Below are 55,628 nucleotides of genomic sequence, written 5' to 3'. Positions count from 1 at the left end.
GCGAAGGCAAGGCGCTGCCCGTTGGCGCTCCAGAGGCTCCCCACGTGGGTGCCGGTGTTGGCGGCGCCCTTGTAGAAGCGCACGCCCAGCACGTTGCCGCTCACGTTCGTCGTGAACTTCACGCCCAGCTCCACGGGGGCGGAGTCGTTGGTGACGGAGGCGACAGCGGGCGTGGCGGTGGAAGGCCACAGGGTGACGGGCTCCGCCGGGCGGAAGACGACGTCCACCCAGTAGTTCGAGTCGCCGAAGCTGCTGCTGGGGAAGGAGCCCGCGGCGCCGTAGGTGAAGACGCCGTTGCCGCCGCTGGTGGCGCCCGCGAGCGCGTGGAGGGGAGGGGCGTCCACGGCCGAGGCCAGTCCCGCGCTGGTGAAGCCGTAGGCGCCGCCGGGCGCGTGGTACGAGGCAACGTAGGTCGTGTTGGCGCTGATGCGCACGGGCGTGGAGAACATCACCTCCTGCCAGCCGGAGGCCGTCTCACCGCTGAAGGTGGCGAAGGCGAGGCGCGCGCCCGCGGCGCTCCAGAGACTGCCCACGTGGGTGCCGGTGTTGGCGGTGCCCTTGTAGAAGCGGATGCCGAGGATGTCTCCCTCGATGTCGGACTGGAACTTCACGCCCAGCTCCACCGGGGCGAAGTCATTGGTGACGGAGGGGACGGCCGGGGTGGAGGTGGGGGCGAACAGCGTGTACGTCGGCTGGGCGCGCGCGGCGGTGGGCAGCGCGAGCAGGACGGCCGCGAGCAGCGCCAGCGCATGGGCGCGTGGCTGCCTCGCGACCCAGTTGGGCCGTGGCTTCGAGGGTGTCATTCGGACTTCTCCTTGGGGGATGGCACGACGGGGCAGAGCAGCAAAGGCATCTTGCTGTCTGCCCCTGGCGTGGACAATGACGCGAGACGTAGGTCCGTGAGCCATTGCCGCATGACGCGATTTTTGGCTTCCAGGTGGCCGGACGTCTCCGGTGTCGGTTGTCCGCGGCCGTGCTACTGCTTGCGATAGCAGAAGAACACGGGGTAATCGACGCCGGAGGTTCCCAGGATCTGGACCGCCTTGAAGCCATCCGGGCAAGACGCCATTCCGGTGAGGGGATTCACATACGGGCCGCCGCTGCCTTCACCGTACATTCCGCCAAAGCGGAAGGGAGATGGCAGATGGGGCTCGTAGGGACGGTGGCAGTAGCGGAGGTCGTAGTCGATGCCCGAGGACCCCAACGCCGCGTCGGTCAGGTAGCCATTGGGGCATGAGGCGGCCTGGGTGATGTCATTCTTGTAGGCGCCGATACTCCCGAAGCCATACGCCCCGCCGAACTCCGCCAGGGGCACGGTCCCTTCCACCGCGTAGCGGCCACAAAAGTACATGTTGTAGTCGACGTTGGTCGTCCCCAGCGTCTGGTACGCCGTGTACTCCGGAGGGCAGGAGGGGCTTCCGGTATAGGGGTTGACGTAGGTGCCCCCATTGAAGAACCCATACATGCCTCCGAAGTGCATGTATGCGTCCTGCCCGAAGATCTGGACCTCGGCGAGGCTCAGGGGGGTGTTGGTGGTGCCGAGCTGGACGCGGACATAGCGGGCCTTGCTGTGGATGCTGAAGGAGGTCTGCCGCGGCGCCACGCCCGCGAAGGGGTAGTCCTGCCAGGTCGTGCCGTTGTCCGAGATGCGCACCCGGAAGTTCTGGAGCCGGTCCGAGCAACAGTCGGTGCGGTTGTAGAGGACCACGTTGGAGATGAGGTGTGACGCCTGGAGGTCGACCTGCCACCACGGCTGGGTTTGTTGGCTTTGCAGGGCGGTGTGGGTGACGGAGCCGTCCCAGAAGTCGCCGTCGGTATTTCCGTCCACCGCGAGCGACGGCTCACCGCCGCCGCCGAGATAGAAGCTCGACTGCTGCGTCGGCTTGCCGAGCGCGAGGTTGGGAGTGGGGAGCAGCGCCTGCGGCGCGGTGGTGCCAGTGAGGTCAGCTGGAGGGAGCTGCTCGGCGGCGTCGGGGGAGCACGCGCCAAGGAGCGCGGCGCCCGCGAGGCTGACGAACCAGGGGAGGCGGAACATTCGGGTCGGGGACATGTATCGGTCTCTGGATGGGGTTCACGCGGCCGGAGGGGCCGGCGACATACCGGCTCGCCGCGACCGCGCGCCGCTGCCCAGAGCAGCCGACGTGCCACGGGGCTGCCGCCCGAGGCTTCTGTGGGGGAGCGGCCCTTCCACGCGTGGGAACGGCCGGTTTCCACGCGTGGAAACCGGCGGCCGACGCGTGGAGCGTGAACCCCTGAGCGGCGCGGAAACCCACCAATGCCCTCGGGCGCTGCGACTCCTCGAACTGCTCCAGGGCCATGTGGCGCGGGACGAGCCGAGGCTGGCCGAGGACGAACCCCTCGCGGAGGCACGCGGGGGCGGCTAGCCTCCCGAGCCACCATGACTCCCGAGGAGAAGCAGAGACTCATCGAGCGCGCTCGCGCCATCCTCCTGAATCATGTGCCCCACTGGGAGCGGGCGACTCGCGAGGAGGGGAGGCCACTCAGTGCCTACGCGCAGTTGGCGGACGCGGTCAGGGGGGCTCTCGCGGGAGACCCGGGCGTGATTCCCACGCTGCACCGCGTCTTGGACGAGCGGTTCTTCGCGCGGACGAACTCCATGAATGAGAGCGCGCTGGCCTCCTTGAGCCTCGCTCTGCTTGGCGACCGCGCGTCCATCCCAAGGATTCGCGCGGCGCACGCCTTCAACCTGAACCGCGAAGCGAAGCCCCTCGCGCTCGCGATTCTCGACGACATGGAAGAGCCGCCCTCGTCTCCGTGAGGATTCGGCCCCCCGCGCCAGGCAATTCTGCGGCGCCTCAGGGGCCGACGATGCAGTAGACTTCTGAGGTTCTCCTTGTCTCCCAGGACCATGGAGATTGTCAGACGTGGCTGGGGTGTGGCCTCTTTGCCTGTCGATGTGCTTGCAGTTGGTCCTCGGCATACGAGCGCATTTGCCAGCGACAGGACGAGCCCCATAGCTGCCTATTATAAGGCGAAGGTCCGTGACGCCCGCGTCTTCAGGCTCTGGGGCTATCACATCCCCATCATTGTCGATGAAGAGATCAAGGCTGCCCTCGAAGTGAACGGCATCGTCGGGGGCAAATTCGAAGAGGTCTGAACGACCCCATCGCAGCCCCTTGGGCTGGCCCGGCGCTACCGTGAGCGGCGCTGGTGCGAGCTGCTCTTGATGGGGCCTCTGGCATAGGACAGTTGCCCGTGGCAGAAGCTTCGCTAGCACGACTGCGTCGTGAGGAAAGCCGGCGCGGCTCGTTCGCCCTCTACGCCATGGGCCTGCTGGGGGAGCGTAAGAGCGTGGAGCCCATCGCCACCCGCGCGGCTTCGATTCCCGCCGCCTCCACATTCGGAAGCCATGCAATTTCATCGGGTTTGATGGATTGATGCTGCACTGTCTTTGACGCAACGCGCCCAGGCCTCCGTAAGGTATTCTGTCAATACCCCCCCCAGGGGAGAGGGACGGATTTTCAGTCCGGAGTTAGGGACGGAGGACATCCCCGCACACCTCACGGAGTTGTCTGACAAGGAGAGGCGGATGTTCAACCCGATGGACTTCAACGCTCACGAGCTCATGGCTCGGAACAGGGTCACCGAGGCACTCTGCGGCTCGCTGTCCCTTCCGGAGGTCCTGTCAGCGACTCGAGCGCCGCTTCTCGAGTTCGTCCAGGCCGACTCCATGGCCCTGTGCCTCATGCGCGTCGCGCCTTCGCTCGACTTCCGATGGCACGTCCCGGGCCCTCCCATCCCCATCCTCGAGGAGTATGCCGGCGTGGTCGACCATGACTTCCTCCGGGACCCCATCCTCGCCCGGCCCGGAGTGCCCATCTGCGATACGCAGCTGCTCTCTCGCGCGGAGTACGAACGCACCCTCATCTACCAGCGCAGCCTGGAGCTGGAGCCGCGCCTGGAACACATCATGGCCGTCCTCGTGCCCATCCGGCCCGGTCTCGTTGGCGCCCTCGCGTTCTACCGGCACGAACGATACCCGTTCCCGTCCCAGAGCATCACCGCCCTCTCCGGCCTCACCAGACACCTGGCGAGCACCCTGGGCAACTGCCACGCCTATCAGGACCTGACCGCTGGCGCGCAGCTGCTTCAAGAGCTCTACCATCGCAAGGACTGCGCCTTCCTTGTCTTGAAGCCTCCCACTCGCGAGGTGTCTCGCTCCTTGCACGCCACCGCCCTGCTGGAGCGCTGGTTCACCCCTTCGGACCTCCACGCCTCCGGGCTGCCTCGCGTCCTCCAGGAGCAGTTGGACGCCCTGGTTCGGATGGACGCGGACTCGCGGATTGGGAAGAACCTCTGGGTCATCAACCATCCCGAGGGTTACCGCACGTGCCGGTTCGTCGAGCTGCCCGCCAGTGACGGACCGCGGCAATGGGCCCTCCTGCTGTCCGAGCTTCCCCACTCCATCCCACTCCCCTTGGACATGCAGCGCGCGCTCACGCCCCGCGAGCTCGACATCGCGAGGGGCGTGCTTCGAAACTGGTCCAATGGACAAATCGCCGATGAACTCAATATCTCGGGCCAGACAGTGAAGGCCCACGTGCGAAACCTCTTCGACAAGCTGGGCGTCGACGGCCGCGTCGACTTCCTTTACCAGGCAGCCCACCTCAACAGGCCGGTGTGACGCAGCCCGCGCACCCTCGCGACGGGCGGAGACTGCCGTGAGGGACCGCATGGGAAGGCGCCTCCCGAATGCAAGGGTTCAAACGGGAGGTTCCCCCAGCTTGCGTGCGGTTGTCTCTACCTCCCGAGGGGTAGGCCGGAGGCGCCGCCCTCACGGAAGATGCACGGGTAGACGCTCCGGGCGACGCGGGCCGAGAAGAGGATTGCCTCCTGGTCCTCCGGCTCCGTCAGCCGCCCGAGGAGCCGCGCCATCTCCGCCACGTGGTCTCCGTCCAGTGCCCCGTGGCTGCGCAGGAACGTCACGGACTTGTGGATGTTGGGAATGGCGGCCACCTCCTGCAGTCGCTTGGCCCAGACGCCCGCCCGCGTCTGCGACAGGTACTCCAGCACGTACGAGGTCCCCAACGCCGCCGTCGGCACGCCCGCGCGGGACGTGAAGAAGTTCCACCCCGTATAGGCCTCCACCGCAGGGCTCCGCGCCGCCGTCTCCACGGTCGCCTCCGGGCACCCCAGGTTCTTCAGGTCCGACAGCAGCCACCGGTCGTGCCCTCGCTCCTCCTCCGCCTTCTGGATCAGCAGCTCCGCCAGCTCCGGGTGCCGGCCCAGCCGCTTCAGCCGCGCACCCGCCTCGCCGAGGATCGGCGTGCTCCAGCGAGCGTAGTGGTACGTCTGGACGAGGTAGTGGATGTAGCCCGCGGTATCGAGGGTGCCATCGAAGAGGCGTCGGGCGTCGGGCTGCGCATCCACCGCCGCCACCAGTCCCCGCGCCTCCGCGTCCAGCGCCGCCAACCAATTCGTCCCCGCGTCATGCTCCGCCTGTGTTCGCACGTACGTCTCCTGTCCGGTGCCCGTGGGGCTCCCGGTCGCAGCGTGTTGAAGGTAAAAGGAAGGGAGGAACCGCCCCGTTCTAGGCGGCGGGACTCGCGCTGTTTTCCAACGCGAGGAAGCGCGCCACGGAGTCCGCCGGGATTTCAGCGAGCGCCATGACGAGCGGCAGCGTGAACCACTGGAAATACGTGTCGTAGAGCGGCTCTGCGATGAATCGCGCCCCCATCGTCGTGGCGAAGAGCGCGGGCGCCCTGGGCAGCCGCAGCCCGTCCAACAGCCCCTGCGCCGCCTTCGCCCGCTCCTCCGGCGTGTAGAAGGGACTGCGGGGATGCACCGGGGCCCGCCTCGGGTCGGGCACGGCCACACGCCAGTGCGGACTCAGCCACCCCCGACGGGCCGCCACCTTCCATGAGAGGAGCGCGTCCTCGGGCGAGTCCGTCTCCAGGTTCGCGGACGCAATCCAGTGCGTCACCCCGCGCCGCCGGCTCTCCGTGTACATGCCCGCCTGCAGCCACGTAACGGCCTCCGAGCGCCGCCACTTCGGCAACACGCAGAAGCGCGAGGGCTCCGCGAACAGCCTGTCCGGCTGGAGCAGGCCCGAGAGGTCCACTTGCTGCTCCATCTCGAGCCCCACCTTCCCACCCAGGTTCGCCGCCACCTCCGCGTTGGGCAACGCCACTCGCATGGTCGCCACCGGCTCGTCGCCGGCGTAGACGAGCACGTGCACCGTGGTGTCGAGCGTGTCGACGCAGGTCACCTCCCGCCGAGACAGCGCGGACTGCTCGGGCAGCAGTCCCATTTCTCCGCCAAAGACAGCCCAGCGGATGCGAGCCACGTCATCGAGCTCCCGCTGGGTGGTGGCAACACGCCAGCGCCAGTGCCTGCACGTCATTGGGTACGCTCCTGGTTGTGAGGCGGGCGAGTGTCTCGCCGCCCTCACACGTTCTTTCGTCGCAGGTGACGCGAGTTCGACCTCGGAGTTGGAGCGCCCCACGAGCGACAGCCACGACTCCCGCGTGCCTTCATGAGCCGCGTTGCTCGCATGCCCGGTCCCTTGCCAGGCAGGCTCACCAACACGGGCGGGTCAAACCGGCACCCGGGCTCTGGCTCCAAGTTTCCACTGCCGTTGTGCGCGCGAACGATGGCTCGTGAGCAATTCATGGGCTGGCCTTCCCAGGAAGGCGTGAATAGTCAGAACATGGTCGACGCGCGCTCTTGAAGGAGGCGTCGATGGAAGGGAAGAACCGGTACCGCAACAGCGAGTCGATGATTGTCCACGGCAACCCGTCCTTCCAGGCGGCGAAGGAAGCGGGGCTGTTGGACCTGGCGGTGCACAACACGGGGCATGGCACGCTCGCGCTGCCGGACGGCCGCGAGTTCATCAACATGTGCTCGTGTTCCTACCTGGGCCTGGACGCCGAGCCCGAGGTGCTCCAGGGCGCCATCGACGTGCTTCAGCGCGAGCGCACCATGGACATGGCCATCTCCCGGCTGCGCATCCGGCTGGCCATCCTGGACGAGCTCGAAGCGAGGCTGTCCACGCTCTGGCGCTCGAAGGTCATCGTCACCACCACGGCCAGCTACGCCAGCGCGGGCCTGCTGCCGCTCATCGCATCCGGGCACCTGCTGCCGGAGGGCCCGCGGCCCGTCATGGTCTTCGACAAGTCCGCGCACTTCTCCATGAACCTCATCAAGCCCATCTGCGCGGACGAGACGGAGGTGCTGACGTCGCCGCACAATGACCTCGAGTTCCTCGAGGACGCCTGCCGCAAGCACGCGCGCGTGGCCTACGTCGCGGACGGCTTCTACTCGATGGGCGGCGCGGCGGTGGTGAAGGAGCTGCTCGCGCTCCAGGACCGCTACGGCCTGTTCCTTTACTTCGATGACTCCCACGCGCTCTCCGTCTACGGCGCGGCGGGGGAGGGCTTCGTGCGGACGCTGGCGGGGAGCGAGCTGAACCCGCGCACCATCATCATCGCGTCGCTGGGGAAGGGCTTCGGCACCGCGGGTGGCGCCGTCATGCTCGGGCCGAGTCAGCACGCGGACCTGGTGGGGCGCTTCGCCGGGCCGCTGGGCTGGTCGCAGAGCCTGTCCATTCCCGCCATTGGCGCCAGCATGGCCTCCGCGCGCATCCACGGCACGCCGGAGCTGGCGAAGCGGCAGCAGGCCCTGCGCGCCAACATCCGTCTCTTCGACGAGCACATCCCGACGCGGACCGCGGGCGAGGACTTCCCCATCAAGGTCATCGACGTGGGCCCGGAGGACGTCGCGGTGGAGCGCTCGCGGCGGCTGCTAGAGCGCGGGTTCTATTCGTCGGCCGTCTTCTTTCCCATCGTCCCGAAGGGACGCGCGGGCCTGCGCATCATGTTGCGGTCCAACCTGTCGCAAGCGGACGTGCGGCGTTTGTGCGACGCCGTGCGGGAGATTTCCGCACCCACAGCCTGAGTGAGTGGAGGTGGCGTCATGCCGTTGTCCATGGCTTGCAGGTCCATGCTGGTGACGCCCGCGCTGGAGCCGACGCGCTTCGACAAGGCGGCGGAGGTGGGCGCGGACGTGGGGTTGCTCGACCTGGAGGACGGCGTGCCCAGGGCCTTCAAGCCCGAGGCACGCCACCTGGCCACCGAGCACCTGGCGCGAGGCCGCCGCTCGCGCCCCATGGCGCTGCGAATCAACAGCCTGCGCACGGAGGACGGGCTCCGGGACGTGCTGGCCCTGCTGGACACGGGGGCCCGGCCCGACATCGTCCTGCTCCCCAAGGTGGAGTCACCCGCCGAGCTGCAACAACTCGACGCGCTGCTGTGCCCCCGGCTGCCGGACGTGGCGCTGCTGGCCATCATCGAGACGTCTCGGGGCGTGGCCTCGGTGGAGGACATCGCGAGCGCGACGCCGCGGCTCCAGGGGCTCGTGTTCGGCGCGGCCGACCTGTCCGCGCAGCTGGGAATCCCGCTGACGTGGGAGCCGATGCTGTACGCGCGCGCGCGCATCGCCATGGCGGCGGGGGCGGCGGGGCTGTCCGCCATCGACTCACCGTACTTCGACCTGGCGGACCTGGACGCGGTGGAGGAGGAGACGCGCCGCGCCCGGGCGCTGGGGTTCGTCGGGAAGATTGTCATCCACCCGGCCCAGGTGGCCGCCGTCCACCGGGCCCTGCGTCCGTGCGCGCGCTCGGTGGACCACGCGCGCCGCGTGGTGGCGCAGGCGGAGGACGGGAAGGGAGGCATCCGGCGCCTGGGCAACGGCATGGTGGGGCCTCCGCTGGTGGCGGCCGCGCGGCGGGTCCTGGCCAACGAGCACCGGATGGAGGAGCTGGAGTCCGCGCCCCGGCGGCAGGGCGCCAGGACAGGAGACACATGAAGAAGATGGTCACCGCCCACAAGAAGGTGGGCAAGCAGCGCTACCGCGAGACGCACGGCCTCTACTTCGACGACTTCGAGGTGGGGGACGTGTTCGAGCACCGGCCCGGGCGCACGCTCACCGACGTGGACAACATGTGGCAGTCCCTGCTGTGTCTCAACACGCATCCGCTGCACATCGACGCGGTGTATGCCAGCAAGACGGAGTGGAAGCGGCCGCTGATGTCCAGCCTGGTGACGCTGGCCATCGTCGGCGGCATGAGCCTCAACAGCACCAGCGCGAAGGGCGTGGCGAACCTCGGCTGGGACAAGGTCCGGCTGACGGCGCCCGTCTTCGTGGGGGACACCATCTACGCGGAGAGCCGCGTGCTGGCCAAGCGCAGGTCCCGCTCCCGCGGAACGCAGGGCATCGTCTCCGTGGAGACGAAGGGCGTGAAGGCGGACGGCACCGTGTTCATGACGTTCGAGCGCTCGTTCCTGGTGCCGCTCAAGAAGCACAGCGTGGACGTGGATGCGAACTACTGACGCGGTGATGCGCGCGGTGACGCAGGACAGACCGGGCGGGCCGGAGGTCTTCCGGCTGTGTGCGCTGCCGCGTCCGGTGCCGGGCCCGCGTCAGCTCCGCGTCCGGGTGCGCGCGTCCGCCCTCAATCGCGGAGACATCCTCCAGCGCAGCGGGGCCTACCCGCTGCCTCCGGGAGTGGCCAGTCCGGTGATTGGCGTGGAGGTCGCGGGCGAGGTGGAGGCGCGCGGCGCGGAGGTGCACGGCTTCGAGCCCGGCCAGCGTGTCTTCGGATTGGTGGATGGCGGCGGCTACGCGGACGCATGCCTCATGGAGGCGGGGATGGCCATCCCCATGCCGGCCGGCTGGAGCTTCGTGGAGGCGGCGGCGACGCCGGAGGCCTTCTTCACCGCGCACGAAGCCTTGCTGGAGCTGGGCGGCCTGCGCGCGGGACAGGCGGTGCTCGTCCACGCGGGAGGCAGCGGCGTTGGCACCGCGTGCATCCAGGTGGCCCGCGCGGTGGGCGCGCGGGTGTTCTTCACGGTGAGCACCGAGGCGAAGCGCCGCCGCTGCCTGGCCCTGGGTGGTGAGGCGGGCGTGCTGCGCACCGAGCAGGACTTCGCGCGGGAGCTGCCCGTCCTCACGGGAGGCGCGGGGGTGGACCTGGTGGCGGACTTCGTGGGCGGCGCGGCGCTGGCGCGGAACCTGTCCGTGTTGAAGTTCGGCGGCTGCCTGCTCCTGCTGGGCGTGCTGGACGGGATGGAGGGCGCGCTGGACGTGCGGCAGGCCATCCTGCGCCGGCTCCAGCTTCGCGGCATGTCGCTGCGCCCGCTGCCCCTGGAAGAGAAGGTGGCCGTCACGCGCCGCTTCCGCGAGCGGTGGCTGCCGGAGCTGGAGGCGGGGCGGGTGCGTCCCATCATCGACTCCACGTTTCCGCTGGAGCGCGTGGCGGACGCGCACCGACGCATGGAGTCCAATGCCAGCTTCGGGAAGATAGTCCTGGAGCTGTAGGCGGCTCAGGGGCGGACGACGCAGCGGAACCCGATGTGCGACGTGCCGCTGTCCTCGGCCTGGGGTGAGCGCGCCGCCGGGCGGTAGCGCAGGCAGTAGTTGGGCGCGCACAGGTGGCTGCCGCCCTTGAGGACGCGCCGGGGAATCTTCACCTTCGGCAGGCATGGGTCCAGGCTGCGATCCGACGTGGCCGGTCCCCGGGGATTGACGGGGATGCAGCAGGGCTTCCCGCCGTGGCTCTCGTGCCGCTCCTGGTACCAGTCCGAGGTCCACTCCCACACGTTGCCGGCCATGTCGAAGAGGCCGAAGGCGTTCGGTGGGAAGCTGCCCACGGGGGACGTGCCCTCGAAGCCGTCCGTGTTCAGGTTCCGCCAGGGGAACTCGCCCTGCCAGGTGTTGGCCATCAGCTTGCCCCCCGGCGCGAACTCGTCGCCCCAGACGTAGACTTTCCGCTCCAGTCCTCCGCGCGCGGCGTACTCCCACTCCGCCTCGGTGGGCAGCGCCTTGCCCGCCCAGTGCGCATAGGCGAGCGCGTCCTCGAAGCAGACGTGCACCACCGGGTACTGCTCGCGTCCCTGCCACGTGCTGTCCGGGCCTTCAGGGTGCTTCCAGCAGGCGCCCGCCGTGTAGAACCACCACTGCGTCAAGTCCCGCAGGTCGACGCGCGCCAGCGTCTTCTTGAAGACGAGCGAGCCCGGGACGAGCAGCGCCGGATTCGCGCCGGGAAAGTCGTCGGGGTTCAAGGGGCGCTCGGCCACGGTGACGTAGCCGGTGGCCTCCACGAAGCGCGCGAAGTCCGAGTTCGTCACCGGCTGGCTGTCGATCCAGAAGTCCGTCACCGTCACCTGATGCGTCGGCCGCTCCTCCGGATAGTGGTGGTCCGAGCCCATCCAGAACGTCCCACCAGGGATGTAGGCCATGCCCGGTAGCGAGCGGGCTTCCTGCGCCGTGCCGCCCTCAAGGGGCCGGCCGCCCCGGGCCGCGACTTCGTCGACGACGTCGATGCTCATGTGCGTGCCTCCTTCCCTGCGAGAACGGAGGGGCGCGCCGTGCCCCGGCTTGAAACGTGGGGGCCGCGCGGCACGGAGCAATCCGGCCCTCGGGGGTAGGCCTCGTGTCCGTGCCTGGGCCTCCCGGTCGTCCCTGGCGCGGAGGCCGCTTGTGGGTTCCTGGACGCATCCCCAACGTGGAGACGGCGCCCACATGGACCCGCATTCGACGATTGCTGAATTCTCCCTGGTGAAGGGCGGGCTGCTCTTCGAAACCGAGCGCCGGCTCCGGCGGGGCCCGCGCAAGCGCCATGACCTGGTGTGGCGGGCGCTGGCCTTCTCGGCGATTGGATGGCTGCCCCTGCTGCTCTTCACGCTGCCGTCGGGCGGTGCGACCGTGAACTCCCTGTTCATGGAGCTCCAGGTCCATGCGCAGTTGTTGATCGCGCTGCCCGTGCTTCTCGTCGCGGAGCCCTACATTGATTGCCGCCTGTCGGCCGCGGTCCGCCAGTTCCTCAATTCAAACCTGGTGGCGACGGATGGCCTTCAGACGTTCGAAGAAGATGCCCGTCGCGTCATGCGGTGGCGGGACAGCTATGTCGTGGAGGCGCTGCTGCTCATCCTGGCGTATGCGCTCACGTTCATCGCCCCCGCCGACGCCAGCCGGTCGTGGACCCTCAGCGGTGACGGGTATTCGATGGCGGGTTGGTGGAACCTGGCCGTGAGCCAGCCCCTGTTCCGGTTCCTGGCGCTCCGGTGGATCTGGCGCGGCGTCGTGTGGAGCGCCTTCCTGCTGCGCGTGTCTCGGCTGCCGTTGACGCTGGTGCCGACACATCCGGACCTGATGGGCGGGCTCGGGTTCCTGCCCCTCTGCCAGGCCAGCTTTTCGCCCGTGGTGTTCTCCCTGGCCGTGGTGGTGGCGGCGTACACGTCCCGGGTGGAGCCCAAGGGTCTGTCGGCCAACCCCGTGGCCTATGTGATTCCGCTGATGGTCATCGCGGCCGGCGCGGTGGTGCTGGTGTTCGCGCCGATGAGCTTCTTCGTGCCCCAGCTCGTGCGGGCGAAGCGCCTGGGTGATGAGGCCTTCTCGAAGGTCGCGTCGAAGCACTCGCGGCAGTTCGAACACAAGTGGTTCCGGCGCGGACCGGAGCCGGAGCTGCTGGGAGCGCCGGAGATGTCCTCGCTTGCGGACATCGGCACGGCCTTCACCCTGGCGCGGAAGATGCGCCTGTTTCCCTGGGACCTGCTGGCCTTGCAGGCCGTGGTGGGCTCGGCGCTGGCGCCGCTGGTCCTGCTCCTGGTGGTGGACCGGCAGTTCCTCGCCGTCCTCAAGTTCATCCACGACGGTCTGCGGTGACGCGGGCCCAGAGTGGCTCCGAGCCCGGTCATCCGGACGCGCGCTCAGAACGTTGCGCCGAGGTTCAGCATGGCGTTGTAGCTGGAGCCTCCCGCGAAGGTGACGTCCGTCACGGGCTGGTTCTCCGCGGGGGGCAGCGTGGGGACGAGCTCCTGGTCGAAGAGGAGGTTGTAGTTGGCGCGCAGGTCCGCGGTGAAGGAGCCCGTGTAGAAGCGCAGCCCCGCGCCCAGCGGCACGGCGCCGGCGGTGTCGTCGCGGTAGCCCAACACTTCGCCGCCCCGGCGGACGTTGTACCAGTTCATGCCGATGCCGCCGAGGAGGTAGGGCTGCACGGGGCTCGCCGTCAGGCCGATGGTGGCCACCGCTTGCCCACCGTTGCGGACGATGTCCGGGGTTCGCGCCAGCTCCTCCAGGCCGCGCAAGTCGATCTTGTTGATGGCGCCGGTGTAGCCCACCTCGATGCCCAGCACGGTGGACGGCTTGAGCGTGGCCGTGGCGCCATACGCCGCGCCGGGGTCGAGGCGGGGCGCTAGCCCACCGCTGTAGCCCTCCACGCCGCCGCCCACGGTGACGGTGAGCCCTCTCATGTTCGCCGCATCCTGGGCCAGGGCCCCACCGCCTCCGCACACCGCGCCCGCCACGACCAGTGCCTGGATTCGTTTCATCTCAAGTGCCTCCGACGGATGGGTTGTTCCGTCAGAAGCTGGGACCGTGGGTCGCCCGGTTCAACCTGGACCAGCCTTGCTCCGCCGCGAGCCCTCCCTCGGGTGCCTGTTGGTGGCGGAGGTGCTGATGCGGATCACGAGACGCCCGCGCATCCTGGGGGCGGACGGGGAGGCGGCGCGCACTCGGCCTTCGCTCAGCGCTCCACCGGGCGGGGGATGTTCGGCCCTTCGTCGATGACCTCCGAGTCCGCCTTGGGCACATCGCGCTCCGGCTTCGGCTGGACTCGCGGCTCATCGCCACCCGGCTCCTCCAGCGTGTCCCACGTCCCCGACTCGTTCGTCACGGATTCGTTCTGTCCGCTGCCACCCGTGGCGGAGTCGTCGTAGACCGTCTCGTCCGACGCGGCTCTCGACTCGCGTTCCTTCTCCGCCGCGGGCTCAAAATACTCACCCGTGCTGTCGGGGTCCTCCTGCCACGCGGCCGACCGCTCGCTGGCGTCGTTGTTCGCGCAGCCCCACAGGGCCAGCATCGAGGCTGTCCCCAGTAACAATCCTTTCATCGCTCTTTCTCCAATTCGTTGTCATTTGAGTCATGCGCGTCTCTTCAAGCTGGGAGGCGCCCGGGGCCGAGGGAATGGTCCTCGCGACGGCGTGACGGAGCGCCGCGTGCTCGTGCGCCAGCACCGCGGGCGGTGGCGCGGGGCGTGGCTGCCCGGCAGGGCCCGGGCCAGTGCCACGGCGATCCAGTTGAACCAGGGGCAGCGGGCCTCTATACAGGGGCGGCGGGCGCCCTCGTGGTGAGGTCGCCTTGCCCGGACGAGGCGCGCCGTACCCGGTCAGGACAAGACGACGCGACAACGGGAGTCGTACGTCATGTCCTGGATTCTCCTCGTCATCGCGGGATTGCTCGAGGTCTGTTGGGCCATCGGGCTCAAGTACACCGAGGGCTTCACCCGGCTGGTACCCAGCGTCCTCACGGGCGGCGCCATCGTCGCCAGCATGGTGCTGTTGGGGCTCGCCACGAAGAGCCTGCCCATTGGCACGGCCTATGGAGTGTGGGTCGGCATTGGCGCGGTGGGCGCGGCCATCATGGGCATCGTGCTCTTCCATGAGCCCGCCACGCCCGCGCGGCTCTTCTTCGTGTCGCTGCTGGTCATCTCCATCGTGGGCTTGAAGGTCACCAGCGGCCGGTAGCTGTTGGCCCGCCGCTGCTGATTTCGCAGGCGCGGTCCCTACGGGAGCGCTACACGTTGGGGCCATGCGCAATGTGTTCCTGGGTGGAGGTCGTCCGAAGCGGCGGAGCCGGTGGCGCTATGCCCTGGGCGTGGTGGGGCTGGGCGCTGGGGTTGGCGCCGTCCTCACCTGGACGACGACGGACGGCCTCCAGTCCCTGGGCGCGCGTGCGGAGGGGGCGCGCCTGGAGCGGATGCAGGCCTCGCCGCGCTACCAGGACGGCGTCTTCCTCAACACCGCCGGTGCCACGCTGCCGCGGAACGGACCGGATTGGGGCACGTTGAAGGAGCTGCTCTTCGGCACGCAGCAGCGCACGCCTCCGTCCGCGCTGCCCATGGAGCGGAACGTGGCCGCGGCGCTGGCGAAGCCGCCGGAGAGCGGTCTGCGTGTGACGTGGCTGGGCCACTCCACGCTGCTGGTGGAGCTTGACGGCTTCCGCATCCTCACCGACCCCATCTGGGGCGAGCGCGCGTCGCCGTCCACCATCGCGGGGCCCAAGCGGTTCCATCCGCCTCCGCTGCCACTGGAGGCGCTGCCGGACGTGGACGCGGTGCTGCTGTCGCATGACCACTACGACCACCTGGACATGCCCACCATCCGGGCGCTGGTGCCGCGTCAGGTGAAGTTCTACGTGCCGCTGGGCGTGGGGGCGCACCTGGAGAAGTGGGGCGTTCCGGCGGAGCGCGTGGTGGAGCTGGACTGGTGGCAGGAGGTGTCACTGGGGGAGGGGGAGCGCCGCCTTCGGATGGTGGCCACGCCCGCGCAGCACTTCTCCGGTAGAGGCCTGACGGACCGCGACAGCACGTCCTGGACGTCGTGGACGCTGCTGGGCCCGCGGCACCGGGTCTTCTTCAGCGGAGACACGGGGCTGACGGAGGAGTTCGCGGAGGTGGGCCGCCGCTTCGGTCCGTTCGACGTCACCATGTTCGAGGTGGGCGCCTTCCATCCGTCCTGGGGAAGCATCCACCTGGGGCCGCATCAGGCGCTGAAGGCGCATGAGATGGTGCGTGGGCGCGCCTTGCTGCCCATCCACTGGGGGACGTTCAACCTGGCGCTGCACGCCTGGGACGCGCCCGCGAACGAGCTGGCGGCCGAGGCCCGCGAGCGAGGCGTGAGCCTGCTTACGCCGGTCCTGGGGCGTCCCGTGGAGCCGACGCGGGAGCGGGCGGACACGGCGTGGTGGAGCACGGTGCGGACGGCGGCTGTCGCTGGCGACACGCCCTGAGGCTCCGCGGAGGACCTGACGTCAGCTGCGCCAGGCGAAGTCCATGTCCGGCGTGAATTTACGCTGAGAAAGCGGCCTCACGTATCCGCGGAGTAGTGGTTTCCCGAGGGATTGCACCCCCGCACGCAGCCGCCCACAATGCGACGCGTCTGGATTGTTGGATGGAGCATCATTCCCCGTTTTGAGCCCGAGTCGGGCACGGCCGGATGCGACTCTCACTCACTCATAAAATCACCCTGGCGCCCATCGTCGTGGCGCTCCTGTTCGTCTTCCTCTCACAGGGCTACACCGTGCCTCGGCTCCAGGAAGCCTTCGAGGCGCAGGGGCGGGAGCTGAGCGGCGCGCTGCCCACGGTGCTCGCCTCCGCGCTGGCGGACGGCATGAAGCGGAGCGCGCACGACGAGGTCCAGCAGACGCTGGAGGCCGTGGCGCGACATGGGGGGCTGGCCTACGTCGCCGCTTTCGACGCGGGCGGGACGCTGGTGGGCGTGGCCGGTGAGAAGGCCCAGGTGCTGCGGGATGCTCGCGAGCAGTTGAAGTCCTCCGTGGGTGGGCTCGTCCTGCGGGATGGAGACACGGAGCTGCAGGACCTGGTGGCGCCGGTTCCGGGTGACGCCGGCTGGGTCCACGTGGGCTTCGACCGGACCCATGCGCGTGGGCGCGTGGAGGGCGCGCTGGCGAACGTGGGTCTCACCGTGCTGGTCGCGCTCCTCGTCTTCGTCGCGGCGGCCTTCATGGTCAGCCGCGCCATCGTGGCGCCCTTGCTCCAGCTCTCCTCCGCGGTGCGCCACATCGCCGAGCACGGCGATTTGCGGCAGACCATTCGCATCGACTCGGATGACGAGGTGGGGCAGCTCGCGCGGGCCGTGGGCTTGCTGGTGGGCAAGCTGAAGGAGCTGCTTCACCAGCTCCAGTCCTCCACGGAGCTGCTCAGTGATTCGGTGTCTGGGCTGTCGGAGTCAGCGGACCAGCAGAATGAGATGGTGACGCGCCACGCGGCCGCGCTGCAGGAGACGCAGGTGACGGCGCAGGAGATTCGCCAGACGGCGATGCTGGCGTCGGGCTCCGCGGAGTCCGTCATCCAGGTGGCCGAGCGCGCCGAGCAGCTGAGCCGCACCGGCGAAGAGGCCGTCTCGGCGAGCATCGACGGCATGGAGGAGGTGCGCAACCAGGTGTCGGAGATCGCCGCGCGTATCACCTCCCTGGGCGAGCGGACCAAGCAGATCAGCGGCATCACCGAGACGGTGAAGGACCTGGCGGACCAGTCCCACCTGCTGGCCGTCAACGCCGCCATTGAAGCGGCGCGCTCCGGGGAGCACGGCAAGGGCTTCGTCGTGGTGGCGAAGGAGATTCGCGCGCTGGCGGACCAGTCCATCCGCGCCACCAACCAGGTCCGGCGCATCCTCCAGGACATCAATCAGGCCATCATCGGCACGGTGGAGATCACCGTCGAAGGCACCGAGCTCATGGAGGCGGGGCTGACGCAGGTCCGCACGTCCGGGGAGACCCTGAAGCAGCTCACCGCCATCGTCGAGGACAGCACCGCGGCGGCGCGGCAGATCGCGCGGACGGTCAGCCAGCAGGCCACGGGCATCGAGCAGATCTTCACCGCGGTCAACGAGCTGAACACCCTGATGACGGACACCGTGTCCCGCATCTCCACGACCAGCGACTCCGCCCTGTCCCTGAAGATGCTCTCCGAGCGCGTCTCCCAGGTCGTCCGGGCCTACGACATCTGACGGCGCCGCTTCGCGCTCAGCCGCACCTCATCGCTCCGGCAGACGCGCACGTGGAGGAAGCGCTGGAGCTGGGAGAGCGCCAGGTCATGGTCGTGGTCGCTCTCCGCCGCGCAGCAGTCGCTCAGCACCGTGAGCGGGTATTCGTGCATGTGCGCGTCATGGGCGCTGAAGAAGACGCACAGGTTGGTGGCCAGGCCCGCGAGGATGAGCTTCCGGGTGCCCAGGTGCTCCAGTAAGGGCACCAGGGAGGTGGCGAAGAACGCCGAGTGCTTGGGCTTGAGGATGAAGTAGTCATCCGGCTTCGGCTTGAGGGCCCGGGCGACGCGCTGGCCCCGGCTGCCTTTGCGGGTGCAGTGGGCGTAGGTGTCGCGGAAGTTGCTGCGCCAGTACCCGAAGTTGTCGTTGACGTAGATGACGGGGACGCCGGCCCGCCGCATCCTCGCCGTGAAGGGGCCCAGGCGCTCCACCATGCGCAGGGCCCAGGGGAGGACCTTCTCCCCGCCGGGGAAGTCCAGGTCGTTGATGACGTCGATGATGAGCAGGGCCGTGTCGGAGCGTTTCCCCGCTGACGTCAACTGCCGTGGCTTCGAGCTTCTGGACTTCCGCGTCACATCCACCCCGTCTTCAGGAGGCTGCCGAGCGGAAGGGTAGGCATGGCTGCGGGGGACGGGGAGTCTCCTCCGTCAGCGCGGCTCGGCCTTCTTGTAGCGCAGGCGCTTCATGGCCTCGAAGCGGGCCCTGTCCTTGGGAGGCGTGGTGGCCACCAGGCCGTCGAGCATGCGCTTCGAGCTCTGGAAGATCTCCTCGACGGCGACCTCGAAGGCGTCGGTGTTCTGCTTCGACGGCGTCCGCGTCCCGGCGATCTTCCGGACGAATTGAAGCGCCGCCGCGCGGATGTCTGCGTCCGTGGCGGGCGGCGCGAAGTTGAACAGGGGCTTGATGTTCCGGCACATGCCCACAGGGTAGAGCGAGTCCGGAGAACTGACACGGACTCCTTGTCAGGGCGTGTCCTTCCCGGCGCCGAAGACCGAATAGAGGACTGGGAGCACCACGAGGGTGAGCAGGGTGGACGACAGGATGCCTCCGATGACGACCGTGGCCAGGGGCCGCTGGACCTCCGCGCCAACGCCGGTGTTGAGCGCCATGGGCACGAAGCCGATGGCGGCCACCGCGGCGGTCATCAACACGGGCCGCAGCCGGGACACGGCCGCCTGACGGATGGCCTCGCCCAGGCCCTGGCCTTGCTCCAGCAGGGCGCGGACCCGTGAGACGAGCACCATGTCCCCCAGGACGGAGACCCCGGACAGGGCGATGAAGCCCACGGCGGCGGAGATGGAGAAGGGCAGGCCCCGCAGCAGGAGCGCGAGCACGCCGCCCACGAGCGCGAAGGGGACGCCCGCGAAGATGCGCACGGCGTCCAGGACACGCTGGTAGGTGAGGTAGAGCAGCAGGAAGATGAGCGCCAGCGCGACTGGCACCACGATGAGCAGGCGCGTCTGCGCGCGCTCGAGGTGTTCGAACTGACCACCGTAGCGGAGGTAGTAGCCCGCGGGCAGCTCCAGCTTCTCGTCGAGTGTGCGGCGGACCTCCGCGACGAAGCCGCCGAGGTCGCGCGCGCTCACGTTGGCCTGGACCACCAGCCGCCGCTTGCCCCACTCGCGCTGGATGGTGGTGGGGCCGGACGTCTCCTTCATGAGCGTCAGCCGTCCCAAGGGAACGCGCTCGCCGCCGGGCGCGGCCACGGGGATGGTGGCGAGCCGCGTGGGCTCCTCGCGGTACTCCTCGGAGAGGCGCACCGCCAGGTCGAAGCGCCGCTCGCCTTCGCGCACCTCGCCGACGATGCGCGTGCCCACCGCTTCCACCACGTCGAGGACGGAGCGGGCGGGAATCCCGTAACGGGCTACCGCGGCCCGGTCCACCGCGATTTCCAGCACGGGCTGGCCCGTCACCTGCTCCACGGTGACGTCGGCGGCGCCGGGAATGGCCCTCACCAGGGCCTCCAGCTCGCGGGCCTTGGCCTTGAGCACGTCAAGGTCATCCCCGAAGAGCTTGATGCCGACGTCGCTTCGCACGCCCGCGATCATCTCGTTGACGCGCATTTCAATGGGCTGGAGGAAGGCCATGCGCATGCCCGGGAGGTCCGCCAGTTCTGCCTTCATCTCGTTCACCAGCTCCTCCTGGGTGGCGGCCCGCTTCCACTTCGCCCGGGGTTCAAGGGTGATGAAGACGTCGGACAGCTCGACGCCCATGGGGTCCGTGGCCACCTCCGCGGTGCCAGACCGCGTCCAGACGCGTCGCACCTCGTCTGGGAACCGGGACAGCAGGACCCGCTCTATCTGGCTGCCATAGCGGATGGATTCGGAGAGGGAGACCTCCGCCAGGCGCACCGTGTTGATGACGAGCGTGCCTTCGGACAGGCGGGGGACGAACTCGCTCCCGAGGCGCGTGGCGGCGAGGGTGGCTCCCACGATGAGGAGCGCGGCGGCCGTCAGCGTGACCCGCGCGTGGGCCAGCGCCCATGCGAGGACGGGCCTGTAGAGGCGCTGGAGCCAGCGCATGAGCCGTGGCTCGGGGTGGGGGCCGCCGCCGCCTCGCTTCAGCGCGAAGGAGGCCAGCACCGGCATCAGCGTCATGGAGAGCACCGCGCTGCCCAGGAGCGCGAAGATGACCGTGAGCGCCATGGGGCGGAACAGCTTCCCCTCCACGCCTTCGAGGGCGAGGATGGGCAGGTAGACCACCATGATGATGAGCTCGCCGAAGAGCGTGGGCTTGCGGACCTCGACGGCGGCATCCCGCACCACCTCCAGCAGGGAGCGTCCGTCCCGGGCCTCGGAGAGCCGCCGCTCCGCGTTCTCCACCATGATGACGGAGGAGTCGACGACGAGCCCGAAGTCGATGGCGCCTAGCGACATGAGCGTGCCAGCGATGCCGAAGCGCAGCATCGCGTTGAAGGCGAACAGGAGCGACAGCGGAATGGCCGCCGCCACGATGAGGCCGGCGCGCCAGTTGCCCAGGAAGATGAAGAGCACCGCGGTGACGAGCAGCGCGCCCTCCAGCAGGTTGGTCCGGACGGTGCGCAGCACGAGGTCCACCAGCTCGGTGCGCTCATAGACGGGCTCCACGCGGACGTCCTTCGGCAGCGTCCGCCGGAGGTCCTCCAGCCGCTGGGCGAGCGCCCTGGTCACCGTGTGGGAGTTTTCGCCCACCAGCATGAAGCCCAGGCCCAGCACGGCCTCGCCCTCGCCATCCGCGGTGGTGGCGCCGCGCCGGATTTCATGGCCCACCTTGACGCGGGCCACGTCCCGGATGCGCACGGGGACGCCGTGGTGCGCCGCGATGACCACGTCCTCGATGGCCTTGCCGTCCGCGAGCACGCCCACCCCGAGCACGAGCGTCGCCGTGCCGCCTCGCTCCAGCACGCCACCCCCGACGTTGGCGTTGTTCTCCTCCAGCGCCCGGTAGAGGTCTCCAAGGGAGAGGTTGAACTGTTGCAGGCGGCGCGGGTCGGCGATGACGTGCCACTGCTTCTCCTCGCCGCCCCAGGCGTTCACCTCCGCCACGCCCGGCACGCTGCGCAGTTGGGGCGCGATGACCCAGTCGTGCAGGGTGCGCAGCTCCTCGAGTCCCTTCGTCCGGCTCTTGACGAGATAGTGGAAGACCTCGCCCAGGCCGGTGGCGACGGGCCCGAGCGTCGGGGGCGCGATGCCTGCTGGCAGCCGCACCCGGCTCAGCCGTTCGGACACCTGCTGCCGCGCGAACCACAGGTCGGTTCCGTCTTCGAACTGGAGGGTGACCTGGGAGAGGCCGAACTTGGAGATGGAGCGCAGCTCGCTGACGCGAGGCAAGCCCGCGAGCGCCTGCTCCACGGGGACGGTGAGCTGGCGCTCCACTTCGTTGGGCGTGAGCGCCGGTGCGACGGTGTTGACCTGCACCTGCGTGGGCGTCGTGTCCGGGATGGCGTCAATGGGCAGCGCCCGGAAGGCGAGCAGGCCCGAAACGACGAGGGCCCCCGTTCCGAGCAGGACGGCCCAGCGGTGGGACAACGACCATTCGATGACCCGGGTGAGCATCGCGGCTACTCGCCTCCCGCCGTCTCGCAGCAGCCCGCGCCGATGGCGTCCTTGAGGATCTCCGTCTTGAGAAGGAAGGCGCCGGTGGTGACGACCTCCGCCCCCGCCGAGAGCCCCTTGACGATCTCCACCTCCTCGCGCGTGCTGGCGCCCAGCTCCACCGCGACGGGCTCGTAGAGCCCTGGCTGCTTGCGCACGAAGACCAGCGTCTGGCCATGTGCGCGCTGGATGGCCGCGTGGGGAACCAGCACCGCCTCATGTTTCGGGGCGACCTGCACCTGGGCCCTGAGGAAGAGCCCGGCCTTGAGGGCGCCGTCGGGGTTGGGCAGCTCGACCCGGGCGCGCACCGTGCGAGAGGCCCGGTCCACGGAGGCGCCCACGCGGGTGAGCGTGGCGTCACGCGTCTGTCCGGGCATGCCTTCAAAGGTGAGGGTGACGCGCTGTCCCGGGCGAACCTGGGCCGCGTCAGCCTCCGGAATCTCCAGCAGGGCCCACATGGTGCTCAGGTCCGCCACCTGGATGAGCGGTTGTCCGGCGGACGCATGGCGTCCGGCGATGGCGTCTCGTGCCACCACCGTCCCCGCGAAGGGCGCCGACAGGGCATAGGTACCCTGTGGGCCCTGGACATTGGCGCCCGCGGCGGAGAGCGCGGCGCGGGCGGCATTGCGCTCGGCCTCCGCGGCCGCGACCTCCGCCTGGGCGGTCTCGACGTCCTTTCGTGCGCTGATTCCGCTCGCGGCCAGCCGCTGCTTGCGTTCGAGCGCCGAGCGCGCCACCGTCAGCCGCGACTGGGCCGCCGACAGCCGTCCCTGGTCCGCGCCCACGGCCCCCGAGGAGACCAGCACCAGTGGCTGGCCCGCCTTCACCTCGTCGCCGACGTCCACGCGGACGTCCGTTATCAGCGCCTCGCTGCGGGCGGACGGCTGCGCCAGCCGGTTCTGGTTGAAGTCGAGCTGCCCGACGACGTCCAGGGTCCGGGCAAAGGGCCGCTTCACCGCGCGGCGTGTCTGGATGCCAGCCTCGCGGGCCGTCTCGGCGGACGCGAGGCGGACGCGTGTGCCCGGCTCGGGGAAGGTGGGGGGCTGGGCACCCGCGGCCTTCACCAACTCCGGGTGGCAGTATGGGCAGACGGACTCCGGGAAGCCGTGCTCCCGGCAGTAGTCACCGGCCTCGATGAACTTCGCGACCAGCGACGGGTTGCATTGGGTGCAGCGAGACTCGGGGACCGCGTGCTCCTTGCACCAATCCTTGGGGGCGGTGTCCCGCGCGGTGAACGCGAGGTCCGGGTTGCATTGGAAGCACTGGGATTCGGGGACGCCGTGTGCACCGCACCAGTCGTCCTGGTCCTTGAAGACGTCGATGAGGTCGGGGTTGCACCGGGTGCACAGCTCCGCGGGGACGCGGTGCTCACAGCGCGCGAGCTCGGACGGGGTGGACGTGCCTCCCGAGGCGGTTGGCGGCGGAGGAGGCGCCTTCGCCGTGGGGGGACTCGCTGGTTGGCTGCAACTGGCGGCGCTCAGTGCCAGCAGCACCGCCAGGACGCTGGGGCCGACTCGGGAGGCACGCATCTACTTCACGCCCTTCTTGGCGAGTTCCGGGTTGCAGAGGACGCACTGGGATTCGGGCCGCGCGTGCTCGGGGCACCAGTCACCCTTGGCCTTGAAGACGGGGGCCAGCTTCGGGTTGCAGCGGGCACAGAGGCGCTTCTGGACGCCGTGCTCGCAGCGCGGCTTCTGCGACGCGGCAGTCTGGGCGGGCTTGCTCTCGTCGGCCAGGACGGGGGCGGCGAACAGGGACAGGACGACGGACAGCGTACGCAGCGAGTGCATGGTGAAGCGCTCCTGCCGGGGCGCGCGCCCACGGCGGTGGTGGTCCGCGCGAAGGTGCGCGGGAAGGTCGGACAGGGCTTGGGCGGAGCGGGAGGACGTGCGGGCACATCCGGCCACGGCCCTCGCCAAGACACACGTCTCCCGTGAAGGGCGGTGTCAGGCTTTGGGCGGCTGGAAGATGTCGGTCCCCACGCCGGAGAGCGTGGGCTCATCCACGCGCGAGGGGATGGGCAGCGGCCGGGGCGGCGGGATGAATCGCGCGATGGGTGACGCGGGACCGGGGGCGGCCCTCAGCGGGCAGCACACGCACAGCACGCAGCTGGGCGAGCAGTCCTCGCACTCGTCGGAGGACTCTTCCGCGCAGTCGTCGTGCACGTCCGACGCCAGGGCCAACGTCTGGAAGACGCCGCCCGTCATCAGGACGAGGAGCACGGCGAGGAATCGCAGGAGGAACTGCATCCAGGACCGGCTTATTAAAAGGGGCCTGTCGGTGTCAATCCAGCGGGTGTGACTCGCGTATCAAGCGTTCCAGCAGCCGGCGCATGGCGCGGGCATTCCAGTCCCGGGGGCCGGAGAAGCGGGCGACCTGGCGGCCGTCCACCACGAGGACGCTGACGGGGAGCTGCTCCACGCCGAACGCGCTGCCGGCCTGCTTGCCCGTGTCCAGGCGCAGGTGGAGCGTCGTGGGCGGAGGCCCTTCGAAGAAGGACTCCACCGCCTGGGGTGTCTCGTCATGACTGAAGACCACGACCTGGAGGTCCTCGGGAGGCGCCTTGGCCAGGGCGACGAGCTGGGGCGTCTCCTGCCGGCAAGGGGGACACCACGTCGCCCAGAACACGACGAGCACGGCGCGGGAGGGCGGCACGTCCGCGAGCGCGGGCGCAGCCTCGTGGAGCCGGACATAGGCTGGCGGTGGCTCGCTCTTGCAGGCCCAGGCCAGTGGCGACAGGCCGAGCAGGAGCATGCTCAAGGCGACGGAGGGGCGCATCCAGAGGGTGATACCTCAAGACGCGGCGCCTGCCATGCGGGACTGGGGCCAGGCCGGAGCCCACGAGGGAGCTCCGGCCCGGTGGCGTTCAACGGTTAGAGCTTGGCCGCCGTCGCGCTGAAGGACGCGCAGGCGGCGGGCACCGCGAAGCCGTTGGTGGGCGCCGTGCTGCCGGAGCTGCCGGACACGGCGTTGCTGCCCAGGCCGAAGGCGGCGAAGGCCGTCCACAGGCGGCAGACGTCCTCGCCACCGTGCAGGGTGGTGGCCGCGGTGATGATGCCGTCACGCACCTGGGTGAAGGTGGGGCTGCACGGCGTGTTCTTCAGGCCCTGGGTGAAGTACAGCATCATGCGCTGGTTCCCCGCGGTGCCCGTGGCGTTGTACAGGTTGGAGTTGAAGCCGTGGTGGTTGACCAGGGCCCAGTAGGCCTCCCACATTCCCTGGGCGAACACCGCGCCCACGCCGTGCGGAACCGCCATGCCGTTGATGCTGGCGTAGGTCCAGGTGTTGACGGAGGGGCTGGTGCTGTAGCGCTGGGGGCGGATGCCCGGGCCCGTGGTGGGCTGGTTCAAGGCGTAGGTGCCCACGCCGCGGCCCTGCGCGCCGGTGTCCGTCGCCTTCGCGGTGTAGAAGAGCGCCAGGAAGTCGCTGATGCCCTCGCCCGGCTGCTGGCGGTTCGACAAGCAGGACACGTTGCTGGGGCCACCCACGAGGCGGTTGGAGATGCCGTGGCCGAACTCGTGGACGATGATGCCGGCGTCCAGGTCTCCGTCCTTGTTCGGCGTCACCGTGTTCCAGCGGTACATCTGCATGCGCGGCCGCTGGCCGTCCGGCGGGGTCAGGAAATTGGCGTTGTTCATGCCGCCGCCGTCCTGGGCCTCCGCGCGCACGTCGTCGTTGCCCACGCCGCCCCGGCCGTAGTTGTTGACCTGGAAGTTACCGGAGCGCTCGTCGAAGCCGTACTGGTACTGGACGTCGTGGATGATGTTGTTCCAGTAGAACAGGTTGGTGACGGCCGCGGGGATGTACGTGGACGGCGCGCCCGTGAGGGTGATGGGGAAGCTGCAGGCGAGGGACGCGGTGCAGTTGGGCTGCGAGGCGGGCGGCTGGCCGTTGTTGTCGGTGTCCTCGTAGGCGTGGACGTTGTTGCCGCGGAGGGTGGTGTACTCGGCGCCAGCCGCGCCGTTGGTGTCGTGCCAGCCGTAGGGCGACGCCGTGGTGTTGGCGGGGTTGGTGACCAGCACGCGGCCGTCCGACGGCGGCAGCGGCGTGGTGTGGTTGGGGCTCTCCACCGGCATGGGGTAGACGCGGTAGGTATCGGCGGCCACCCAGTCGAAGCGCGTCCACACCTCGCCCGTGGACGCGTCCACGGTGACGTCGTAGGCGTGGTCGCTGTCCAGGGTGTGGACCTGGAAGCGCCACACCAGCCGGGCCTCACCTCGGCGGACCGGCAGCACCGCCAGCTCCGCGTCGATGGGCTCGGTGGACAGGCCCTCCACCGCCACGCGCGTGCGCTGGCGCGCGCCGGGCTCGGCCTTCAGGGCCTCCGGCGCCGCGGAGATGCGGACGCCCAGGTGCTTCGCCAGGCCCACCACCGCGTCCGCGGCGCTCAGGCGGGGCGTGGTGCCCGCGAGCGAGGACTCCAGGGCCGGGAGGAAGTCGCTGTGCACGCTGAGCACGCGGCCATCGCGGTCCACGTTGATCTGGAGCTGGCCGTTGTAGACGGGCAGGCCCCGGTACGTCTGGCGCAGGTACAGGTTGGTGATGCCGCTCACCTTCGAATAGACGCGGTCCGTCACCTCGAGGTTCGCCAGGTCGTTGAGCCCCAGCCCGAGCGCGTCCCGGTGCTTCTGGACGAAGTCCAGGCCAATGGCCATCGGGTCGCCGCTGCGCGGACTGGAGAGCGCACCCACCGGATTGGTGAGCGAGCGCACCAGGCCGTTGGACTCGTCGAACTCCACCATCAGCTCCGGCACCGTCTGCCTCAGCGCGGCCTGGCTGGACTTCTGGGCAGACGAGACGCCAAACCGAGCCTGCGCGTTGTAGGCATCACGCGCATCGTAATTGCGAACGCCTTCCTCCGAATGGACTGCCATTGCGGCAGAACCCGAGAGGGTTCCCACGAGAAACACCGCATGAAAAAGGCGCCTTCGGTAAGGACCTGAGGACATGTCGTGCTCCTGCACTGCGGGTTGACCGCGCTCTCTGGGAGCTGCGGTGCTGGCACGGCAGAAAGCATACTTTGAGTGAAAATAGCAAATCACCAGCTAGTCTGGAATTCTCCGGTTTTGCGCGACGAATTTGCACAGTCCCGCAGTATGACAAGCAATGGCGCTGTCATGTCTTTTGAGTGTCAATCATCTAACGCGGTGCGATGAGCAGCGATTGGCCGCGAAAGCAGGCGCGACAGCATCGCGCTCACGGAGCGCACGGGGTGGGCGCCGGGCTCGGGGATGCGCGCCGTGAGCAGGGCCGCGCCCAGGCGGGCCACCGAGGACAGCACGAAGAGCACGTGCAGGTTCACCCAGACCTGGCCTCCCAAGGTGAACTGGGTGGGCAGCGCGGCGGCGATGGCGCCTCCCAGGGCGGCCGCGGCGGCATAGGCCAGGCCGCCGGCGGTGGCGAAGGCGGCCAGATAGAAGGGACGGTTCTTCCGGGGCGCCACCGCCAGGGGCAGCTCGAAGATGGCCAGGCCGTGGCCGCTCCACAGCGCCCCGGCGAGGAGGACGTCGAAGAGCAGGGGCCACAGCGTCCCCGCGGAGGGCAGCAGCCACAGGGCGGGGATGGCGGCGATGCCCAGTGAGCACGCCATCAACACGGGCTGGGCGCCGCAGCGGTCAATCGCGCGGCCCCAGAGCGGCGCCGTCAGGATGCGCACGCCCGCCACCGCCGCGGCGTGCAGCGCCATGACGACGAAGGTCATCTGGAGGTTCTGGAGGCTGTGCAGCGCGAAGAAGGGCGCGGACACCCCCACCGCCGCGTTCCAGGTCACCTGGTAGGTGAGCACCCGGCGCGCGTTGTCATCCCTGAAAGGGACCAGCGCGCCCTTGAGCTCCAGGGGCGGGGTGGTGCCCGGGGGCGCCGGGTCGTGCTGCGAGGCCATGAACAGGGTGGTGACGATGCCCATGACGCACGCGCCCAACGCGAGCAGGGGCAGGGCCACGCCCACGCCGCCCGTGGGGCGCAGCCGGTCCATCAGCAGGCCCGCGCCCAGGGAGGCCAGCGTGCCCGCCAGCGTGGTGAGCGCGGTGCGGCGTCCGAAGAAGCGGCCCCGGACGGCGCGGGGCACCAGCTCTCCCATCCACGCCACCCAGGCGTTGTTGCCCACCACGCTCAGCGCGGCGGAGCCGCCGGCCACCGTCAGCAGCAGGCGCTGCTGGGATTCGAAGGGCAGGTCCAGCCACGGCAACACCGCCAGGGGGAACATCACCACGCGGGACAGGCACACGGCGGTGAGGGCCACGCGCCGGTGGCCGAAGAGGCCCGTCAGCCAGGCCGCGGGGAACTGCACGAACTGCGCGAAGAAGGGCAGGGCCGTCATCACCCCGACGAGGAAGGGCCCCAGCTTCAGCGCGATGGCCCACGCGGTGAGCACCGTCGCGCCCGCGCACGCGGTGAAGACCTCCGAGAACATGCCCTCCACCACGGAGACACCCAGCGTCCGGCGCAGCCGGCCCTGCTGGGGGCGGACCTGCGGCCCAGGCCCGTCCGCGGGCGGTGCCCCCAGGAGCGGCGCCGTCGAGCCGGGCAGGGACGCGCCGGGCCGGAACAGCGGAACCGCTGAAGCGAGGGAGGCGAAGCTGAAGCTACGGAGGAACTTCCGGCGGAGGGCTGCGCGAGTCACAGGTCGCTTTCTGTCGCACGCGCCGCCGGGCCCTCTCAATCCTCCGCGGGTGAGCCCCAGGGTGCCCGGCCGCTCTCCAGGCGGGAGCGGCGCGGCTGTCCCACATGCTCCGGCACCCGTCCGCGCCCGGCTGCTGGGCGGCGCTGGAATCAGGTGCAGTTCAAGCGGTCTTGAACTATATGAACGAACGAGGAGACGGCGCACTATGGATCTGGCTCGGGAGCTGACGGATTTTCTGGGGGCGGTGGAGCAGCGGCTTGGCAGCACCCTGGTGGATGGCGATGCCGGTCCGGACGTGAAGGGCGACACGCTGATGGAGGCGGCCCGCCACCTCTGTCTGGGCAGCGGCAGCAAGCGCGCGCGCCCCATGCTGACGCGGCTGTTCGGCGGCGCGGTGGGGGTTCCGGCGGAGCGGCTGGTGGACGTGGCCGTGGCCGCGGAGCTCATCCATTCCGCCAGCTTGCTGCACGACGACGTGGTGGACGCGGGCATGTTCCGCCGGGGCCGGCCCACGGTGAACGCGCGCTGGGGCAACATCGTCGCGGTGATGAGCGGCGACCTCATCCTGTCCACGGGCCTGCACCAGCTGTCCCTGCTGGACGCGCGGCTGACGCGCAGCGCGCTGTCCATCGTCTCCGAGATGACCCGCGCGGCCATCGCCGAGGTGGAGGCCCGCGGCGACCTGGACCTGCCGCTCAACCGGCTGCGCTTCATCGCCGAGGGCAAGACGGGCTCGCTGTTTGGCTGGTGTGGCAACGCGGCGGCGACGCTGGCGGAGCACCCCGAGGCGGTGGAGCGCTTCGACGGCTTCGGGCGTCACCTGGGCGTGGCGTTCCAGATTGCCGACGACATTCGCGACATCCTGGGCACGGACGTGGGCAAGCCGCGTTATGCGGACGTGCACTCGCGCACGCCGTCCATGCCCATCCTCCTGGCGGTGGCCAAGGATGAGTCGCTGCGGCGCAAGCTGAAGGACGCGTGGGCGTTCTCCGCGATCACGCCGGAGCGCACGAAGGAGATTGGCGCGGCCATCGAAGCCACGGGCGCGGTGGACGCCTCCATGGCGCGGATGAACGTCGAAATCGAGGCGGCGCTCGACAAGCTGGGCCACTTCGCCAAGGAGCCCGCGGGCGCGGAGCTGGTGAGCTGGGCGCGGCGGCTGTCGGACGGCATCGCCGAGCAAGTCCAGGGGCGCGCCGCATGAAAGGCTACCTGTGGACGGGGGGACCCGGTAGCGCTGCCTCGGAGGCGCCGCCAGCGGAGGGCCGGCTGGCGCCCTGGGAAGCCATCGCGGTGGACGCGGTGGGCAACGTCATTGAGTTCTGGGGGTTCAAGCGCAACCAGGGCCGGGTCTGGGCCCTGCTGTACCTGCGTGGTGAGCCCCTGACCGCGGGTGAAATCGAGCGGGAGCTGGACCTGTCCAAGGGCGGGGTCTCCATGCTGCTGCGCGATCTGGAGCGCTGGGGCGTCATCCAGCGCGTGCGCCTGCCCCAGGACACCGTCTGGCGTTACGGCGCGGAGAACGATCTGGTCCGCATGGTGACGCACGTCATCGAGGAGCGCGAGGCGGGCTTCGTCGCGCGCATCCGCGCCGACCTGGCGGAGGCCCGGCGGCTGGCCGAGACGCAGGATGGGCTGTCCCCGGAGCGGCTCCAGCGGCTGGAGAAGATGGCCACGCTGGCCGAGCACGTGGAGCGCGCGCTGCGGCTGTTCATCAAGACGTCCCGGCTGGACGTGTCCGGTGTGCTGTCCGTGTTCCGGGACGAGGCCACTGGGTCGCGCCGGGGCTCGAAGTAGCCTGGAGGAGGGTCGGACATGGATTCGCACTACGATCAGGTGATGAAGGCGCGTGCGGGGGCGGACCCGTCGGCCACGCGCCTGTACTTCGCGTACTCGACCATCCTGGACCGCGCCGCGTTCGAGGAGTGGCGCTCACAGCACAGCTACGACTTCTTCGAGTTGCCCGAGGGGCGGCTGGCCGAGGCCCTGGATGTGGACCTGGTCTATGACTTCCCGTCGCGCTGGTGGGGCGGGCGTGTCGCGGGGCTGGCGGACTCCGCGGGCCAGAAGGTGTACGGCCGCCTGTTCGAGATTCGCGGCCAGGACTGGCCCATCATCCAGCACAAGGAAGGCTTCGTGACGAGCATGTGCGTGGAGCGACCGGTGCGCGTGCGGGTGGACGGTCAGGAGCTGGAGGCCACGGCCTTCGTCACGAATCCACGGCGTGCGTCGGCGGAGGGCTCCATCAGCCCCCGCTTCGTGGACGCGCTGGTGCGTGGCGCCCAGTCCGCGGGCCTACCGGCGGACTACGTGGAGCGGCTGAAGCGCGGCGAGTAGCCGGCGCGGGCACTCCGTAAGCCCCCGGACAGAACGCGGCGGGGTGCCTTCCCTCCGCGCCGGGAGTGCGCAGCTTGGGCCGCGCGTATGTTCTTCTTCTTTTCGAACCGGCTCGGCTGTATCGGCAGCATCCTGGTGTCCGTCGCCCTGAGCGCGGTGCTCTACTTCCTGTTCATGCGCTGAGGCCGGCCCCTGGGCTCGGCTCACGGCTGGCCGTGCCACAGGTCGTCCGAGTCCTCGGCGTCCAGCGGATGGATGGTGATCTCGCGCCCGTCCTTGTCGGGCGTGCTGCGCACCGCCTCCGTCTCGTCCGGCGTTCGAGGCGCCCGCTCCGAGAAGCTGTCGTTCTGGAGGTGGCGCTGACGCTGCTCACTGGTCCCGCCGTACCCCTCGCTGATCTTCTTCTTCGTCATCCCCGTCCTCCTGGTGAGTCGATCGCCCAGGAGTAGGCTGGGGTCGAATGAAGGAGGGAGCAAGCGGCGGTGCCTGCTCGCCTGGTGTGCGGGCGGTGTGTCGGAATCCCGCCGGGCAATGCCTACATGAACATCAGAGCAGGAGTCCCGGGGTTGCTGATCGGGGCCGACTGCCTGCCCGGATGTTCAGTGTGTCGTGCGGCGACTGGCTGGGTCGTGCCTACATGAACGGACTAGCAGGCATTCTCGACCTCATCTGTGCGCTCAGTGCCGCGCCTCATGCTGATCGCCGCCTGTGACTGATTGGATGTTTAGTGGTTCGAGCACTGTCTGAAATGATCATGCCTACATGATGTCATGTTCAGTGGCACCACGGGACTGATCGCTGTCTTCAGGCTGACTGGATGTTCAGTGATTTCGGGAGCCCCTGAATGCCAACACCCACATGCCTGGATGTTCAGTAAGTCCACTGCGCCTGATGATGGTGCATGTATATTTGTCTGTCTGTCATTGGTGCTTGCCTTTGATGTCTGTGTTTCACCGTTGCTCAGTGCGGAGAGGCATTGAAGGGCTCGCTGGAGCGCAGGCTGATTCACGCGTGGGGCGGCGGCTGCTCCGGCCGAACGTCGCTTCGCGGAGCAGGGGGGAATCACATTGTCGGGTGAACCCATGCCACTGGGAGGGCAACCATGGCGAAGACGAACGACACCAGGCGACGAGGCGGGCGGAGCAGGGGGCGGACGGCGCGCACGGAATCGGAGCCTCAGAGGAGCCAGGAGGTGGAGCGCAAGCAGGGCCGCAAGTCCGTGGGGCGCGCCGCGACCTCGGGACGGCGGGGAGCGGTCGTCGCCGTCGCCCCCGAGCTCGCGCACTGCGCCTTGAAGCAGGAACCCGAGCGCGTGCTGCCCGCGGACCTCAATCCGCACCGGGTGCATCTGATCCGGGTGAACGAGAAGAAGTGGGCCAACGGCACCGTGCTGCGCTACTACTTCTTCGACCGGTCCACGGATGGGGAGAACGTTCGGCTCCAGGACGGCGGCACGCAATGGATACCGTGGACCACGACGGACGCCGAGAAGGACGTCGTGCGCGAGGCCTTCCGCCGATGGAAACAGGTGGGCATCGGCCTGGAGTTCAAAGAGGTGAAGTCCCGGAGCGAGGCGGAGCTTCGCATCGGCTTCATGCGCGAAGACGGTGCCTGGTCCTTTGTCGGGCGCGACGTCCTCCGGCATGGTCCGGACGAGCGGACCATGAACTTCGGTTGGGATTTGACCGAGAGCAGCCGGGAGCTCGACACCGCCATCCATGAGATAGGGCACTCGCTGGGCTTCCCGCACGAGCACCAGAACCCCAACGCCGGCATCGTGTGGGACGAGGAGGCCGTCTATGCGGCGCTCGCGAAGCCGCCCAACCGCTGGAGCCGGCAGACGACCTTCTTCAACATCATCCGGCAGTTGGACCCCACCTCGGTGGAGGGCTCCACCTGGGATCCAGACTCCGTGATGCACTATCCCTTCGGTCCGGGCCTCATCAAGGAGCCCAGGCCCTACTTCGACAAGGGCCTGAATCCGAAGGGCGGCATCTCCGACCGGGACAGGGAATGGGTGAAGCGCCTCTATCCGCCCATCGCGGAGAAGGACCTCACGCCGCTCCAGCCCTTCCAGTCCGTGAGCCTGGCGCTCAAGCCCGGCCAGCAGCGCAACTTCACCTTCACCGCGCCGGAGACCCGCGAGTTCGAGCTGCGGACCTTCGGCACGTCGGACACGGTGATGGTGCTGTTCGACAACACCCAGGGCGCCTACCAGTTCCTGACGGGCGCCGACGACAGCGGCCAGGACGTCAACGCGTCCCTGAAGCTCAAGCTCTTTCAGGGACGCGAGTACGTGCTTCGCGTCCGGATGTTCTACGAGGAGCGGGCAGGGGAGTCCGCGGTGATGCTGTGGTGAACGCCCCCGCGCCCAGGCCCTGGCTCAGCCCGGCGTGAACCACAACACGGACAACGGGGGCAGGGTGAGGGTGGCCGACGCCGGCTGGCCATCCCAGCCCGTGGGCTCGGTGTGAATTTGCCCCATGTTGCCCAGGTTGGAGCCGCCGTACTGCTCGGCGTCCGTGTTGATGAGCTCCACGTAGCGGCCCTGCAGCGGGAAGCCCACGCGGTAGTCCTCCCGCACCGTCGGCGACAGGTTGGCGATACACACCACGTGCCGTCCTGGCTGACGCGCGCGCCGGACGAAGGCGAACACGTTGTACGCGGCCGAGTCCGGCTGGAGCCACTGGAAGCCCACGGGCTCGCCGTCCGCGTCGTGAAGCGCGGGCATGTCCCGGTAGATGCGGTTCAGGTCGGAGACGAGCTGGAGGATGCCGTGGTGCCCCGCATCGTGCGTCAGGTGCCAGTCCAGGCTCTTGTCGTGGTTCCACTCCGCCGGCTGGCCGAACTCGCCGCCCATGAAGACGAGCTTCTTGCCCGGGTGCGCCCACATCCAGGCGAACAGGGAGCGCAGGTTGGCGCGCTTCTGCCACGGGTCGCCCGGCATGCGCCCATACAGGCTGCCCTTTCCGTGCACCACCTCGTCATGGCTCAGCGGCAGCATGAACTGCTCGCTGAACGCGTACAGCAGGCCAAACGTGAGCTGGTTGTGGTGGTACTGCCGGTAGATGGGGTCCTTGGAGAAGTACGACAGCGTGTCGTGCATCCACCCCATGTTCCACTTGTAGTCGAACCCCAGGCCGCCGTCGGACACCGGCGCGGACACCTTGGGCCAGGCCGTGGACTCCTCCGCGATGATGACGACGCCCGGGTGCTTGCGGTGGACCGTTTCGTTCAGCTCGCGCAGGAACTGGATGGCCTCTTCGTTCTCCCGTCCGCCCCAGCGGTTGGGAATCCATTCGCCCTGCTTGCGGCTGTAGTCGAGGTAGAGCATCGACGCCACCGCGTCCACGCGCAGCCCGTCAATGTGGTACTCCTCAATCCAGAACAGCGCGTTGGCGATGAGGAAGTTGCGCACCTCGTTGCGGCCGAAGTTGAAGACCAGCGTGCCCCAGTCCGGCTGCGCGCCCTTGCGCGGGTCGGCATGCTCATACAGCGCCGTGCCGTCGAACTGTCCCAGCGCGTGCAGGTCGCGCGGGAAGTGTCCGGGCACCCAGTCCACGAGCACTCCGATGCCTTCCTGGTGCATGTGGTCGATGAAGAAGCGCAGGTCGTCCGGGTGGCCGAAGCGCGCCGTGGGGGCGTAGTAGCCACCGACCTGATAACCCCAGGAGCCCCCGTAGGGGTGCTCGGCCACGGGGAGCAGCTCGATGTGCGTGAAGCCGGTGAACTTGATGTACTCGGCCAGCGCGGGGGCCAGCTCCCGGTACGTCATGGGCCGGTCGCCGTCCTCCACCACCCGGCGCCAGCTGCCCAGGTGGACCTCGTACACGCTCCACGGCTGGTGATGGACGTCCCGCCGCTGCGCGCGTTGCTCCAGCCACGCCGCGTCGCCCCAGGTGTAGCGCGCCAGGTCGTGCACCACGGAGGCCGTGGCGGGGGGGACCTCGGTGCGGAAGGCGAACGGGTCCGCCTTGAGGACGTTGGGGCCGCCCTGGCCGGGGCGAATCTCGAACTTGTACCGGGTGCCTTCGCCCACCTCGGGAACGAAGAGCTCCCAGATGCCGGAGGAGCCCATGCGGCGCATGGCGTGCAGCCGGCCGTCCCAGCCGTTGAAGTCACCGACGACGGACACGCCCGCCGCCGTGGGGGCCCACACCGCGAACGAGGTGCCGCGCACGCCGTTGTGATGCAGCAGGTGCGCGCCCATGCGCTCCCAGAGGCGCTCATGGCGGCCTTCACCGGCGTAATACAGGTCCATCTCCCCCAGGGTGGGGAGGAAGCTGTACGGGTCGCGGAGCGTGAAGACGCGCTTGCCGGGGTACTCCACCTCCAGCAGGTAGTTGAACGTCTGGTCCTTGCCGTTGATGCGGGCCTCATGGACGCCGCCCAGGCGGTGCGTCATCGCGACGCGACCGCCGGACTCTGGCAGCACGTGGATGGCCACGGCGTCCGGGCGGAAGGCGCGAATCACCACGCCATCCCCATCCGGGTGGATGCCCAGGACGGAGTGGGGCTCCGGATGCCGCAACTCCACGACGCGCTGAAGCTCCGCGTCGATCTGGGCCTTGTCGGCTGGCTTCCTCACTTGGATGCCTCCATGCGCAAGAGGGCCTGGACGGGGATGCGCACCCAGTCGGGCCGGTTCTGCATTTCGTACCGCACTTCGTAGAGGAGCTTCTCCAACTCGAACGCGCGCAGCATGACGTCGAAGGCGTCTTCGTCCGTGGGCAGGAAGGCCGCGCCGCGCGTCACCTGCCGGTAGCCTTCCACGAAGGCGTCGCGGATGGTGTTGATGCGCTCGTGGGGCGTGCCACCCTCCAGCGCCACCGTCGCCTCCGCGTAGTCGAACGAGCGGATCATCCCCGCCACGTCGCGCAGCGCGCTGTACTTCTCCCGGCGGGCGGTGAAGGAGCGCGCGGGCTCGCCCTCGAAGTCGAAGAGGAGCCACTGGTCCTTGGCGCGCAGCACCTGCCCCAGGTGGAGGTCGCCGTGGATGCGAATCTTCTGGCCGGAGGGCGACACCTGCGCCAGGCGCCTGGCGTACTCGATGAGGTCCTCGCGCCGGTGCTCCAGCTCCGGGTTCTGCCGGCTGGCGTCCGCCAGCGTCACGCCCAGCTCCCCGACGATGGAGGCGCTCCAGCGCTGGAGGTCCTCTTGCAACAGCGGCTCCGGCGTGAAGGCCGGGTCTTCGTCGGTCGCCGAGGCGAACGCCAGGTGGAGCTCGCCCAGACGCGCGCCCAGGTCTCGCATCTCTGACTGGAAGCGCTCACCCACGGCGCGTTCCTGGCGCAGCCGGTCCAGCGTGTACTTCCAGCCGTCCGTCGCATCCGGCACGAAGCGGTGGGCCACCGCGAGCGTCGCGCCCGCCGCCCCTTCCAACTGCAGCGCGCCCAACAGCGTCGGCGTGGCGCGGAACGACGTCCTGGTCGCGAGGAAGCGGCCCACCTCATGCTCCGGATTCACGCCGGCTTCCAGCTTGCGGATGATCTTCAGGATGACCTGCTCACCCAGCACCACCGAGGTGTTGCTCTGCTCCACCTGCAGCCGCCGCACCTCCGGTGACGCGGGGAGGGCGAGCAAGCCGTCCTGACCGCCAATCCATTCGCCTTGCACGCGGCCGGACGCGGACGCCACCTGGCCTCCGGTCCGGATGAGGTCGAAGAGGCCCCGCAGGCACTCGTCGCTCTCCAGCGCGTCCCGCACGCCCTCCGTGGAGGGATGCACGGGCAGCAGGTAGCGCTCCGGGCTGCCCAGCTCGTAGATGACGTCCACCACGGCGAGGCTGAAGGAGCAGCCGCCTGATTCGATGGTGGCGTGGTCCATCACCGTGACTTGCTTGATGGGCCAGGCCTTGCCGCTGAACCAGCGCTGGTGCTTGAGGTAGTCAGGCAGCTTGGTCAAATCGAGGGTCATCATTCGAGGCTCCTCACCTGCTGCGGCCTGTCCAGCCGGAACCACAGGAACATGTAGGGGCCCATGGAGAGCTGATACGGCAGCTCACCCACCCGCGGGAAGGGGGTCTCTCCAATCAACTCCACCGGCACCGAGCCCTCCCAATCACGCATGTCGAGCACCGCGGGCTGGGCGAAGCGCGACAGGTTGCACACCACGAGGACTGTCTGGCCTTCCCATTCACGGATGAAGGCCAGCACCTTGCGGTTGTCCGTCTGGAGGAAGCGCAGGTTCCCCAAGGAGAAGACAGGGTAGCGCTGGCGGATGCGAATCATCCGCTTCACCCAGTGCAGGAGGCTGGACTTCACCCGATCCTGGGCTTCCACGTTGATGGACTGATAGCCGTACACCGGGTCGGCGATGACGGGCGCGTACAGGCGTGCGTAGTCCGCGCGGCTGAAGCCCGCGTTGCGGTCTCCCGTCCATTGCATGGGCGTGCGCACGCCGTTGCGGTCGCCCAGGTAGATGTTGTCGCCCATGCCAATCTCGTCCCCGTAGTAGAGGACGGGCGTGCCGGGCAGGGTGAAGAGCAGGCTGTGCATCAGCTCGATGCGCCGGCGGCCGTTGTCCATCAGCGGCGCCAGCCGGCGGCGGATGCCCAGGTTGATGCGCATGCGCGGGTCGGTGGCGTACTCCCGGTACATGTAGTCCCGGTCTTCGTCCGTCACCATCTCAAGCGTCAGCTCGTCATGGTTGCGCAGGAAGATGGCCCACTGGCAGTTGTCCGGGATGTCCGGCGTCTGCTGCATGATTTCGACGATGGGCGTGCGGTCCTCGCGGCGCACCGCCATGAAGAGGCGGGGCATCACCGGGAAGTGGAAGCCCATGTGGAACTCGTCGCCGTCGCCGAAGTACACGCGTACGTCGGCCGGCCACTGGTTCGCCTCCGCCAGCAGCATCTTCCCCTGGTATTCCGCGTCGATGGTCTTCCGCAGGCGCTTGAGGAAGGCGTGCGTCTCCGGGAGGTTCTCGCAGTTGGTGCCTTCGCGCTCGAAGAGGTAGGGCACGGCGTCGCAGCGGAACCCGTCCACGCCCATGTTGAGCCAGAAGCGCATGACGTCCAGCATGGCCTCCTGCACTTCGGGGTTGTCGTAGTTGAGGTCCGGCTGGTGGCTGAAGAAGCGGTGCCAGAAGTACTGCTTGGCCACGGGATCCCACGTCCAGTTGGAGCGCTCCGTGTCCAGGAAGATGATGCGCGCGCCTTTGTACTGCTCGTCGGTGTCGCTCCAGACGTACCAGTCGCGCTTGGGGCTGTTGGGGTCGCTGCGCGCCTCCTGGAACCAGGGGTGCTGGTCACTGGTGTGGTTCACCACCAGCTCGGTGATGACGCGGATGTCGCGCTTGTGCGCCTCATCCACCAGCCGCTGGAAGTCCGCGAGCGTGCCGTAGTCCGGGTGGACGCCGTAGAAGTCCGCGATGTCGTAGCCGTCATCGCGCAGCGGTGAGGGGTAGTGGGGCAGAAGCCAGAGGCAGTTGATGCCCAGGTCCTGGAGGTACGGGAGCTTCTCTATCAGGCCGGGGATGTCCCCGTGGCCGTCGCCGTTGGAGTCATGGAAGGCACGAAGGTGCAGCTCGTAGATAAGAGCCTTCTTGTACCAGAGGGGATCCAGGTCCATACGCCTCTCGGGGTGTCACTCGTAGTAGTCGAACGCGTTCTCGGTGCGGCGGAACCGGTGGACGGCCCAGAGGGCCGCGGGCTGCTCGGGCGTCAGGCGCACCTGTACGTCGGGACCCTGCCACAGCGAGCGTTGGTCCGACATCAACTCGTGCACCTGATACGTCTCGTCGGGGCGCGCGCCCAGCCACTCCAGCGGGACGTGCAGCAGCGCCTCCTGGGCGGCATACGGGTCCAGGCTCACGGCCATCAGCACGATGCTGCCGCCGTCGGGCGTGCGCTTGCCGTAGAAGAGGACGCGGTCGTTGTTCGACGAGAAGAAGCGCAGCGTCCCGTACTGGTGCAGCGCGGGGTGCGTGCGGCGCGCGGCGTTGAGGCGCGCAATCCAGTCCCGGATGTTGCCGGGCCGGTCCCAATCCCATGCGACCAACTGGTACTTCTCCGAATCGGTGTACTCCTCCTTGCCCGGGATGGGGCGGCCTTCGCACAGCTCGTAGCCGCAGTACATGCCCCACACCGAGGAGAGTGTGCCCGCCAGCGCCGCGCGCAGGCGGAAGGCGCCAGGCCCCGCGTTCTGGAGGAACTCCGGGAGGATGTCCGGCGTGTTGGGCCAGAGGTTGCCGCGGAAGTAGTCGGACACCGGCGGCTGGGTGAGCTCCTCCAGGTACTCCTGGAGCTCGCCCTTGAAGTTGCGCCAGGTGAAGTAGGTATACGACTGGGTGAAGCCCACCTTGCCCAGGGCCTTCATCACCTTGGGCCGGGTGAAGGCCTCGGACAGGAAGAGGACCTGCGGATGGGCCTCCTGCACGCGGCGGATGAGCCAGGCCCAGAACTGCGTGGGCTTGGTGTGGGGGTTGTCCACGCGGAAGGTGTTCACCCCGTGCTTCACCCAATGGAGGACGACCGACTCCAGCTCCGCCCAGAGCGACTCCCGGGCGGGGCCCATCCAGTCGAAGTTGACGATGTCCTCATAGCGCTTGGGCGGGTTCTCCGCCGTCTTGATGGTGCCGTCCGGCCGGTGCTGGAACCACTCCGGATGCTCCTTCACATAGGGGTGGTCCGGTGAGCACTGGAACGCCAGGTCCAGCGCCACCTCGATGCCGTGCGCCTGCGCCGTCTCCACGAAGTGCCGGAAGTCCTCCAGCGTCCCCAGCTTCGGGTGCACGGCCTTGTGGCCGCCTTCCGAGGCGCCAATGGCCCAGGGGCTGCCCACGTCGTCGGCCGCCGCGGTGAGGCTGTTGTTCTTGCCCTTGCGCGCCGTGCGGCCAATGGGGTGGATGGGCGGGAGGTAGACGGTGTCGAAGCCGAGCTGCTGGATGTACGGCAGCCAGGCCTCCGCGTCCCGGAACGTGGCGTGGGTGACGCCGTCGCGCAGCGCCGAACGGGGGAAGAATTCGTACCACGCGCTGAAGCGGGCCTTCTGCCGGTCCGCGAAGACCTCCAGCACCTTGTCGTAGCGGCGGGCCAGCGACCGGTCCGGATGGGCCGAGGCCACGTCGGCCAGCTCGGGCGCCAGGGCCACGGCGAGGAGGTCAGGGGAGGGGGCCTGTCGCAGCCGGGCAGCCGCTTCGGTCAACACCCGCGCGTCGTCCAACTGCTTCGCCGAGCGGGCTCGGGCGGCGGCGCCTTCCAGCAGGGCGGCGCCTTCCAGCAGCTCGCTGCGCACGTCGCGGCCCGCGTCGACCTTGCGCTTCAGCTCGGACGTCCAGGTCCGGAAGAGGTCTGGCCAGGCTTCTATCGTGTACTCGTAGCGGCCGTTCCGCGTCAGGGGGAAGTCGCCTTCCCACCGGTCATTGCCGAGGAAGCGCATGGGCACTTCCGCCCAGTCGGTCTGCTGGGATTTGGGTGTCACCTGGCGCCAGCGGATGACGGCGACGAGGACGTCATGGCCTTCCTTGAAGACATCGGCCTTGACGGTGCACCGCTCTCCCACGATGCGCTTCACGGCGTGGCGTCCCGCGTCCAGCTCGGGGCTGACTCCCTCGATGAATACGCTTCCGAGTCGTTCAGTCATGGTGGCTGGCGGCCCTTATAGGTCTTGGGTTGTGATGGCCTCGCGGCGAATCGCGATTGTTGTCGATGCTGGACGGCTTGCGCGCCGGCCGCGTTGGCTCGTCAACGTTAAGGATGGGGGCGGGCACTGCCCACCCTGGAAGGCACAGCGCGCCCGGGCGCCCGCCTGCCGATACTTGAAGCTGGGAACTGCCCTGCTGATTGAGCTATCCGGGACGAACATGGCGCCTCCTTCCTCCGCTGTGCTCCGAGCAAGCGACCCTGCGCTGGACCTGGCCCTCCTCCGGCAGGTCGCCCTGGGAAGCCCGCGGGCCATGCGCGACGTCTACACGCGCTGCGGCGGACGGTGCTTCGCCATCGCGTTGCGGTTGCTACCAAACCACGCTGACGCGGAGGAGGTGTTGCAGGAGACCTTCCTGGAGGTCTGGCGGCGCGCCAGAGAGTTCAATCCAGAACGCGGCGGCCTGGAGGCCTGGGTGACGACGATTGTGCGCACGCGCGCCATCGACCGGCTGCGGGCGCAGGGAACAGCGGCCCGCCTGGTGGAGGGCGCGGCGCGCCAGGCGCCTCCGGTCAGCGCCGCGCCCGACGCGCCCGACGAAGCGGCCAGCCAAGGGGAGGCGCGTGTCCGGGTGGTGGCCGCGCTGGCCCAGCTCCCGCCGGAGCAGCGCGAGGTGGTGGCGCTGGCCTACTTCGAAGGCCTCTCCCAGCGGGAGATTGCCGAGCGCACCGGCGACCCGTTGGGCACGGTGAAGACGCGCGCGCGGCTCGCGTTGGAGAAGCTGGGGGCGCTCCTGGAGGTGCTGCGCCCAAGCGCCTGAGATTCCCTCAACGGCCCTTCTTGCGCTCCGTCTTCGCCGACGGGGCCTCTCCGTAGCCGGGCACCACGAGCCCGAGCGTCTGGACGAAGTTGACCGCGGCCTCCACGGGGATGCGCGTGGCCTTCACCCGGTTGCGCGCGGGGTCGATGAACACGCCCTTCGCGGTCCCGAAGTCCGCCTTCGTGAGCGTGCAGCCTCGGAAGTTGCTGCCGGTGATGTCCGACTCGCTGAAGTCCGACTCGGACAGGTCCGTGTCGATGAAGTTCAGCTCCATCGCAGTGCAGCGCAGGAACGCCGTCTTCCGCAGGCTGAGCCCCGCGAAGGTGCAGTAGCGCAGGTTGGAGCCGTCGAAGGTGACCTCGGGGAAGGTGCCCACGTCGCTCCAGTCGATGCCCATCAACTTGGAGCTTTCGAACCGCACGTCTCGCAGGGAGGTCTCCGTGAACCGCGCGCGCGTGAGGTCGCAGCCGGTGAAGACGCAGGCCTCCATCCGAGTCCTCGTCCAGCGGCTCTCCTGCAGGGTGCAGTCGCGGAAGGTGCAGCGGTAGAACTCCTTCCCGCCGAGGTCCGCCTCCTGCAGGTTCAGGTCGGCGAAGGTCTCGTTCTCGAAGCTGTCTTCTTCATGGAGGCGCTGGGAGGACATGGCGGGCCCGTCACTAACGCCAGTGGGCGCTCGCTGGCCAAGGCATTTCGCTCCGGGCATCTATCCATGACGCACGGTGAAGGCCGCCAACACGGGCCCGGCAAGGCGGGTGTTCGCGGGAGACGTCGGCCCTCCTTCGGGGAGCTGAGTGAGGAGCGCTTCCAGTGCGGGCTTCATCTCCTCGAAGGCGGCGGTGGCCGCCGCCGCGTTGTCGAAGAAGCGGTGGTAGAGGAGCCAGCCGGTGACGGAGCAGGCAATGGCGTGGAAGGAGCGGGTGTCATCCAGCTCGTAGGTGAGCCGCGCCAGCCCGCCGAAGTCCTCATCCCGCGCGATGATGCCGCCCTGGGTCCCCATCCACCCGATGGAGCCCCCGTCTTCATATGGCCGCCACGCCGCGTCTTCCGAACGTCCCACCATCCACCCCTTGCGAGGAAACCGGCGCCATCATGCGTGGCTCGGGGCGGACGCTCCAGGGCTCCGAGGCCTCCGCTTCGTCGGGCGGTGGACGTCGGACCGGCGCGGCGGAGGTAGGGAAGGGGAGCACGCCGCTGTTCGCGGAACAGTTGACGCGGGGCGGTTTGTGCCCGGCGAGGCGTCGTCCTAACCTGCCATGTCCATGAAGGCGATCCTCGTCTCCCTTTTCCTGTTGGGCTCGGCGCCGGAGTCCAGCGCGCCAGCGATTCCGCCCGAAGCGCTCGCGGCGCCCCCTGTCGCGGATGAGTCTCCCACCGCGTGGTCCTGCACCGTGGACACCCTGCGCGCTGGAAAGGAATGCGTCTTTGAGGCGGACCTGTCCGCGGGCTCGCCCAGCGATGCGCAGGACGCGTCCAACAAGAAGCTCCTCCAGGACGTGAGCCGCGCGCTGTGCACGGAGGCGGTGGGCAACATCCGCGAGGGCCGCCCGGACGCGACGCTCACCGCGCTCTGTGAGCGGCGCTACATCACCGCCGTGGACCAGTGCGGCCTGGAGGGCACGTCGTTCGTGGTGGATGCCAAGGGCCGCTTCGCTCCCGGCGCTCGCTCCTGCTACCGCGCGCTGGCCAGCGTCCTTCAAGAGGTGCAGTTCATGGCCACGGTGGCCTCGCCGTGCTGCGAGTGCGCCGCCCGCGCCAACTGTCCGGGCACCGCGGACCGCTGCTATGCGGAGGTCGCCCAGCAAGCCACCGCGCCCCAGACGCAGGCGTGCCTGAGTGACAGGTGCGCGGATGCGTGCGCCGTCGTGCTGCCGGCGCCTCGCTCCGGTGCGCACCCCGCGCCCACCGTCCAGCAGCGCAACCGCTCCACCAGCCCTGGCTCCGCTTCCCTCTAGGGGTTCCGCCCATGCGCCATCCTTCCTGGAAGCTGTCCACCTGGGCCCTGCTGGGCTCGTTCGCCGCCGGCTGCGGCGCCTCGCATTCCCATGTGACGTGGTCTGAGGACGCGCCGCACCCGAAGGAGGAGGTGTTCGCCGTCAGGCCTCCGCCGGAGCCGCCCGCGCCCAGCCCCACCGCGGACCCCAGGGCCTTCGCCGCCCGGTACGCCAACCCGGCCGTGTGTGAAGCCGCCGCGCGGCGCCTCCAGGGCGCTTCACGGGATGAGGCGTGGGATGGCCTGAAGGCCTGCATCGAGCACACGCCCTTCACCCAGCTCAACGCGCTGCTGGGCCGCGCCTGGGCGAAGGAGCTGAGCGTCCGTCCCGAAGGCGCGAAGCTCATCGCCCGCGTGGTGGCCCAGCGCGGTGGCAGCGTGACGGGCGAGCTGCGCTACCTCCAGGAGAAGCAGATCCCCATCTTCTCGCTGACCTCCGCCATGGATCGGCCGGACACGTACAAGGGCCGCTACGTGCTGCTGCGCGCTCAGGTCGCGGACCAGCGCTCGGAAGGTGCGCGACCCACGGTGTGGCTGGTGGAGCAAGCCCTGCGCTCCGTCCAGACGGACGAGGTCGTGGGTTATGGCGAGCGCATCGACTCCGTCATCGCGTACTCGGGTGACGTGGGCGGGCGCGGCGCGGTGACCACGGCGGAGCGCTCCGGCCGCGGCACCACGCGGCGCTTCGTGGAGAACATCTCCGACGAGACGGGCCGCGAGGCACTCGGCCGTCTGGCCAGCGCCGACCCGTTCCTGGAGACCCGGCGCGACTACGTCATCCTCGCGCGCTTCGACGGCGTCCGCCTCACGTCGGGCGGCGCGGAGACGGATGACGAGGCGCCGCGCATCCCGGTGCTGACCATCGTCAGCTACCACGCGCCGCAGGCGCTCGTCGTCTACTGAGCGGCCTTCGACGCGGGCTCGTCGCTGAAGGACGGCGGCGGGGTCTGCGTCAGGGCCGGGGCAGGCTGACCGCTGGACATCGCGAGGAGTCCCTTGAAGCACCGGACGGCGAGGAGCCAGTTCTTCGGGCGCTTCAAGTCGAGCCCGCCGACGAGCTGCTTGAGGATGCTGAGCGTGTCGAAATAGACGCGCTCGCAGACCAGCGTCCCGGCTTCATCGAAGATGAAGAACCCCGTCATCCTCACCCGGAAACGGTTGCCCGTCGGCGGTATCGCGCCCAGGGGCCCCAGGTGGGTCCCCATCAGCCAGAACTCCACGATGACGGCGTCGTCACTGTGGCGCAGCGAGATGATTTCGTGGGTCTGGTCCGGGAAGGCGATGCGGGTGTCGCGGTAGTACGTGCGCACCGCGCTGTCGCCATCGTGCACCGTCAGGGTCGGGACCAGCTCGTAATGCGGGTGCGGGAAGGTCGACAGCACCGCGTCCCAGTCCTGCCGGACCTCGTCACGGAAGTGGGCCAATACGAGCTTCTGACGCGCCTGGCGGACCTGTTCGGTGAGCACGCTTGCCTCTTCGCGGCGTGGTGGAATCACCGAGCGTACCCGTGACCGGATTTCCTACGAAAGCCTTGATGACGCAGAAAAAAAACGAGGCGTCGGGGAACTCGCCCCGACGCCTCGCCATGGAAACCGACCCCGCGCCAGTCCCCATGAAACCGTGTGCAGGTCGCGCCCGCGCTACTGCCGGGTCGCGCCCATAATCGTGAAGTGGTGCGCTACATCGCGGCCCGAGCCCACGTCCACCGTCACCGGGTGCTCAGGCGCGGTGGAGGCGCTGACGGAGGCGGGCGGCTCGAGCTGCACCGTGAAGGTGCCCGGGATGAGGAACTTGAAGACCGCATCATAGGTGCCGTCTCCGTCCGCGTCGGCCAGCGCCAGCCGCTCACGGCTGCCCGCCTCGTTCGTCATCACCGCGCTGAAGTCGCCCAGCGTCACCTGACGGCCGTCCACCACTGGCAGCGCCACCGTGGCGGCCGTGTCCGCCGTCACGCGGATGCTGCCGGAGGCCGTCATCTCGGCGGACTTGATGACCGGACTCATCACCCACCTGCCTGAGTTGCCCGCCTCCTTGCCAAAGCTCTGGCCGACGTCGAAGTCCACGAGCAGCACCTTCTGCTCGCCTTCGATGGTCAGCTTCTCGGAGAACTTCACCTTCAGCCCGGACGCGCCGTAGCTGGGCATGTGGAGCTGGCCGCCCACCTGCGTGCCCGCGGGCAGGCCGGCGTAGTCGGCTGACGACGCGAACACGGTCGACGAGCCATCCTCGTTCGCCACCTCAATGTAGCCACCGGTGATGACGAAGCGAAGCTCGGAGTAGTCCCCATTGGGGACCACGGCTTCGGAGACCAGCTCGGACGTCGAATTGGCGAGCTCCAGGAGGTTCACGGTGGCGGGCGAATCGCGCAGCACCACGCGGCCGTCGTCGCCGCCCTGGAGGTAGATTTCAGAGATGGTGACGACGGCGGTGCGGAGGTCGTCCCCCGGCGCGTCGGTCAGCAGCAGGGTGACCTTGCCTTCATTGCCGCCACACGCCATCAGGGGAAGCAGGGCGATGGGCAGCAGGGCCAACAAGCGCGAGCGAAGAGTCATGGTCGGCACGTCCCGAAAGGGGCCCGCCGGAATTCCGGGCCGTTCGATACGTAATGACCCAGCCCGGAAACCTCCGGCCACGCGAACCTGCACACGTCACCGCGAAAGCAGGGCGGCCGGAGGCCTACACCCACTTACGCCGGCGACGTGTCCAGGCCGTGTTTGCGCAGCAGCTTGCGCAGGTACACGCGGTCGATGCCCGCCTCGCGGGCCGCGCGGGACACATTGCCCTCGCAGCGGTCGATGAGGGCGCGCAGGTAGTCGCGCTCGAAGCCTTCGATGATGCGGTCCTTGGCTTCCTTGAAGGGGAGGTCCAGGGAGATGGGGCGCGTGCTCTCCGGGTCGTCCGAAGGCGGCGGCAGGGTGGTGGGGTCCTCGGCGTGGGAGGGCAGGTCCGGGATGTCCGGCAGGGCCTCGTCACCCAGGTTCACCACCCGGTCCACCACGTTGCGCAGCTCGCGGACGTTGCCCGGCCACGGGTACTGCGCGAGCAAAGCGCGCGTCTGGTCCGACAGCGCGCTGGGAGGACGCCCCATGCGTTGCAGCACCGTGTCGACGAGCAGCGGCACGTCCTCCAGTCGCTCCCGCAGCGGCGGAAGGCCGACGCGGAGCACCGCGAGCCGGTGGAAGAGGTCGCCGCGGAAGCGCCCGGTCTGCACCGAGCCCTCCAAGTCCTGGTGCGTGGCCGCGACGACGCGCACGTCGACGGTGCGGTAGTCGTTGGAGCCCACGCGCTTCACCTGTCGGCGCTCCAGCGCGCGCAGCAGCCGGGGCTGGACTTCCAGCGGCAGTTCGCCGACCTCGTCCAGGAACAGCGTGCCGCCGTGGGCGCGCTCGAAGGCGCCCGCGCGGTCGGCGTGCGCGCCCGTGAAGGCGCCTTTCACGTGGCCGAAGAGCTCGCTCTCCAGCAGCGCGGGCGCGATACCCGCCAGGTCGGCGATGACGAAGGGCCCCCGGGCCCGAGGGCTGTGCGTGTGAATGGCCTCCGCGCACAGCTCCTTGCCCGTCCCCGTCTCGCCCTGGATGAGCACGTCCGACTCACCCGCGGACAGCCGCTCCAGCAACGTGAAGAGCTCCCGCATGCGGCGGCTGTTGCCCACCAGCGCGCCGAAGGCGCTGCGCGCGGACAGGGGGCGCGCCCGGGGCCGCTCGCTCTCCGGCATCAGCTTCAGCTCGGTGGTGCCCAGCTTGAGGACCGCGCCCGTGCGCACCTCCAGCTCCTGGAAGCGCATGCCTTCGCAGAAGGAGCCATTGCGCGAGCCCGGGTCCACCGCGCGCACGCCGCTCTCGTTCACCTCGAGGAGGAGGTGCTGCCGCGACACCGCCCGGTCCGAGAGGAGGATGTCCGCATCCCGGCCCGAACCCACGCGATAACGTCCAGGCATCAGCGGCCAGTCGCGGCCAGCGTCCGGACCCGACAACACCACCAGCCGGGTACGTACCCTTTGGACGCGAATGGCCGGCAACGCATCGGTGCGGACCAGCTCGTCGTCCCCGTCCTCATCTCCCAGACTCGCCACGGCGCGGACGATATCACAGCCGCCTTGCGGGGTTGGCCTCCGCATTCCCGGGTTATGCGGTAAACTTTGAAAGGGGGTGTCAGCCGCGATGGCAAGTGCGCCGCGAGAGCGATTCGGCCGGTATGAGCTTCAAGAGCGGGTGGGCCATGGCGGCATGGCGGAGACGTGGCGCGCCCGGCTCCGGGGCGCGGCGGGCGTCACCAAGTCCGTGCTCATCAAGAAGGTGCTCCCGGAGTACGCCAACGACGAAGCCTTCGTGTCCATGTTCATCAGCGAGGCGCGCATCTCCGCCACGCTGTCGCACGGGGCCATTGCCCAGGTCTTCGACTTCGGGAAGGTGGACGGGCAGTACTTCCTGGCCATGGAGTTGGTGGAGGGCCAGCCGCTGAACCGCATCATGAAGCGAGCGCTGCGCTCCGGCTTCCACTCCCTGCCGGTGCCCATCGCCGTCTTCATCGCCATGGAGATGTGCCGCGGCCTGCACTACGCCCACACGCGCGGTGACGAGAAGGGCGAGCCGCTGGGCATCGTCCACCGGGACATCTCTCCCGACAACGTCCTCATCGGCTACGAGGGAGAGGTCAAGATCGTCGACTTCGGCATCGCCAAGGCGCGCTCCCTGCGCAGCTTCAACACCGAGCCCGGCGTGGTGAAGGGGAAGTACCTGTTCTTCTCGCCGGAGCAGGCGCGGGGCGAAGCGGTGGATGCCCGAACGGACGTCTGGGCCACCGGCGTGGTGCTGTTCCAGATGCTCTGCGGCCGGCTGCCCTTGGAGGGCCAGGTCCACACGGTGTTGCAGCGGTTGAACAGCGGCCAGCCGCTGCCCTCGGCGCGACAGGTGCGGTCCGACATCCCCGTGGCGCTGGACGCCATCCTCCAGCGGGCGCTCGCGCTCCGGAAGGACTCCCGTTTCGCGTCCGCTCACGCGCTCGGGGATGCCCTGGCCGGCTTTCTCTACTCGTCCACCCCGCGCTTCTCGCCCATGTCCGTGGCGTACCTGCTGCGGGAGCTGTTCCGCCCCGACCTGGAGGCGCTGGGGGTGGATGCCCGCGTGCCGGCCGCCTTCGCGGAGGAGCTGTCCATCTGGCGCGAGGCGCCCCCGCTGCCAGCGCCCACGCAGCACGGCGTGCCAGCGCTGGACCTGGCGCCGGACTCCCGCACCGAGGAGCGCGGGCCGGTCGAGGTGGACGACGCGGCGCGGGAGGCGCCCGCGCCGCGCGTGACGCGGGTGGGCCTGTTCGCCGAAGGCAGCCGGAGCTCCCAGTGGGTGGCCAGGGTCGGCCTGGTGGTGGCCGCGGTGCTCGCCGCGGTGGCGGTGACGCGGGTGGGGTCCGACTTGCTGGCCGCCGCCAGGGAGGAGGCGCGCGTGCCCGGGCCGCCCGTGGCGCAGCGGATCATTCCTCCCGTCGCAGCCGCCACACGCCCGGTCGCGGCAGCGGCGCCTTCGCGGGCCTCCGCGGCCGTGGTTGAGAGCGCGGATGACGAAGAGGTGTCGGAAAACGCAGACACGCCGGAGGCCGCAGCCGGACGCTCCGGCGTGGCGCGGCCGGTCTCCGGAGCGCGGAGCGGCAAGGTCGTTCCCGCGACTGGCTCGGGCGCACGAGGACCGACGCGGCAGGCCCAGGCGACGCGGCTGGGCGAGGCGGGCAACGCCCTGGCGGCGTCGCAGGTGACGGCGGGGCCCGCGTACAGGGTGCTCATCGCCGGGCGGACCCTCCAGCGCGAGGGGAAGTTCACGGCCGCACGGAGCTCCGCCCGCGAGTGTGTCCGGCTCGAGCCCGACAACGCCGAGTGCTACCTGCTGCTGGGGGCGGTGGAGGTGAAGCTGGGGCGAGTCGAGGAGGGGGCTCGCAACTACCACCGCTTCCTGGAGCTGGCCCCTTCGGACCATCCGCTCGCGAGCACCGTCCTGCGCACCCTGCAGGAGTACGAAGCCCGCCAGCCCGGCCGTCCATGATTCGACGCAACGAGTCATCCGGTTGCGCGCCGGGGGCTTGGAAAAGCGAGGGAGCCTCCCGTACAACGGGGCTCGCATGACGCACCTCCGCTTTCCTCGACTCCTGACGCTCCCTGCGCTGCTGACGGCGGCCGCATGTGGTGAGTCTGACTCCATCCCTGTCCGGACCTGTGACGTGACGTTGACCTACGCACCGCAGCAGTCCGTCGCGGGCGACGTTCAGGTCATGGGGGAGTGGAACAACTTCGCCTCCCTGCCTCAGGCCATGACCGACCGGGGCGACGGCGTGTTCACGCTCCGCCTGGAGGGGCTGGAGCCGCGCGACTACGGCTACCGCTTCGTGCTGGGCGACAAGCAGGAGCTGGACCCGGAGAACCCGTACTCGCGTTGGGTTCGCGCGGAGGAGTATTCGCGCCTCACCGTGCCGGACTGTCGCCAGCCCGTGCTGGAGCTGAACCGCTTCACGGTGACGCCCGAGGGCGCGCTGGACGTGGCCGTCTCCTACCTCGATGGGACTGACAAGGCCGGCCCGGCGGGTGAGGGCCTGGTGCTGTCGCTGGACGGGACGCCCCGGCCGGACGCCTATGACGCCGCTACCGGCCGCTTCAGCCTGAAGGTGCAGGGCCTGGCGCAGGGCAAGCACCACGTGAAGGTGGTGGCCCGGGACAGCCAGGGCCGAGAGGCGGAGCCGCTCTACCTGCCGTTCTGGGTGGAGCCGGAGCGGTTCCGCTGGGAGTCGGGGCTGATGTACTTCGCGTTCACCGACCGCTTCAACAATGCCCGGCCGGAGAACGACGGCCCGGTGGCGGACGTGGACCCCATCGCCAACTACCTGGGCGGTGACTTCGCGGGCATCACCCAGAAGCTGGAAGAGGGCTACTTCGACGCGCTGGGCGTGCGCACGCTCTGGATTTCGCCGGTGGATCAGAACCCGGAGGGGCGCTTCATCGGCACCGGCGGCAAGTACTACACGGGCTACCACGGCTACTGGCCGTCGAAGCCGCGCGAGACGCAGCACCGCTTCGGTTCGCTGGAGGAGCTGCGCGCCCTCACCCAGGCCGCGCACAAGCGGGGCATCCGCGTCATCGCCGACCTGGTGCTCAACCACGTCCACCAGGAGCACCCCTACTGGACGAACCACGGCCAGGAAGGCTGGTTCAATACTTCCGCCAGCTGCGTGTGCGGCTCGCAGGACTGCGACTGGGAGGCCCAGCGCCTCATCTGCAAGTTCACGGACTACCTGCCGGACTTCAACTGGCGCTCCACGGACTTCGTGGACCAGTTCGCCGCGGACACGCTGTGGTGGCTGGAGCAGGCGGACTTCGACGGCTTCCGCCTGGACGCGGTGAAGCACATGGAGCAGGTGGCCGGGCGCACCATCCGCGGGAAGCTGAAGGAAATCACCGCCATGACGGGCACCGAGTTCTACCTGGTGGGCGAGACGTTCGTCGGCGCGGACGGCCGTTCGCAGATTGCCCGCTACATCAGCCCGCGTGAGCTGGACGGGCAGTTCGACTTCCCCCTGTACTGGCCGGTGCGCGAGGCCTTCGCGGACGGCCAGGGCCTGCAGCGCGTGGACGACGCGGTGCGCGCCAACGAGGTCTTCTACGCGCCGGGGACGCTCAACTCGCCGTTCCTGGGCAACCACGACGTGGCGCGCTTCATCTCCCAGGCCGCGGGGCAGCTGCAAGGGGAGGGGAGCGACCCCTTCGGCCCCAACCGCCCGTCCGCGGTGGTGACGGACCCGACCGCCTTCGAGAAGATGAAGTACGGCTTCACCTTCGTGCTGACGCAGCCGGGCGTGCCGCTGGTGTACTACGGCGACGAGGTCGGCCTGCCGGGCGCGGGGGATCCGGACAACCGCCGCTTCATGCGCTTCGGCGGCACGCTGGCGCCGCTGGAGCAGGAGCTGCTCGGCTTCGTGCAGAAGCTGGGGCAGGCGCGCCTGGCGCACGAGGCGCTGCAGACGGGCGCGCGGCGGACCCTGCGCGTGGAGAACGACCTCTACGTGTTCCAGCGCGATCTGCCGGACGGGCGGGGCGCTCTGGTGGCCATCAACCGCGGCGCCGTGGAGCGCTCACTGGTGCTGGAGCTGATGGGGAGCCTGGCCGCGAGCAGCGACACCTACGCGGACATCTTCACGGGGCAGACGCTGCAGCTCGCCGGCACGGAGACGGTGCTCGTCGTCCCGCCGCGCGGCGTCGCTGTCTACGTGCCTCACCAGGGGTAACCGCGCGGGGATGTTCCGGTGGAGGGGTGGGCCGTCCCCCTTCCGCCGGCGCATCCCGCTCAGGACTGCGGGGCCGCCTGCTCGCTCTTGCCGTGCTTGTAGAAAAACACCATGGTGTAGCAGTGGAATTCGTTGTCGGAAGACTGACACACGACCCGGTCCACAATCTCCAGGTCGGAGTTGCTCTTCAGCCACCGGGTGACGTTCTCACCCAGCTCCTCGCGCTCCTTCGCCTTGGTGGCGGAGAAGACCTTCACGCCCGTGAACATCGCCTGCCACTCCTTGTGCGGTGCTGATTCAGGACAATAGGGGGTTATCGCACGCGCCGTTCCGGGGTGTCAAAAACCCGGCTTCCCTGCCGCGGGGATATTGCTCGTCCACGCCTGGGGGTTTGCAGCCTCTCGCCCGTGCCTATGTTGCTCGAGTCGCACCTGATTGCGTGGGGCGCTCGTGGCAGGGGGCCGCGAGTGGCGGCGGAGTGGGGAAGGGGGAAGGCCCGTGGACATGAAGACCAAGAAGGACCTGGCCGTAGACTTCATCAACACCATCCGGACGATGGAGCCCTCCGCGCTGAATGCGCTCATCGTCAAGGAGGCAGGTGAAGAGCTGGCCCAGTTCTTCCTCAATTACAGCGCGAATCTCATCTCCAAGGACCCGTCCCGGGTGCTGGAGAACACGTCCTCGCTGATGCTGATGGGGTACCTCATCCGCACCTACGAGGAGAAGAACACCCAGGCCACCCAGGGCACCTTCCAGTCCTACGCGTTCGCCTGAGCTGGGGGCAGGGCGTTGCAGGCTCGACAGGGCTCGGGGGAGCCTGTTAGGGAGCAGCGCCCATGCTCATCGACCTGCACGCCCATTCCCACCTGTCCAAGGGTTGCGAGCTGGATCCTCGCGCCGTGCTGGAGCGGGCCGCCTTGTTCGGCCTGGACGGGGTGGCCTTCACCGAGACGAACACCCAGGACGGCTGTGACGAGCTCTTCGAGATCGGCGCGAAGTCGAAGCTGAAGGTCTTCGTCGGGCTGGAGCTGGTGACGGACCGTGGACAGTACCTGTGCTTCTTCCCGAAGCCGGAGCTGGCCCCGGAGCCGGTGCAGATGTGGGGCAGCAACCGCGAGAAGCCGTGGAGCGCCGCCGAGTGCCTGCCCAAGGTGAAGGCCCTGGGCGCCGCCATCATCGCCGCGCGGCCCTATGACCGGGACTCGCAGAACCCGGCCATGGACTTCATCCGCTCCCTCAGCGTGCTGAGCGCCGTGGAGGGCTACAACGCCCGGGTGAAGCAGACGTCCAATGACCTGGCCGTGGAGGCCGCGGCGGCGCTGAAGCTTCCGTGTGTCGGAGGCAGTGACGCCCGGGGCTCGCTCGACGAGGTCGGCCGGGGCGCCACGCTCTTCAAGCGGCCGGTGCAGACGCAGGCCGAGCTGGTGGCCGAGCTGCTGAAGGGCGACTTCTGGCCGGTGATGGCCGGCGACCTTCCCCGGCTCACGCGCCCGGGAGAAGCCCAGGCGGCGCGCAAGTCCGGTGGTGGTGGCCGCGGCGGTGGTGGCAAGCGCCGCCGTCGCTAGCCGGCGCTCACCGCGGTCCGCTCAGGGGACGACCTGGCCGCCGCCTTCCTCGGCGCGAGCGAGGCGCCCGTCCGTGAAGAAGGCGCGGCGGCGGCCGCCGGGGTAGATCCACTCCTCGTTCTTGGCCGTGCCTTCCAGGGAGCGCCGCACCGTCTCCGGCGGGCCCCAGGCCATGCGCGCCGCGTCCGCGGACATGTTGGCCACCAGTCGCTTCTCGCGCACGGCCTCCTGCACCGCGGGGGGCAGCGCGTCCAGGGTGGGCTTCAAGTCCCGCGCGGACAGGTACTTCTCCAGCTCCGTGCGGAAGTCCTCCGGGCGGTCCAGGTTGGGCGGCATCACCAGGATGAGCGGCGGCGCGTTGGCGGGCGCGCCGGCCTCCGTGAGGTACACCCAGGGCCAGGCGCGCGGGCTGTAGAGGACGCGCTCGGTGATGACCCAGGAGGTGGGGAACTCCACGCGGGTGATGCGCACCTTCGTCCCGGCGGGGAGCACGCGCTCCACGGCGCCCGGGTTGATGGGGGCGCCCTTCGTGTCGTCGAGCAGCCGGACGTCCTCGGGCGCGTAGGGCGTCAGCAGGCGCTTGGAGGCGTCACCGAAGAGCGGCGTGACGTTGCTGGAGACGCGGAGGTACTGCTCCGCCTCCGGGCCGGAGAGCGTCTGGTGGAGGGAGGTCCGCGCCTCGGGTGGCATGCGCGTCTGGGACGCACAGCCCGCGCCAAGCACGGTCAGCAGGGAGAGGGACAGGATTCGGAATGGGGCGAGCGGCATGGCACCTCCGCGGGACAGGGCCCGGCAGGTGTCCTGATTAGCTCACCGGGCTGGCTGCGTCAGCGGGGATGGCTCCAGCGCCTCGCGCTTGCCGCCGCGGCATCCGCGCTGGGACGGGCAGATGGGGCCGCGGCCATGCGGGTCCGCGACGAGGAGGAAACGGCCGAACCCGCGGGTGTCCGTCAGCTCCGGATGACCACACAGCGCGCAGTGACGGGGAGGACGCTTGGAGGGGGGAAAGGGCACGGGGCGTGAGTGTGCGCCGCTCCCATGCCCGGAGCGAATTTTCGGCGGGCCCGGCCCCAAGGGGGCGCGGGCCGGGGACTACTTCTTGTCGCCCGAGGCGGCCGGCGCGGCGGGGGCCGGTGCCGGCGTGCTGGGCGCGCTGCTGGCCGGCGAGGACGCGCTCGACGACGAGGAGGAGGCGCTGCTGCTCGACGTGGAGCCGCCGCCGTCCTTCTTGGTGGAGCTGTACAGGTCGGAGTACCACCCCCCGCCCTTGAGGACGAAGCTCGAGCGGCTGACGACCTTGGTCATCGACCCCTCGGCCCCGCACGCGCTGCACGTGGCAGGGGCGGGGTCGGAGATCTTCTGCAGCACGTCGATCATCTTTCCACAGCTCTGGCAGGAGTACTCGTAGATGGGCATGGTTCTCAGTGCCTCGTCAGGGTGTTGATTCAGCGGGAGCCGGCCAGCAGCTGCTTGCGCAGTCCGTCCGCCAGTCCCAAGCGCTCCAAGGCGCGGAAGACGAGCTCGGCCGGGGCGCCGTGCTTGCGGGCGACGGCATCCGCCAGTTCGTGCAGGTCTCTGGCATCGTTCAGGACCTCACCGACCAGCCGCTCCAGTTCCTTGCGGAGCATGTCGGCGAACTTCTTCTGGATGCCCAGGTCGGCCAGGTACTTCTCGCGCCCGAGCAAATCCAGCCGGTGCGTCAGGTGGGGCGCGGCCAGGGCCTCGCGGCGGAAACGCTCGCGCAGGGCCTCCACTTCCTCCGTCAGCGACAGCACGGAGACCAGCCGTTGCAGCTCCGACGGGCTCAGGCCCAGGGCCCAGGCCACGCGGCCGGCGGCGCCCCGCTGGCCGGTGAAGCCGTCCAGCACCTGGCGGCGCTCCTTCTCCACCATCGTGTCCATCAGCGCGTGGTCCCGGAGCACGTTCTCCAGGTCCATCTGCGTCAGCTCGCCTCGCGCGCCATTGAAGCGCTGGGACAGGGCCCGCAGCAGCGCGAAGCGGTGGTCGGCCGCCTCCAGCGCGGCCTCTACGATGGGCTTGCCCGTCAGGCGCGTCAGCTCCAGGAAGGACGCGCGCGGCGCCTCCACGCGGGTGAAGCGGCCCCGGGGGCGCGGCAGGTCCCTGCGCGAGAGGGCGGGCTCCTCGGCGAAGTCGGCGGGCGACCCCAGGGTGTCCTCCGTGGGGGCGCGCTTGCGCGGGGCGATGCGCTCCTTGACGGTGGCCTCCAGGTCCTCCTTCGAGGCCTTGCCACCCTTCTTCCCGGAGGACGCCTCCGCGGCGGGTGGCGGGGCGAAGGTGAGGGTGGGCTCCGCGGGAGCTGGAGGAGGCGTCCTCTGCTCGCGCACGTGGGCCAGCTCGCGGGCGACCTCATAGAAGCCGCACGCCTGACGCTGCGCGGCCACGGCGGCCTGGGTGCCGCTGAGGATGTCGATGACGGCGAAGGGCCCCAGGGGGGAGGCCTCGGGTTCGCCGTCCGTCAGTGCGCGGACGCGGAAATCATCGGCCTCGGCCAGGAGGGCCAGCGCCTCGCGGACCTCGGGTGCCGGTGCGGGTGCTTTCGCGCGCCTGCAGAAGTCCGAGACGGCAACCGCCACGGGGGTGGGGACGTCGTCGGGCTGCCGTCTTCTCTGCCAGGGACTGTTCATGAAGGTCGCGGAAAAATGCTCGTTTACGAGGGCGGATGCCTCTATCTTCGCCTGCAGACAGGTGTCAATGAGCCAGTCCGATTCCAATCTAAACAGCCTACGGCGAGTGCAAGTCGAGGGGACGAGCGGGCGGGAGGGGAGGCGCCCCCCG

52 protein-coding genes and 1 riboswitch (1 of these 53 running past the window's edge) are annotated in these 55,628 nt (G+C 69.3%); of the genes, 22 read left to right on the top strand and 30 right to left on the bottom strand.

Annotation, left to right across the window (positions count from 1 at the left end):
- On the bottom strand, positions 1-803 hold the beginning of the coding sequence (locus HV824_RS04965; protein WP_176422778.1) for a DUF4082 domain-containing protein. Its footprint begins 2,584 nt before the window's first position; 803 of the gene's 3,387 nt are visible here — the first part of the coding sequence; the start codon lies at positions 801-803; the stop codon falls past the left edge of the window.
- A 173-nt stretch (positions 804-976) separates the two neighbouring features.
- On the bottom strand, positions 977-2,050 hold the full coding sequence (locus HV824_RS04960) for a discoidin domain-containing protein (protein ID WP_176422777.1): 1,074 nt from the start codon (positions 2,048-2,050) through the stop codon (positions 977-979).
- A 348-nt stretch (positions 2,051-2,398) separates the two neighbouring features.
- Between HV824_RS04960 and HV824_RS04955 the strand changes: the two genes are divergently transcribed.
- The 3 genes from HV824_RS04955 to HV824_RS04945 all read left to right on the top strand — a co-directional run bounded on the left by HV824_RS04955 (position 2,399) and on the right by HV824_RS04945 (position 4,645).
- Positions 2,399-2,779, top strand: coding sequence for a hypothetical protein (locus tag HV824_RS04955; protein ID WP_176417360.1), 381 nt, complete (start codon positions 2,399-2,401; stop codon positions 2,777-2,779).
- 90 nt (positions 2,780-2,869) lie between these two features.
- Complete coding sequence (locus HV824_RS04950) at positions 2,870-3,118, top strand: hypothetical protein (RefSeq protein ID WP_176417341.1); 249 nt, start codon at positions 2,870-2,872, stop codon at positions 3,116-3,118.
- A 468-nt stretch (positions 3,119-3,586) separates the two neighbouring features.
- Positions 3,587-4,645, top strand: coding sequence for a helix-turn-helix transcriptional regulator (locus HV824_RS04945; protein ID WP_306465555.1), 1,059 nt, complete (start codon positions 3,587-3,589; stop codon positions 4,643-4,645).
- A 116-nt stretch (positions 4,646-4,761) separates the two neighbouring features.
- On the opposite strand, the gene HV824_RS04940 is transcribed toward HV824_RS04945, so the two are convergent.
- Positions 4,762-5,472, bottom strand: a complete 711-nt coding sequence (locus HV824_RS04940; protein WP_176422776.1) for an iron-containing redox enzyme family protein — start codon at positions 5,470-5,472, stop codon at positions 4,762-4,764.
- Between the two features lie 79 nt (positions 5,473-5,551).
- Positions 5,552-6,364, bottom strand: coding sequence for a GNAT family N-acetyltransferase (locus HV824_RS04935; protein WP_176417363.1), 813 nt, complete (start codon positions 6,362-6,364; stop codon positions 5,552-5,554).
- 338 nt (positions 6,365-6,702) lie between these two features.
- Between HV824_RS04935 and HV824_RS04930 the strand changes: the two genes are divergently transcribed.
- From HV824_RS04930 to HV824_RS04915, 4 genes are read left to right on the top strand one after another with little or no spacing between them, the layout of a single operon-like run.
- Positions 6,703-7,917 (top strand): aminotransferase class I/II-fold pyridoxal phosphate-dependent enzyme, encoded by a 1,215-nt coding sequence (locus tag HV824_RS04930; RefSeq protein ID WP_176422775.1) that lies wholly within the window; start codon positions 6,703-6,705, stop codon positions 7,915-7,917.
- Between the two features lie 18 nt (positions 7,918-7,935).
- Positions 7,936-8,826, top strand: a complete 891-nt coding sequence (locus HV824_RS04925; RefSeq protein WP_255207771.1) for an aldolase/citrate lyase family protein — start codon at positions 7,936-7,938, stop codon at positions 8,824-8,826.
- Positions 8,823-9,350, top strand: coding sequence for a MaoC/PaaZ C-terminal domain-containing protein (locus tag HV824_RS04920; protein WP_163781990.1), 528 nt, complete (start codon positions 8,823-8,825; stop codon positions 9,348-9,350). Before HV824_RS04925 ends, HV824_RS04920 begins: the two co-directional genes overlap by 4 nt.
- Positions 9,337-10,338 (top strand): NAD(P)H-quinone oxidoreductase, encoded by a 1,002-nt coding sequence (locus HV824_RS04915; RefSeq protein WP_255207770.1) that lies wholly within the window; start codon positions 9,337-9,339, stop codon positions 10,336-10,338. Before HV824_RS04920 ends, HV824_RS04915 begins: the two co-directional genes overlap by 14 nt.
- A 5-nt stretch (positions 10,339-10,343) precedes the next feature.
- On the opposite strand, the gene HV824_RS04910 is transcribed toward HV824_RS04915, so the two are convergent.
- Positions 10,344-11,348: a formylglycine-generating enzyme family protein gene (locus HV824_RS04910; protein WP_176422774.1), complete on the bottom strand. Its 1,005-nt coding sequence runs from the start codon at positions 11,346-11,348 to the stop codon at positions 10,344-10,346.
- A 193-nt stretch (positions 11,349-11,541) separates the two neighbouring features.
- Between HV824_RS04910 and HV824_RS04905 the strand changes: the two genes are divergently transcribed.
- Positions 11,542-12,684, top strand: a complete 1,143-nt coding sequence (locus tag HV824_RS04905; RefSeq protein WP_176422773.1) for a hypothetical protein — start codon at positions 11,542-11,544, stop codon at positions 12,682-12,684.
- 44 nt (positions 12,685-12,728) lie between these two features.
- Here the strand turns inward: HV824_RS04905 and HV824_RS04900 are convergent, their stop codons facing one another.
- The gene (locus HV824_RS04900; protein WP_176417367.1) at positions 12,729-13,349 is read right to left on the bottom strand and encodes a hypothetical protein; all 621 of its coding nucleotides are present in this window, start codon (positions 13,347-13,349) and stop codon (positions 12,729-12,731) included.
- Positions 13,350-13,543: 194 nt separating this feature from the next.
- Positions 13,544-13,909, bottom strand: a complete 366-nt coding sequence (locus HV824_RS04895; protein ID WP_176417368.1) for a hypothetical protein — start codon at positions 13,907-13,909, stop codon at positions 13,544-13,546.
- 232 nt (positions 13,910-14,141) lie between these two features.
- Positions 14,142-14,205, top strand: a riboswitch (guanidine-III (ykkC-III) riboswitch).
- Between the two features lie 17 nt (positions 14,206-14,222).
- Between HV824_RS04895 and sugE the strand changes: the two genes are divergently transcribed.
- From sugE to HV824_RS04880, 3 genes are all read left to right on the top strand, one after another.
- Positions 14,223-14,543, top strand: coding sequence for a quaternary ammonium compound efflux SMR transporter SugE (gene sugE, locus HV824_RS04890; RefSeq protein ID WP_176422772.1), 321 nt, complete (start codon positions 14,223-14,225; stop codon positions 14,541-14,543).
- Between the two features lie 64 nt (positions 14,544-14,607).
- Entirely contained in the window at positions 14,608-15,807 is a 1,200-nt protein-coding gene (locus HV824_RS04885; protein WP_176417370.1) for an MBL fold metallo-hydrolase, read from the top strand.
- 206 nt (positions 15,808-16,013) lie between these two features.
- Positions 16,014-17,546, top strand: coding sequence for a methyl-accepting chemotaxis protein (locus HV824_RS04880; protein WP_176417371.1), 1,533 nt, complete (start codon positions 16,014-16,016; stop codon positions 17,544-17,546).
- Here the strand turns inward: HV824_RS04880 and HV824_RS04875 are convergent.
- From HV824_RS04875 to HV824_RS04835, 9 genes are all read right to left on the bottom strand, one after another.
- The gene (locus HV824_RS04875) at positions 17,534-18,121 is read right to left on the bottom strand and encodes a cysteine hydrolase family protein (RefSeq protein WP_217917103.1); all 588 of its coding nucleotides are present in this window, start codon (positions 18,119-18,121) and stop codon (positions 17,534-17,536) included. The genes HV824_RS04880 and HV824_RS04875 overlap by 13 nt on opposite strands.
- Positions 18,122-18,229: 108 nt before the next feature.
- On the bottom strand, positions 18,230-18,499 hold the full coding sequence (locus HV824_RS04870; RefSeq protein ID WP_163782009.1) for a DUF2277 domain-containing protein: 270 nt from the start codon (positions 18,497-18,499) through the stop codon (positions 18,230-18,232).
- A 45-nt stretch (positions 18,500-18,544) separates the two neighbouring features.
- Positions 18,545-21,616, bottom strand: coding sequence for an efflux RND transporter permease subunit (locus HV824_RS04865; protein ID WP_176422770.1), 3,072 nt, complete (start codon positions 21,614-21,616; stop codon positions 18,545-18,547).
- A gap of 5 nt (positions 21,617-21,621) precedes the next feature.
- Positions 21,622-23,184 carry an efflux RND transporter periplasmic adaptor subunit gene (locus HV824_RS04860; protein ID WP_176422769.1) on the bottom strand — a complete coding sequence of 521 codons (1,563 nt, stop codon included), beginning with the start codon at positions 23,182-23,184 and terminating at the stop codon, positions 21,622-21,624.
- Positions 23,185-23,445, bottom strand: a complete 261-nt coding sequence (locus HV824_RS04855; RefSeq protein WP_176417375.1) for a hypothetical protein — start codon at positions 23,443-23,445, stop codon at positions 23,185-23,187.
- Between the two features lie 156 nt (positions 23,446-23,601).
- Positions 23,602-23,904: a hypothetical protein gene (locus HV824_RS04850; RefSeq protein WP_176422768.1), complete on the bottom strand. Its 303-nt coding sequence runs from the start codon at positions 23,902-23,904 to the stop codon at positions 23,602-23,604.
- 34 nt (positions 23,905-23,938) lie between these two features.
- Positions 23,939-24,433 (bottom strand): TlpA disulfide reductase family protein, encoded by a 495-nt coding sequence (locus HV824_RS04845; protein WP_176422767.1) that lies wholly within the window; start codon positions 24,431-24,433, stop codon positions 23,939-23,941.
- A 95-nt stretch (positions 24,434-24,528) separates the two neighbouring features.
- Positions 24,529-26,529 (bottom strand): M36 family metallopeptidase, encoded by a 2,001-nt coding sequence (locus tag HV824_RS04840; RefSeq protein WP_255207769.1) that lies wholly within the window; start codon positions 26,527-26,529, stop codon positions 24,529-24,531.
- Between the two features lie 257 nt (positions 26,530-26,786).
- On the bottom strand, positions 26,787-28,277 hold the full coding sequence (locus HV824_RS04835) for an MFS transporter (RefSeq protein ID WP_176422765.1): 1,491 nt from the start codon (positions 28,275-28,277) through the stop codon (positions 26,787-26,789).
- 205 nt (positions 28,278-28,482) lie between these two features.
- On the opposite strand from HV824_RS04835, the gene HV824_RS04830 reads away from it, so the two are divergent.
- The 3 genes from HV824_RS04830 to HV824_RS04820 are packed head-to-tail and all read left to right on the top strand — an operon-like array spanning position 28,483 to position 30,614.
- Positions 28,483-29,481, top strand: a complete 999-nt coding sequence (locus HV824_RS04830) for a polyprenyl synthetase family protein (protein WP_176422764.1) — start codon at positions 28,483-28,485, stop codon at positions 29,479-29,481.
- Positions 29,478-30,074 carry a GbsR/MarR family transcriptional regulator gene (locus HV824_RS04825; protein ID WP_176417381.1) on the top strand — a complete coding sequence of 199 codons (597 nt, stop codon included), beginning with the start codon at positions 29,478-29,480 and terminating at the stop codon, positions 30,072-30,074. Before HV824_RS04830 ends, HV824_RS04825 begins: the two co-directional genes overlap by 4 nt.
- Positions 30,075-30,092: 18 nt before the next feature.
- Positions 30,093-30,614, top strand: a complete 522-nt coding sequence (locus HV824_RS04820) for a gamma-glutamylcyclotransferase (protein ID WP_176417382.1) — start codon at positions 30,093-30,095, stop codon at positions 30,612-30,614.
- A gap of 203 nt (positions 30,615-30,817) precedes the next feature.
- On the opposite strand, the gene HV824_RS04815 is transcribed toward HV824_RS04820, so the two are convergent.
- Positions 30,818-31,027 (bottom strand): hypothetical protein, encoded by a 210-nt coding sequence (locus HV824_RS04815; RefSeq protein ID WP_176422763.1) that lies wholly within the window; start codon positions 31,025-31,027, stop codon positions 30,818-30,820.
- A 779-nt stretch (positions 31,028-31,806) separates the two neighbouring features.
- Here HV824_RS04815 and HV824_RS04810 point away from each other — a divergent pair.
- A complete protein-coding gene (locus HV824_RS04810) occupies positions 31,807-32,973 on the top strand; it encodes a M12 family metallopeptidase (RefSeq protein WP_217917100.1) in 1,167 nt (388 codons plus the stop codon).
- 24 nt (positions 32,974-32,997) lie between these two features.
- Here HV824_RS04810 and glgB read toward each other — a convergent pair whose 3' ends face one another.
- The 4 genes from glgB to HV824_RS04790 are packed head-to-tail and all read right to left on the bottom strand — an operon-like array spanning position 32,998 to position 40,198.
- Positions 32,998-35,202: a 1,4-alpha-glucan branching protein GlgB gene (gene glgB, locus HV824_RS04805; protein WP_176422762.1), complete on the bottom strand. Its 2,205-nt coding sequence runs from the start codon at positions 35,200-35,202 to the stop codon at positions 32,998-33,000.
- Positions 35,199-36,533, bottom strand: coding sequence for a phosphotransferase (locus HV824_RS04800; RefSeq protein WP_176417386.1), 1,335 nt, complete (start codon positions 36,531-36,533; stop codon positions 35,199-35,201). Before HV824_RS04800 ends, glgB begins: the two co-directional genes overlap by 4 nt.
- Complete coding sequence (treS, locus tag HV824_RS04795; RefSeq protein WP_176409327.1) at positions 36,530-38,185, bottom strand: maltose alpha-D-glucosyltransferase; 1,656 nt, start codon at positions 38,183-38,185, stop codon at positions 36,530-36,532. Before treS ends, HV824_RS04800 begins: the two co-directional genes overlap by 4 nt.
- 15 nt (positions 38,186-38,200) lie before the next feature.
- Positions 38,201-40,198: an alpha-1,4-glucan--maltose-1-phosphate maltosyltransferase gene (locus HV824_RS04790; protein WP_176422761.1), complete on the bottom strand. Its 1,998-nt coding sequence runs from the start codon at positions 40,196-40,198 to the stop codon at positions 38,201-38,203.
- 220 nt (positions 40,199-40,418) lie between these two features.
- Between HV824_RS04790 and HV824_RS04785 the strand changes: the two genes are divergently transcribed.
- A complete protein-coding gene (locus HV824_RS04785; RefSeq protein ID WP_176417388.1) occupies positions 40,419-41,018 on the top strand; it encodes a sigma-70 family RNA polymerase sigma factor in 600 nt (199 codons plus the stop codon).
- A gap of 7 nt (positions 41,019-41,025) precedes the next feature.
- Here HV824_RS04785 and HV824_RS04780 read toward each other — a convergent pair whose 3' ends face one another.
- Together HV824_RS04780 and HV824_RS04775 are read right to left on the bottom strand one after the other, a co-directional pair.
- Entirely contained in the window at positions 41,026-41,661 is a 636-nt protein-coding gene (locus HV824_RS04780; protein ID WP_176417389.1) for a pentapeptide repeat-containing protein, read from the bottom strand.
- A gap of 60 nt (positions 41,662-41,721) precedes the next feature.
- Positions 41,722-42,078, bottom strand: a complete 357-nt coding sequence (locus tag HV824_RS04775) for a hypothetical protein (RefSeq protein WP_176417390.1) — start codon at positions 42,076-42,078, stop codon at positions 41,722-41,724.
- 193 nt (positions 42,079-42,271) lie between these two features.
- Between HV824_RS04775 and HV824_RS04770 the strand changes: the two genes are divergently transcribed.
- Positions 42,272-42,970: a hypothetical protein gene (locus HV824_RS04770; protein ID WP_176417391.1), complete on the top strand. Its 699-nt coding sequence runs from the start codon at positions 42,272-42,274 to the stop codon at positions 42,968-42,970.
- 11 nt (positions 42,971-42,981) lie between these two features.
- The gene (locus HV824_RS04765; RefSeq protein ID WP_176417392.1) at positions 42,982-43,911 is read left to right on the top strand and encodes a hypothetical protein; all 930 of its coding nucleotides are present in this window, start codon (positions 42,982-42,984) and stop codon (positions 43,909-43,911) included.
- Here the strand turns inward: HV824_RS04765 and HV824_RS04760 are convergent.
- The 3 genes from HV824_RS04760 to HV824_RS04750 form a co-directional block, all read right to left on the bottom strand.
- Positions 43,905-44,474, bottom strand: a complete 570-nt coding sequence (locus HV824_RS04760) for an ester cyclase (protein ID WP_176417393.1) — start codon at positions 44,472-44,474, stop codon at positions 43,905-43,907. The genes HV824_RS04765 and HV824_RS04760 overlap by 7 nt on opposite strands.
- Positions 44,475-44,648: 174 nt before the next feature.
- A complete protein-coding gene (locus HV824_RS04755; RefSeq protein WP_176417394.1) occupies positions 44,649-45,560 on the bottom strand; it encodes a DUF4382 domain-containing protein in 912 nt (303 codons plus the stop codon).
- A 134-nt stretch (positions 45,561-45,694) separates the two neighbouring features.
- Positions 45,695-47,080, bottom strand: a complete 1,386-nt coding sequence (locus HV824_RS04750; RefSeq protein ID WP_368670910.1) for a sigma 54-interacting transcriptional regulator — start codon at positions 47,078-47,080, stop codon at positions 45,695-45,697.
- 88 nt (positions 47,081-47,168) lie between these two features.
- On the opposite strand from HV824_RS04750, the gene HV824_RS04745 reads away from it, so the two are divergent.
- Positions 47,169-49,037 (top strand): serine/threonine-protein kinase, encoded by a 1,869-nt coding sequence (locus HV824_RS04745; RefSeq protein WP_176417396.1) that lies wholly within the window; start codon positions 47,169-47,171, stop codon positions 49,035-49,037.
- Positions 49,038-49,212: 175 nt separating this feature from the next.
- The gene (locus HV824_RS04740) at positions 49,213-51,267 is read left to right on the top strand and encodes an alpha-amylase family glycosyl hydrolase (RefSeq protein ID WP_368738021.1); all 2,055 of its coding nucleotides are present in this window, start codon (positions 49,213-49,215) and stop codon (positions 51,265-51,267) included.
- A 59-nt stretch (positions 51,268-51,326) separates the two neighbouring features.
- Here the strand turns inward: HV824_RS04740 and HV824_RS04735 are convergent, their stop codons facing one another.
- Positions 51,327-51,536 (bottom strand): hypothetical protein, encoded by a 210-nt coding sequence (locus HV824_RS04735; protein ID WP_163787247.1) that lies wholly within the window; start codon positions 51,534-51,536, stop codon positions 51,327-51,329.
- A gap of 229 nt (positions 51,537-51,765) precedes the next feature.
- Between HV824_RS04735 and HV824_RS04730 the strand changes: the two genes are divergently transcribed.
- Positions 51,766-52,041, top strand: coding sequence for a hypothetical protein (locus HV824_RS04730; protein ID WP_090492493.1), 276 nt, complete (start codon positions 51,766-51,768; stop codon positions 52,039-52,041).
- Between the two features lie 62 nt (positions 52,042-52,103).
- Complete coding sequence (locus HV824_RS04725; protein ID WP_163787477.1) at positions 52,104-52,832, top strand: PHP domain-containing protein; 729 nt, start codon at positions 52,104-52,106, stop codon at positions 52,830-52,832.
- Positions 52,833-52,853: 21 nt separating this feature from the next.
- Here HV824_RS04725 and HV824_RS04720 read toward each other — a convergent pair whose 3' ends face one another.
- The 3 genes from HV824_RS04720 to HV824_RS04710 all read right to left on the bottom strand — a co-directional run bounded on the left by HV824_RS04720 (position 52,854) and on the right by HV824_RS04710 (position 55,426).
- Positions 52,854-53,600 carry a hypothetical protein gene (locus tag HV824_RS04720; protein ID WP_176417399.1) on the bottom strand — a complete coding sequence of 249 codons (747 nt, stop codon included), beginning with the start codon at positions 53,598-53,600 and terminating at the stop codon, positions 52,854-52,856.
- A 324-nt stretch (positions 53,601-53,924) separates the two neighbouring features.
- The gene (locus HV824_RS04715; protein ID WP_176417400.1) at positions 53,925-54,248 is read right to left on the bottom strand and encodes an FmdB family zinc ribbon protein; all 324 of its coding nucleotides are present in this window, start codon (positions 54,246-54,248) and stop codon (positions 53,925-53,927) included.
- Between the two features lie 29 nt (positions 54,249-54,277).
- Complete coding sequence (locus tag HV824_RS04710; protein WP_368670911.1) at positions 54,278-55,426, bottom strand: hypothetical protein; 1,149 nt, start codon at positions 55,424-55,426, stop codon at positions 54,278-54,280.
- Positions 55,427-55,628: the final 202 nt, after the last annotated feature.

It is taken from the genome of Myxococcus sp. AM009 (assembly GCF_013372605.1).
Taxonomy (GTDB): domain Bacteria; phylum Myxococcota; class Myxococcia; order Myxococcales; family Myxococcaceae; genus Myxococcus; species Myxococcus vastator.
The sequence above is the reverse complement of the archived record's forward strand: the minus strand, read 5'-3'. Positions and strand labels throughout refer to the sequence as shown.

Bases quoted from the DNA above. Each gene is read 5' to 3' on its own strand.
- HV824_RS04825 (WP_176417381.1), top strand. From the start codon at position 29,478: ATGAAAGGCTACCTGTGGACGGGGGGACCCGGTAGCGCTGCCTCGGAG.
- HV824_RS04790 (WP_176422761.1), bottom strand. From the start codon at position 40,198: ATGACTGAACGACTCGGAAGCGTATTCATCGAGGGAGTCAGCCCCGAG.
- HV824_RS04885 (WP_176417370.1), top strand. From the start codon at position 14,608: ATGCGCAATGTGTTCCTGGGTGGAGGTCGTCCGAAGCGGCGGAGCCGG.
- HV824_RS04770 (WP_176417391.1), top strand. From the start codon at position 42,272: ATGTCCATGAAGGCGATCCTCGTCTCCCTTTTCCTGTTGGGCTCGGCG.
- HV824_RS04745 (WP_176417396.1), top strand. From the start codon at position 47,169: ATGGCAAGTGCGCCGCGAGAGCGATTCGGCCGGTATGAGCTTCAAGAG.
- HV824_RS04815 (WP_176422763.1), bottom strand. From the start codon at position 31,027: ATGACGAAGAAGAAGATCAGCGAGGGGTACGGCGGGACCAGTGAGCAG.
- HV824_RS04955 (WP_176417360.1), top strand. From the start codon at position 2,399: ATGACTCCCGAGGAGAAGCAGAGACTCATCGAGCGCGCTCGCGCCATC.
- HV824_RS04860 (WP_176422769.1), bottom strand. From the start codon at position 23,184: ATGCGTGCCTCCCGAGTCGGCCCCAGCGTCCTGGCGGTGCTGCTGGCA.
- treS (WP_176409327.1), bottom strand. From the start codon at position 38,185: ATGGACCTGGATCCCCTCTGGTACAAGAAGGCTCTTATCTACGAGCTG.
- HV824_RS04920 (WP_163781990.1), top strand. From the start codon at position 8,823: ATGAAGAAGATGGTCACCGCCCACAAGAAGGTGGGCAAGCAGCGCTAC.
- HV824_RS04900 (WP_176417367.1), bottom strand. From the start codon at position 13,349: ATGAAACGAATCCAGGCACTGGTCGTGGCGGGCGCGGTGTGCGGAGGC.
- HV824_RS04765 (WP_176417392.1), top strand. From the start codon at position 42,982: ATGCGCCATCCTTCCTGGAAGCTGTCCACCTGGGCCCTGCTGGGCTCG.
- HV824_RS04820 (WP_176417382.1), top strand. From the start codon at position 30,093: ATGGATTCGCACTACGATCAGGTGATGAAGGCGCGTGCGGGGGCGGAC.
- HV824_RS04960 (WP_176422777.1), bottom strand. From the start codon at position 2,050: ATGTCCCCGACCCGAATGTTCCGCCTCCCCTGGTTCGTCAGCCTCGCG.
- HV824_RS04725 (WP_163787477.1), top strand. From the start codon at position 52,104: ATGCTCATCGACCTGCACGCCCATTCCCACCTGTCCAAGGGTTGCGAG.
- HV824_RS04755 (WP_176417394.1), bottom strand. From the start codon at position 45,560: ATGACTCTTCGCTCGCGCTTGTTGGCCCTGCTGCCCATCGCCCTGCTT.
- HV824_RS04925 (WP_255207771.1), top strand. From the start codon at position 7,936: ATGCCGTTGTCCATGGCTTGCAGGTCCATGCTGGTGACGCCCGCGCTG.
- HV824_RS04945 (WP_306465555.1), top strand. From the start codon at position 3,587: ATGGCTCGGAACAGGGTCACCGAGGCACTCTGCGGCTCGCTGTCCCTT.
- HV824_RS04855 (WP_176417375.1), bottom strand. From the start codon at position 23,445: ATGCACTCGCTGCGTACGCTGTCCGTCGTCCTGTCCCTGTTCGCCGCC.
- HV824_RS04880 (WP_176417371.1), top strand. From the start codon at position 16,014: ATGCGACTCTCACTCACTCATAAAATCACCCTGGCGCCCATCGTCGTG.
- HV824_RS04720 (WP_176417399.1), bottom strand. From the start codon at position 53,600: ATGCCGCTCGCCCCATTCCGAATCCTGTCCCTCTCCCTGCTGACCGTG.
- HV824_RS04950 (WP_176417341.1), top strand. From the start codon at position 2,870: ATGGAGATTGTCAGACGTGGCTGGGGTGTGGCCTCTTTGCCTGTCGAT.
- HV824_RS04865 (WP_176422770.1), bottom strand. From the start codon at position 21,616: ATGCTCACCCGGGTCATCGAATGGTCGTTGTCCCACCGCTGGGCCGTC.
- HV824_RS04935 (WP_176417363.1), bottom strand. From the start codon at position 6,364: ATGACGTGCAGGCACTGGCGCTGGCGTGTTGCCACCACCCAGCGGGAG.
- HV824_RS04845 (WP_176422767.1), bottom strand. From the start codon at position 24,433: ATGCGCCCCTCCGTCGCCTTGAGCATGCTCCTGCTCGGCCTGTCGCCA.
- HV824_RS04930 (WP_176422775.1), top strand. From the start codon at position 6,703: ATGGAAGGGAAGAACCGGTACCGCAACAGCGAGTCGATGATTGTCCAC.
- HV824_RS04735 (WP_163787247.1), bottom strand. From the start codon at position 51,536: ATGTTCACGGGCGTGAAGGTCTTCTCCGCCACCAAGGCGAAGGAGCGC.
- sugE (WP_176422772.1), top strand. From the start codon at position 14,223: ATGTCCTGGATTCTCCTCGTCATCGCGGGATTGCTCGAGGTCTGTTGG.
- HV824_RS04780 (WP_176417389.1), bottom strand. From the start codon at position 41,661: ATGTCCTCCCAGCGCCTCCATGAAGAAGACAGCTTCGAGAACGAGACC.
- HV824_RS04800 (WP_176417386.1), bottom strand. From the start codon at position 36,533: ATGATGACCCTCGATTTGACCAAGCTGCCTGACTACCTCAAGCACCAG.
- HV824_RS04775 (WP_176417390.1), bottom strand. From the start codon at position 42,078: ATGGTGGGACGTTCGGAAGACGCGGCGTGGCGGCCATATGAAGACGGG.
- HV824_RS04870 (WP_163782009.1), bottom strand. From the start codon at position 18,499: ATGTGCCGGAACATCAAGCCCCTGTTCAACTTCGCGCCGCCCGCCACG.
- HV824_RS04785 (WP_176417388.1), top strand. From the start codon at position 40,419: ATGGCGCCTCCTTCCTCCGCTGTGCTCCGAGCAAGCGACCCTGCGCTG.
- HV824_RS04830 (WP_176422764.1), top strand. From the start codon at position 28,483: ATGGATCTGGCTCGGGAGCTGACGGATTTTCTGGGGGCGGTGGAGCAG.
- HV824_RS04915 (WP_255207770.1), top strand. From the start codon at position 9,337: ATGCGAACTACTGACGCGGTGATGCGCGCGGTGACGCAGGACAGACCG.
- HV824_RS04840 (WP_255207769.1), bottom strand. From the start codon at position 26,529: ATGGCAGTCCATTCGGAGGAAGGCGTTCGCAATTACGATGCGCGTGAT.
- HV824_RS04895 (WP_176417368.1), bottom strand. From the start codon at position 13,909: ATGAAAGGATTGTTACTGGGGACAGCCTCGATGCTGGCCCTGTGGGGC.
- HV824_RS04905 (WP_176422773.1), top strand. From the start codon at position 11,542: ATGGACCCGCATTCGACGATTGCTGAATTCTCCCTGGTGAAGGGCGGG.
- HV824_RS04850 (WP_176422768.1), bottom strand. From the start codon at position 23,904: ATGCAGTTCCTCCTGCGATTCCTCGCCGTGCTCCTCGTCCTGATGACG.
- HV824_RS04715 (WP_176417400.1), bottom strand. From the start codon at position 54,248: ATGCCCATCTACGAGTACTCCTGCCAGAGCTGTGGAAAGATGATCGAC.
- HV824_RS04910 (WP_176422774.1), bottom strand. From the start codon at position 11,348: ATGAGCATCGACGTCGTCGACGAAGTCGCGGCCCGGGGCGGCCGGCCC.